At 67.8% G+C, this 52,221-nt stretch carries 47 protein-coding genes; 23 read left to right on the forward strand and 24 right to left on the reverse strand.

The annotated features are described in order from the left end of the window. Positions 1 to 379: 379 nt before the first annotated feature. From dnaB to rpsF, 5 genes are all read right to left on the reverse strand, one after another. A complete protein-coding gene (gene dnaB / locus ACPT9U_RS13685; protein WP_418364615.1) occupies positions 380 to 1,780 on the reverse strand; it encodes a replicative DNA helicase in 1,401 nt (466 codons plus the stop codon). Positions 1,781 to 1,900: 120 nt separating this feature from the next. Further along, on the reverse strand, positions 1,901 to 2,350 hold the full coding sequence (rplI, locus tag ACPT9U_RS13690; protein ID WP_418364614.1) for a 50S ribosomal protein L9: 450 nt from the start codon (positions 2,348 to 2,350) through the stop codon (positions 1,901 to 1,903). 15 nt (positions 2,351 to 2,365) lie between these two features. Further along, positions 2,366 to 2,641 (reverse strand): 30S ribosomal protein S18, encoded by a 276-nt coding sequence (gene rpsR / locus ACPT9U_RS13695; RefSeq protein ID WP_002933051.1) that lies wholly within the window; start codon positions 2,639 to 2,641, stop codon positions 2,366 to 2,368. 2 nt (positions 2,642 to 2,643) lie between these two features. Then, on the reverse strand, positions 2,644 to 2,916 hold the full coding sequence (priB, locus tag ACPT9U_RS13700; protein ID WP_418364613.1) for a primosomal replication protein N: 273 nt from the start codon (positions 2,914 to 2,916) through the stop codon (positions 2,644 to 2,646). A gap of 43 nt (positions 2,917 to 2,959) precedes the next feature. Continuing rightward, entirely contained in the window at positions 2,960 to 3,346 is a 387-nt protein-coding gene (gene rpsF, locus ACPT9U_RS13705; protein ID WP_418364612.1) for a 30S ribosomal protein S6, read from the reverse strand. Positions 3,347 to 3,598: 252 nt separating this feature from the next. On the opposite strand from rpsF, the gene ACPT9U_RS13710 reads away from it, so the two are divergent. Beyond that, a complete protein-coding gene (locus ACPT9U_RS13710; RefSeq protein ID WP_435751337.1) occupies positions 3,599 to 3,967 on the forward strand; it encodes a hypothetical protein in 369 nt (122 codons plus the stop codon). A gap of 100 nt (positions 3,968 to 4,067) precedes the next feature. Here the strand turns inward: ACPT9U_RS13710 and hrpA are convergent, their stop codons facing one another. Then, positions 4,068 to 8,360, reverse strand: coding sequence for an ATP-dependent RNA helicase HrpA (gene hrpA / locus ACPT9U_RS13715; protein WP_435751338.1), 4,293 nt, complete (start codon positions 8,358 to 8,360; stop codon positions 4,068 to 4,070). 113 nt (positions 8,361 to 8,473) lie between these two features. Between hrpA and ACPT9U_RS13720 the strand changes: the two genes are divergently transcribed. From ACPT9U_RS13720 to mgtE, 11 genes are all read left to right on the forward strand, one after another. Next, positions 8,474 to 8,989, forward strand: coding sequence for a DUF2478 domain-containing protein (locus tag ACPT9U_RS13720; RefSeq protein ID WP_435751339.1), 516 nt, complete (start codon positions 8,474 to 8,476; stop codon positions 8,987 to 8,989). Between the two features lie 3 nt (positions 8,990 to 8,992). Further along, a complete protein-coding gene (locus tag ACPT9U_RS13725) occupies positions 8,993 to 9,247 on the forward strand; it encodes a YkgJ family cysteine cluster protein (RefSeq protein ID WP_435751340.1) in 255 nt (84 codons plus the stop codon). 104 nt (positions 9,248 to 9,351) lie between these two features. Continuing rightward, a complete protein-coding gene (locus tag ACPT9U_RS13730) occupies positions 9,352 to 10,176 on the forward strand; it encodes an undecaprenyl-diphosphate phosphatase (RefSeq protein WP_418364607.1) in 825 nt (274 codons plus the stop codon). A 14-nt stretch (positions 10,177 to 10,190) separates the two neighbouring features. Then, positions 10,191 to 10,763, forward strand: a complete 573-nt coding sequence (locus tag ACPT9U_RS13735; protein WP_435751341.1) for a YqiA/YcfP family alpha/beta fold hydrolase — start codon at positions 10,191 to 10,193, stop codon at positions 10,761 to 10,763. Between the two features lie 16 nt (positions 10,764 to 10,779). Further along, a complete protein-coding gene (locus ACPT9U_RS13740; protein WP_435751342.1) occupies positions 10,780 to 11,679 on the forward strand; it encodes a class I SAM-dependent methyltransferase in 900 nt (299 codons plus the stop codon). 93 nt (positions 11,680 to 11,772) lie between these two features. After that, the gene (gene rarD, locus ACPT9U_RS13745) at positions 11,773 to 12,651 is read left to right on the forward strand and encodes an EamA family transporter RarD (protein ID WP_418364630.1); all 879 of its coding nucleotides are present in this window, start codon (positions 11,773 to 11,775) and stop codon (positions 12,649 to 12,651) included. A 33-nt stretch (positions 12,652 to 12,684) separates the two neighbouring features. Then, the gene (locus ACPT9U_RS13750; protein WP_435751343.1) at positions 12,685 to 14,592 is read left to right on the forward strand and encodes a ribonuclease catalytic domain-containing protein; all 1,908 of its coding nucleotides are present in this window, start codon (positions 12,685 to 12,687) and stop codon (positions 14,590 to 14,592) included. 7 nt (positions 14,593 to 14,599) lie between these two features. Further along, positions 14,600 to 15,517: an energy transducer TonB gene (locus ACPT9U_RS13755; RefSeq protein WP_435751344.1), complete on the forward strand. Its 918-nt coding sequence runs from the start codon at positions 14,600 to 14,602 to the stop codon at positions 15,515 to 15,517. Between the two features lie 10 nt (positions 15,518 to 15,527). After that, a complete protein-coding gene (gene aroE, locus ACPT9U_RS13760; protein ID WP_435751345.1) occupies positions 15,528 to 16,361 on the forward strand; it encodes a shikimate dehydrogenase in 834 nt (277 codons plus the stop codon). 30 nt (positions 16,362 to 16,391) lie between these two features. Next, on the forward strand, positions 16,392 to 17,084 hold the full coding sequence (gene mtgA / locus ACPT9U_RS13765) for a monofunctional biosynthetic peptidoglycan transglycosylase (protein ID WP_435751346.1): 693 nt from the start codon (positions 16,392 to 16,394) through the stop codon (positions 17,082 to 17,084). A 104-nt stretch (positions 17,085 to 17,188) separates the two neighbouring features. Continuing rightward, complete coding sequence (gene mgtE, locus ACPT9U_RS13770; RefSeq protein WP_418364601.1) at positions 17,189 to 18,631, forward strand: magnesium transporter; 1,443 nt, start codon at positions 17,189 to 17,191, stop codon at positions 18,629 to 18,631. A gap of 46 nt (positions 18,632 to 18,677) precedes the next feature. Here the strand turns inward: mgtE and hemL are convergent, their stop codons facing one another. The 3 genes from hemL to thiD all read right to left on the reverse strand — a co-directional run bounded on the left by hemL (position 18,678) and on the right by thiD (position 21,593). After that, positions 18,678 to 19,961: a glutamate-1-semialdehyde 2,1-aminomutase gene (gene hemL, locus ACPT9U_RS13775; protein ID WP_418364600.1), complete on the reverse strand. Its 1,284-nt coding sequence runs from the start codon at positions 19,959 to 19,961 to the stop codon at positions 18,678 to 18,680. A gap of 161 nt (positions 19,962 to 20,122) precedes the next feature. After that, a complete protein-coding gene (gene thiE / locus ACPT9U_RS13780) occupies positions 20,123 to 20,764 on the reverse strand; it encodes a thiamine phosphate synthase (protein ID WP_418364599.1) in 642 nt (213 codons plus the stop codon). Beyond that, complete coding sequence (gene thiD / locus ACPT9U_RS13785) at positions 20,757 to 21,593, reverse strand: bifunctional hydroxymethylpyrimidine kinase/phosphomethylpyrimidine kinase (RefSeq protein WP_418364598.1); 837 nt, start codon at positions 21,591 to 21,593, stop codon at positions 20,757 to 20,759. The genes thiE and thiD overlap by 8 nt, the downstream gene beginning before the upstream one ends. A gap of 149 nt (positions 21,594 to 21,742) precedes the next feature. Between thiD and ACPT9U_RS13790 the strand changes: the two genes are divergently transcribed. The 6 genes from ACPT9U_RS13790 to ACPT9U_RS13815 are packed head-to-tail and all read left to right on the forward strand — an operon-like array spanning position 21,743 to position 31,201. Further along, positions 21,743 to 21,895, forward strand: coding sequence for a rubredoxin (locus ACPT9U_RS13790; protein ID WP_418364629.1), 153 nt, complete (start codon positions 21,743 to 21,745; stop codon positions 21,893 to 21,895). A gap of 56 nt (positions 21,896 to 21,951) precedes the next feature. Further along, positions 21,952 to 22,338 carry a twitching motility response regulator PilG gene (gene pilG / locus ACPT9U_RS13795; RefSeq protein ID WP_418364597.1) on the forward strand — a complete coding sequence of 129 codons (387 nt, stop codon included), beginning with the start codon at positions 21,952 to 21,954 and terminating at the stop codon, positions 22,336 to 22,338. 19 nt (positions 22,339 to 22,357) lie between these two features. After that, a complete protein-coding gene (locus ACPT9U_RS13800; RefSeq protein ID WP_418364596.1) occupies positions 22,358 to 22,723 on the forward strand; it encodes a response regulator in 366 nt (121 codons plus the stop codon). Between the two features lie 5 nt (positions 22,724 to 22,728). Beyond that, positions 22,729 to 23,235, forward strand: a complete 507-nt coding sequence (locus ACPT9U_RS13805) for a chemotaxis protein CheW (RefSeq protein ID WP_418364595.1) — start codon at positions 22,729 to 22,731, stop codon at positions 23,233 to 23,235. A gap of 47 nt (positions 23,236 to 23,282) precedes the next feature. After that, positions 23,283 to 25,394: a methyl-accepting chemotaxis protein gene (locus ACPT9U_RS13810; protein WP_435751347.1), complete on the forward strand. Its 2,112-nt coding sequence runs from the start codon at positions 23,283 to 23,285 to the stop codon at positions 25,392 to 25,394. Between the two features lie 23 nt (positions 25,395 to 25,417). Continuing rightward, positions 25,418 to 31,201 (forward strand): Hpt domain-containing protein, encoded by a 5,784-nt coding sequence (locus ACPT9U_RS13815; protein WP_435751348.1) that lies wholly within the window; start codon positions 25,418 to 25,420, stop codon positions 31,199 to 31,201. An 83-nt stretch (positions 31,202 to 31,284) separates the two neighbouring features. Here ACPT9U_RS13815 and ACPT9U_RS13820 read toward each other — a convergent pair whose 3' ends face one another. The 10 genes from ACPT9U_RS13820 to ACPT9U_RS13865 all read right to left on the reverse strand — a co-directional run bounded on the left by ACPT9U_RS13820 (position 31,285) and on the right by ACPT9U_RS13865 (position 41,787). After that, the gene (locus tag ACPT9U_RS13820) at positions 31,285 to 32,448 is read right to left on the reverse strand and encodes a THUMP domain-containing class I SAM-dependent RNA methyltransferase (protein ID WP_435751349.1); all 1,164 of its coding nucleotides are present in this window, start codon (positions 32,446 to 32,448) and stop codon (positions 31,285 to 31,287) included. A 212-nt stretch (positions 32,449 to 32,660) separates the two neighbouring features. Then, on the reverse strand, positions 32,661 to 33,683 hold the full coding sequence (locus ACPT9U_RS13825; RefSeq protein ID WP_435751350.1) for a formate dehydrogenase subunit gamma: 1,023 nt from the start codon (positions 33,681 to 33,683) through the stop codon (positions 32,661 to 32,663). A gap of 10 nt (positions 33,684 to 33,693) precedes the next feature. Then, on the reverse strand, positions 33,694 to 33,930 hold the full coding sequence (locus tag ACPT9U_RS13830; RefSeq protein WP_435751351.1) for a hypothetical protein: 237 nt from the start codon (positions 33,928 to 33,930) through the stop codon (positions 33,694 to 33,696). Next, entirely contained in the window at positions 33,927 to 34,553 is a 627-nt protein-coding gene (gene fdh3B, locus ACPT9U_RS13835; protein WP_435751352.1) for a formate dehydrogenase FDH3 subunit beta, read from the reverse strand. The genes ACPT9U_RS13830 and fdh3B overlap by 4 nt, the downstream gene beginning before the upstream one ends. A gap of 18 nt (positions 34,554 to 34,571) precedes the next feature. Then, on the reverse strand, positions 34,572 to 37,484 hold the full coding sequence (locus tag ACPT9U_RS13840) for a formate dehydrogenase subunit alpha (protein ID WP_435751353.1): 2,913 nt from the start codon (positions 37,482 to 37,484) through the stop codon (positions 34,572 to 34,574). A gap of 13 nt (positions 37,485 to 37,497) precedes the next feature. Then, positions 37,498 to 37,704, reverse strand: a complete 207-nt coding sequence (locus ACPT9U_RS13845) for a twin-arginine translocation signal domain-containing protein (protein ID WP_324525247.1) — start codon at positions 37,702 to 37,704, stop codon at positions 37,498 to 37,500. Positions 37,705 to 37,772: 68 nt separating this feature from the next. Continuing rightward, a complete protein-coding gene (locus ACPT9U_RS13850; protein WP_435751354.1) occupies positions 37,773 to 38,420 on the reverse strand; it encodes a TorD/DmsD family molecular chaperone in 648 nt (215 codons plus the stop codon). 10 nt (positions 38,421 to 38,430) lie between these two features. Continuing rightward, positions 38,431 to 40,539 carry a 4Fe-4S binding protein gene (locus ACPT9U_RS13855; RefSeq protein WP_435751355.1) on the reverse strand — a complete coding sequence of 703 codons (2,109 nt, stop codon included), beginning with the start codon at positions 40,537 to 40,539 and terminating at the stop codon, positions 38,431 to 38,433. Positions 40,540 to 40,666: 127 nt separating this feature from the next. Then, positions 40,667 to 41,323 (reverse strand): DUF3306 domain-containing protein, encoded by a 657-nt coding sequence (locus tag ACPT9U_RS13860; protein WP_435751356.1) that lies wholly within the window; start codon positions 41,321 to 41,323, stop codon positions 40,667 to 40,669. Then, on the reverse strand, positions 41,320 to 41,787 hold the full coding sequence (locus ACPT9U_RS13865; RefSeq protein ID WP_418364584.1) for a DUF3305 domain-containing protein: 468 nt from the start codon (positions 41,785 to 41,787) through the stop codon (positions 41,320 to 41,322). The genes ACPT9U_RS13860 and ACPT9U_RS13865 overlap by 4 nt, the downstream gene beginning before the upstream one ends. Positions 41,788 to 41,939: 152 nt before the next feature. On the opposite strand from ACPT9U_RS13865, the gene ACPT9U_RS13870 reads away from it, so the two are divergent. The 3 genes from ACPT9U_RS13870 (at position 41,940) to ACPT9U_RS13880 (ending at position 44,425) form a co-directional block, all read left to right on the forward strand. Further along, a complete protein-coding gene (locus tag ACPT9U_RS13870; RefSeq protein WP_418364583.1) occupies positions 41,940 to 42,767 on the forward strand; it encodes a formate dehydrogenase accessory sulfurtransferase FdhD in 828 nt (275 codons plus the stop codon). A 67-nt stretch (positions 42,768 to 42,834) separates the two neighbouring features. Continuing rightward, on the forward strand, positions 42,835 to 43,476 hold the full coding sequence (gene mobA / locus ACPT9U_RS13875) for a molybdenum cofactor guanylyltransferase MobA (RefSeq protein ID WP_435751357.1): 642 nt from the start codon (positions 42,835 to 42,837) through the stop codon (positions 43,474 to 43,476). A gap of 16 nt (positions 43,477 to 43,492) precedes the next feature. Next, positions 43,493 to 44,425, forward strand: a complete 933-nt coding sequence (locus ACPT9U_RS13880; RefSeq protein ID WP_435751358.1) for a substrate-binding domain-containing protein — start codon at positions 43,493 to 43,495, stop codon at positions 44,423 to 44,425. Here the strand turns inward: ACPT9U_RS13880 and mobB are convergent. Genes mobB through ACPT9U_RS13905 form a run of 5 tightly spaced genes read right to left on the reverse strand, consistent with a single transcriptional unit; the run spans position 44,409 to position 49,852 of the window. Further along, on the reverse strand, positions 44,409 to 44,909 hold the full coding sequence (mobB, locus tag ACPT9U_RS13885) for a molybdopterin-guanine dinucleotide biosynthesis protein B (RefSeq protein WP_435751359.1): 501 nt from the start codon (positions 44,907 to 44,909) through the stop codon (positions 44,409 to 44,411). The genes ACPT9U_RS13880 and mobB overlap by 17 nt on opposite strands. Then, complete coding sequence (locus tag ACPT9U_RS13890; protein ID WP_435751360.1) at positions 44,906 to 46,981, reverse strand: sensor histidine kinase; 2,076 nt, start codon at positions 46,979 to 46,981, stop codon at positions 44,906 to 44,908. The genes mobB and ACPT9U_RS13890 overlap by 4 nt, the downstream gene beginning before the upstream one ends. A gap of 42 nt (positions 46,982 to 47,023) precedes the next feature. Beyond that, complete coding sequence (locus ACPT9U_RS13895; RefSeq protein WP_418364578.1) at positions 47,024 to 48,469, reverse strand: sigma-54-dependent transcriptional regulator; 1,446 nt, start codon at positions 48,467 to 48,469, stop codon at positions 47,024 to 47,026. A gap of 59 nt (positions 48,470 to 48,528) precedes the next feature. Further along, positions 48,529 to 48,939, reverse strand: coding sequence for a CopD family protein (locus tag ACPT9U_RS13900; RefSeq protein ID WP_418364577.1), 411 nt, complete (start codon positions 48,937 to 48,939; stop codon positions 48,529 to 48,531). 4 nt (positions 48,940 to 48,943) lie between these two features. Then, positions 48,944 to 49,852 (reverse strand): NAD-dependent epimerase/dehydratase family protein, encoded by a 909-nt coding sequence (locus ACPT9U_RS13905; protein ID WP_418364576.1) that lies wholly within the window; start codon positions 49,850 to 49,852, stop codon positions 48,944 to 48,946. A 21-nt stretch (positions 49,853 to 49,873) separates the two neighbouring features. Here ACPT9U_RS13905 and ACPT9U_RS13910 point away from each other — a divergent pair, with 21 nt between their 5' ends. Further along, the gene (locus ACPT9U_RS13910; protein ID WP_418364575.1) at positions 49,874 to 50,884 is read left to right on the forward strand and encodes a CDP-6-deoxy-delta-3,4-glucoseen reductase; all 1,011 of its coding nucleotides are present in this window, start codon (positions 49,874 to 49,876) and stop codon (positions 50,882 to 50,884) included. A 15-nt stretch (positions 50,885 to 50,899) separates the two neighbouring features. Further along, entirely contained in the window at positions 50,900 to 52,036 is a 1,137-nt protein-coding gene (locus tag ACPT9U_RS13915; RefSeq protein ID WP_418364574.1) for an EAL and HDOD domain-containing protein, read from the forward strand. Positions 52,037 to 52,221 lie beyond the last annotated feature (185 nt).

A 52,221-nucleotide genomic window follows, 5' to 3' on the forward strand; every position in this document is an offset into this window, starting at 1 on the left:
CGATTCGACCACAACAACCAAGCACCCACACTTATCGGTTGTTCGACTTTTTAAAGAACCGCTGCCACCCGGCAGCGAAGAAGCGAGATTATGATCAACTACCTAATCCCTGTCAAGCATTTCGTGAATCTTTTTTAACGCCCCGGCTCACCACCAAGACCCGATCCACCGCCCAACAACCTCCCGCTTCAACCTCCTCAACCCCGCACACCGCTTCCGAAGAAACCGCTGCAGCGCTGAAGAGGTGCGCATTATAGACCCAGCAGAAACGCCGTCAACACAAATCAGCAATCTAAAAATTTATGAGCGAATAAGACGGTCAGCCAACCGAGGGCGGCACATCAAGGCCACGCTCTTAAGCTCCGCTCGCACGGCAGTGTCAGTACATCCCAGGAGCGGCGGCGTAGTTCTCGAAGCGCGTATTCTCGCCGATGAAAGTCAGACGTACCGTCCCGGTCGGACCGTTACGGTGCTTGCCGATGATCAGCTCGGCCGTCCCTTTGTCCGGCGAATCGGGGTTATATACCTCATCGCGATAGATGAACATGATGATGTCGGCATCCTGTTCAATAGCTCCGGATTCGCGCAGATCGGACATCACCGGGCGTTTGTTGGGCCGTTGCTCGAGACTTCTGTTGAGCTGCGAGAGCGCCATGATCGGCACGTTGAGCTCTTTTGCGAGCGACTTCACCGAGCGCGAGATTTCGGAAAGCTCTGATGCGCGGTTGTCACCCTCGCGCGTACCACTCATCAGCTGCAGGTAGTCGATCACGATCAGGCCAAGCTTTCCGCACTGGCGCGCAAGGCGGCGAGCTCGGGCACGCAGGTCGATCGGGTTCAGGCCGGGCGTCTCGTCGATGTAAAGAGGGGCATCGTAGAGCTTTCCCATGGCCATCGTAAGGCGCTGCCAGTCGTCGTCGGTGAGCCGGCCGCTGCGGATCTTCTGCATGTCGATGCGACCGACGGAGGAGATAAAGCGCGTCGCAAGCTGCGTGCCGGGCATTTCCATCGAGAAGATCGCCACCGGCAAGCGTTGCTCTATTGCGATGTGCTCGGCCAGGTTGAGCGCAAAGGTGGTCTTGCCCATTGCGGGCCGGCCGGCAACGATGATCATGTCCGAGGGCTGCAAACCGGAGGTCTTGTCATCCAGATCAACCAAACCGGTCGGCACGCCGGTGACCTCCGAGGGATTGTCCCGATCGTAGAGTTCCTGCACGCGATCGACCACCTGCTTCAGGATAGGCTGGATCGACACAAAACCGCTCGCGTGGCGGGCCCCCGCCTCGGCAATCTCGAACACCTTGGCCTCTGCTTCGTCCAGCAGCGCCTTGGCGTCCTTTCCCGAGGGGCTCAAAGCACTCGCGGCAATCTCGTCCCCGACCGCAACGAGTTTGCGCAGGATCGCGCGCTCGCGGACGATCTCGGCATAGCGGCGAATGTTGGCTGCAGACGGCGTGTTGTTTGCAATCTCGGCCAGATATGCGAGACCGCCAGCCTGCTCCGCCTCGCCATTCTTTTCCAGCGACTCGAACACCGTGACCACATCGGCCGGCCGCCCCTGGTCGATCAGCCGGGTGATGTGGCGATAGATGCGGCGATGGTCGTCGCGATAGAAGTCAGCCTCATTGACCAGATCGGCGATGCGCTCCCACGCCTGATTGTCGAGCAGCACACCACCGATCAGCGACTGTTCGGCCTCAAGCGAATGCGGTGGCAGCTTGATCTGCGCAAGCTGCGGATCGCTCGGAAAATCGGAAAAACGGGAGGGAGCAGAACTCATCTGAAACACCATCTGGGCCGGATCGCCACATTGTAGCGACCGACCGCGCCGCGAACGGCGACCCTGAAAACAAAAAGGGCTGCACATTGCAGCCCTTTCTACATGCTCTCGCGGACGAGATTACTGCTCTGCCACCACCGCGACGGTGATGTTGGCCAGCACGTCGGCGTGCAGCGACACTTCCAACTGGGTCTCGCCAACCTGCTTGAGCGGCCCTTCCGGCATGCGGATGGCGGCACGATCGATGTCGAAACCCTTGGCAGCCAGCGCCTCGGCGACGTCAGCATTGCCGACCGAGCCGAACAGACGGCCGTCCATGCCGGCCTTGCGGGCGACTTCCACACTGACGCCTTCCAGCTTGCCGGCCAATTCCTGGGCAGCCGCGAGCTTTTCGGCCTGCACGCGCTCAAGTTCGGCACGACGCGCCTCGAACTCGGCCAGGTTGGCCTCGTTCGCGCGCTTTGCCTTGCCCTGCGGGATCAGGTAGTTGCGGGCGTAGCCGTCCTTGACCTTGACGACGTCACCTAGAGCACCGAGGTTCACGACCTTCTCGAGAAGAATGATCTGCATGTTTCCGTTCTCCTCTTACTGGTGCAGGTCGGTGTAGGGCATCAGAGCCAGGAAGCGGGCGCGCTTGACGGCAACCGACAGCTGACGCTGGTAACCCGCCTTGGTACCGGTGATGCGTGCCGGCATGATCTTGGCGTTCTCGGTGATGAAGTCCTTGAGGATATCGACGTCCTTGTAGTCGACTTCTTCGATCTTCTCCGCGGTAAAGCGGCAGAACTTGCGACGCTTGAACAGACCACGACCGCCGCGGTCGTCCTTCTTCTTGAACTTGGATTTGGGCTTGAAGGCCATTTTCAGTTTCCTTCGAGAAATTCGATTGTTGTCAGGTGCAGAACCGGGGTTCGGCTGCGCAGGCTCTTTGCGGCGAGGAATCCGGTGATACGCATTGCGCCTCCCGGAGTTGCCGCAGCCAGCACCGCCGCCAGATCCCCCAGCGCCACTGCCTGAAGCTCTACCGAAACTTCACGGGTCAGACCCGCTTCAACTTGTTTCGATTCGTGCGCCAACATACAACTGGCGACCGGCACTCCGGCAGGGGTTCGACGCAGCGGCAGCACTTCGGCCACGCGCGCATCGAGGCGCAGCTCGTTTAGACCCGGTTCAGGCAACTCAGGCGGCAGCGGCTTCGCTGTCGGCCGGCTTGGCGTCGTCGGAGCCGATATTCATCGAGCGCGACTTCTCTTCCTTCATCATCGGCGAAGGCGTGGTGACAGCCTTCTTCATCTTGATGGTGAGGTGACGCAGCACAGCGTCGTTGAACTTGAAGGCGTGCTCGAGCTCGGCCAGCGTCTCGCCGTCGCACTCGATGTTCATCAGCACGTAGTGGGCCTTGTGCACCTTCTGGATCGGGTATGCCATCTGGCGGCGCCCCCAGTCTTCCAGGCGGTGAACCTGACCGTTGCGGCTGGTCACGATGGACTTGTAGCGATCGACCATCGCCGGAACCTGTTCGGACTGGTCCGGGTGGACGATGAATACGATTTCGTAGTGTCGCATGCAGACTCCTTGCGGTTATTGATGCAGCCCCCCGGCATGCGAATCCGGTGGGGCAAGGGAAAGCCCGGCAGTCTAACAAGTTCTTCTTGAAAATCAAAGCGCCGTCGAGTTCAGGCGCCCCGACCGGCCCGGCGCCGTCCAAGGCACAAGCCTGCTTACACTCTGCTCACGCCGCTGACACGCCGGCCGGCCTAGCATCTTTGTCGACGGGGCGCCGCCCTGCCACAAGTCAGAACACGAACGAGGCAGAACATGAAGACCACACTCGGCAGCACGCTGCTTGCCTTACTGATCAGCGCCGGCCTGCTCGGCGCGGCCACCGCAGCCGAAGCACGCAATGACCGTCGCGGCGAGCGCCACGTGCGGCATCACACGCATCACCCCATGCACGGCGACAGGCATTACGACAAACGACCGCCACGCCATGCCGCGCGCGCCAGGGACGATCGCCACGGGTATCGCGAGCGGGTGGTGATACATCACGTGCCGCCGCGCGCCCCACGACACACGGTGATTCACCACCACTATTACCAGCCTGCCTACCGCAGTTACGGCTACAGCAACTCGCCCGCACTGGTGATCGGCGTGGACATCCCGCCCCTGGTAATCCCCCTGCGCTGACGGCTGCAGCCCAGAAGGCCCACAGCCCACCCCGGCGAGACTGCTCTGCCCAAACACCACCGGGGTGAGCGCATCGCCTGCGGGCACGGGCAAGAGGCCTTCAGCGTGGCCGGCTGTCCCAGATCTTCTGCAGGCGCTTGACCGACACCGGCATCGGCGTCCTCAGTTCCTGCGCGTACAGTCCCACGCGCAGTTCCTCCAGCAACCAGCGGAATTCCTCCAGCGCGGGATCCTCGACGCCGGCCCGCCGGCGCACGAGGCGCTCGCGCTCCCAGATCTGGGCGAGTTGCTTCCATTCGGCCATGAGTTGCGCATCGCGCGTCGGATTGTTGCGGAGTTTGTCGAGCCGCACCGAGGCACCCTTGAGGTAGCGCGGGAAGTGCGCCAGCTTGTCCCACGCGAAGGCGACGAGGAAATCCTTCGGCAGCAGCGCACCGAGCTGCCCCTGGAGGTCGGCCACCACCTCAGGGAAGGTCTTCAAGCCGGACAGCCGCTTCTGCAGTGCCGCATGCTCGATCAGCAGTTGGCCAGCCAGGCGCATGAACTCCTGCGCGACCAGGCTCACCCGCGACTTGGCCTCGGCGCAGCGCTTCGCGAACGCATCGGCGCCGGTCGGCAATGGCTCGAGCAGGCAGCAGCGGTTCAGCGTCGCCTCGACCAGACACGCCTTCAGCTCGGCCTCGGTGCCGAAGCTCATGTACTGCAGCGCGAGCTCGCGCAGGCCGGGCAGGCGCTCGACCGCGCGCACCTGGTCCTTGAGGTTGAGCGCGAACAGGCGCGCGAGGCCGCGGCGGTGCACCCGCGTCGCCTCCTCGGGCGTGTCGTAAGGGCGTAGCGAAACGCTGTCGCCATCGTCGTGCAGCGCCGGGAAGCCGATCACCTCGCGGCCGGCGACGCGCACCTCGAGCAGCTCGGGCAGGGCGCCGAAGGTCCAGGCGGTGAAGCCGGACAGCGCCTGCGCCGGCATCTCGGCCGCTGCGGCGCCGCGCCCCGGGGCGTCGCCCGCCGCCTTGCCACTCCCCTTGCGCCCGGGCTGAGCAGCACCCGCGCCACGCCCCGTCCCGCTCGCGACCTCGGCACGGCCCACCCCCCCGACACCCGCCGCCGACAGCGCGCCCGCAAGCGCACCGCCGATCTTCGCAGCCGAGAAGCGCGCCGCCACCTGCTCGCGGAAGCGTGCGCGCAACTCCATCAGGTTGCGCGACTGACCCATCGCTCGGCCGTGCTCGTCGACCACGCGGAAGTTCATGAAGCAATGCGGCTTGAGGTTCTCCGCACGGAAGCTCTCCAGCGGCAGCTTCAACTGCACGCGCTCCTCGACGAAGCGCTGCAGCATCTTCAGCAGCGGCTCGTCAGTGTCGAACTCGCCGCCCTCGAACGCCGCCATGAACGCCGCCGCGCTCTCGGCCACCGGCTGCAGACGGTGGCGGTGCTTCTGTGGCACGGTCTTCATCAGCGCCGCGACCTTCTCCTCCAGCAGCCCCGGCACCAGCCACTCGCAACGATTGGCGGGGATCTGGTTGAGCATGGCCAGCGGCACCGCGAGCGTCACGCCATCGTCGGCCTCGCCGGGCTGGTGCAGGTAGGTGAGCTTCAGCTTCTGCCCCAGCACCTCCAGCGCGGGCGGGAAGCGGTCGGTGGTGACACCCTCGGCCTCGTGGCGCATCAACTGCTCACGCGACAGGTGCAGCAGCTTCGGCTCGGTCTTCTCCGCCGGCTTGCGCCAGACCTCCAGGCCGGCGACGTCACACACGTCCGCGGGGAGCTTGCTGTCGTAGAAGGCCTCGATCAGCACCTCGTCCACCAGCACGTCAGGGCGGCGCGATTTGTGCTCGAGGCGCTCGATCTCCGCCACCAGGCGCTGGTTGTGGGCGAGGAAGGCCATCGCGCGTGCCGGCCCCTCGGCGATCTCGCCCTGCACCAGGCCCTCGCGGATGAAGAGCTCGCGGCACAGCGCGGGGTCAATGTCGCGGTAGGCCACGCCGCGGCGCGGGTAGATCACCAGCCCATACAGCGTCCCGCGCTCCCAGGCGCGCACCGCACCGGAAGACTTCGACCAGTGCGGCTCGAACACCTGACGCTTGATCAGGTGGCCGCCGACCTCCTCCACCCACTCCGGCTCGATGCGCGCAATGCAGCGCCCAAACAGGCGCGAGGTCTCGACCTGCTCCGCGGCCATGATCCACTTGCCGGCCTTCTTCGCCAGCGACGAGCCAGGATGCGGCCAGAACTTGATGCCACGCGCGCCGAGGTAAAAACCGGCCTGCGGGCCCTTGCTTGCGTGCTCTCCATCGTCCGCCTTGCAGCCGATGTTGCCGAGCAGGCCAGCGAGCAGCGCCTTGTGGATCGCCTCGTAGTTCGCCGGCTGCGCGTTCTCCTTCCAGCCGTGCTCGGCGCACAGCGTATGCAGCTGGCTGAACACGTCGCGCCACTCGCGCATGCGCATGTAGTTGAGGAAGTGTTTCTTGCACCAGGCTTTCTGCTTGCTGGACGACTCATGGCGTTGCACCTCGTCCCAGGCCTTCCACAGGTGCCAGTACCACAGGAACTCGGACTTCTGGTCCTGCTCGCCGCCGCGGAACTTCGCGTGCGCCTGGTCGGCCGCGCCCGGGCTGTCCTGCGGCCGCTCGCGCGGGTCCTGCACCGACAGCGCGGCGGCGATCACCAGCAGTTCGGCGAGCGCGCCGCGGTCGCGCGCGGCGAGGATCATGCGGCCGATGCGCGGGTCGAGCGGCAGCTTCGCCAGTTCAATGCCGGTCGGCGTCAGCCTGCGCTCGTCGTCGTCAGTGACGGCGCCGAGCTCGGCGAGCAGCGCGTAGCCATCGCCGATCAGGCGCGAACCGGGCGCGTCGATGAAGGGGAAGTCCTCCACCGCGCCCAGCTTCAGGGCCTTCATGCGCAGGATCACGCCGGCGAGCGACGAGCGCAGGATCTCGGGGTCGGTGTGCGGCTGACGACGGTTGAAGTCGTCCTCGTCGTAGAGGCGGATGCAGATGCCGTCCATGACCCGACCGCAACGCCCGGCGCGCTGTTGCGCGGCCGACTGGGCGATCTTCTCGACCTGCAACTGCTCGACCTTGTTGCGCGGCGAGTAGCGCTTGATGCGCGCCAGCCCCGTGTCGACCACATAGCGGATGCCGGGCACGGTCAGCGAGGTCTCGGCGACGTTGGTCGAAAGCACCACCCGGCGCCCGTTGGAGACCGAGAACACGCGTGCCTGCTCCTGCGCCGACTGGCGCGCGAACAGCGGCAGGATCTCGGTGCCGGGGAGGTGATGGGCCTTCCTCAGCGCCTCGGCGGCCTCGCGTATCTCGCGCTCGCCGGGCAGGAAGACCAGCACGTCGCCCGGGCCGCAGCGCTGCGCCTCGTCAACCGCGTCGACCAGCGCGTCCATGAGATCGCGGCTCCTGTCCCTGCCACCCGCCCTGGATTTGTCGCCCTCCTTCCCGCCTTTCGCGGCCGCGCGCGCCGCGGCCGCCGGGTCGATGTCCTCGCTCTCCACCGGCCGGTAGCGCATCTCGATCGGATACAGGCGGCCGGAGACCTCGATCACCGGCGCCGGCTTGCCCGCGGCGTCGGCGAAATGCTTCGCGAAGCGATCGGCATCGAGCGTCGCCGAGGTCACCACCACCTTCAGGTCTGGCCGGCGCGGCAGCAGGGTCTTGAGGTAGCCGAGCAGGAAGTCGATGTTGAGGCTGCGCTCGTGCGCCTCGTCGATGATCAGGGTGTCGTAGGCGGCGAGCAGCGGGTCGGTCTGGGTCTCGGCGAGCAGGATGCCGTCGGTCATCAGCTTGACGTGGCTACGCTCGCTGGTCTTGTCGGTGAAGCGAATCTTGTAGCCGACGACCTCGCCGAGCGCGCTCTTCAACTCCTGCGCGATGCGGCTCGCGGTGGCGCGCGCGGCCAGCCGGCGCGGCTGGGTGTGGCCGATGAGGCCGGCGACGCCGCGCCCGAGCGTCATCGCGATCTTGGGCAGCTGGGTGGTCTTGCCCGAGCCGGTCTCGCCGCAGACGATGATGACCTGGTGGGCGGCGAGCGCGGCGGCGATCTCGTCGCGCCGCGCCGATACCGGCAGCTCGGGCGGGAAGTCCGGGACGGGCAGCGCCGCGCGACGAGAGAGCAGCGCGGCGCGCGAGCGGGCAAGGAGCGCATCGAAGTCTGCCTGCAGGCGAGCCCCTCGCGCGTCCATCCGACTCCGCCCATGCATCACCTCGTCCCTGGCCGACCGGCTCTCCGGCGTAGCTTCTGCACCGCTGCGCGTTGGGGACGCGGGTTGCGCGACACGTGCCAGATCGCGCGCCATGCGGCGCAGGCGCTGGCGATCGACGCTCAGGCAGTCGTCAAAAATCGGCAATTCGGTCGGACGGCGCGCGCCCTTGTGTTCAGCCCTCATGGATCCACTTCGGGTTCTTCAGGCCGCGCATTATCTCCTGCATCTTCGCCATGTTGGCGTTGCAGTGCGACAATGGCGCCCATTGCCGAACGCCCCGCCCGCAGAGTCCGACCATGCCCGCCCACGCCATCGCTGCCGTCGTCTATAAGCCCACCGACAACATCGAGACCCTGCTGGCCCACGCAGCGCGTGCCCTCGCCAAGCGTGGCGTCCGCCTCGGCGGCGTGCTCCAGCACGACATCGCCACCGTGATCGAGGACCCCTGCGCGATGCAGCTCGAGAACCTCGAGACCGGCGAGAGCATCCCGCTGTCGCAGGAACTCGGCCGCGGCTCGATCTCCTGTCGGGTCGACCCGGACGCGCTCGCACGCGGCTCGATGGCAGTGCGCGGCGCGCTCGCGCGTGGTGTCGATCTGGTGATCATCAACAAGTTCGGCGCCCAGGAGGTGGCCGGCGCCGGCCTGCGCGACGAGATGGCCGAGACCGTCGTCGCCGGCGTGCCGCTGCTCACCGCGGTGGGAGAGCGCTTCCTCGCAGAGTGGAAGGAATTCACCGGCGGCGAGGGCATGTTGCTCGACCCCACGCTCGACGCCATCCTGGCCTGGTGGTCCGCGCCAGACGCGGGCTGAGCCATGCACTGCCGCCCCGACTGCGCCGCCTGCTGCATCGCCCCCTCGATCTCCTCGCCGATCCCGGGCATGCCGCTGGGCAAGCCGGCTGGCGTACGCTGCATCCAGCTCGACGACCTGGAGCGCTGCAGGATTTTCGACGACCCGTGCCGGCCGGCGGTGTGCGCAAGCCTGCAGCCGTCGGCGGAGATGTGCGGCAACGAACGGAAACACGCGCTGCGCTACCTCGCCCGGCTCGAAGCACTGACCGCGTCCTGACCGTACCCTGAGCGTGACCTGCGCACCCACCCGGCATCGTCCCCGTGGCGCAACATGCCGGGGGCTATAATCCCGCCTCCCTCCGCTTCCCGCTCCCGCGCCGCATGGACCTCTCCCTCCTCCTCGTCGCACTCGTCCTCGGCATCGTCGAAGGCCTGACCGAATTCCTGCCGGTCTCCTCGACCGGCCACCTGATCATTCTGGGCGATCTGCTCGGCTACAACGACGACACCAGCAAGGTGTTCAAGATCGTCATCCAGCTCGCTGCCATCCTGGCGGTGTGCTGGGACTACCGCGAGCGCCTGATCAAGGTCGCCACCGGACTGCCCACGGAGCGCAGCGCGCAGCGCTTCGTGTGGATGCTGTTCATCGGCTTCCTGCCTGCGGCCGTGCTCGGGCTGATGTTCCACTCCACGATCAAGGGTCTGCTGTTCAACCCGATCACGGTGGCGACCGCGCTGGTGGTCGGCGGCCTGATCATCCTCTACGTCGAAAAGCGTGCTTATCACCCGCGCATCAACGAGGTCGACGAGATGCGCTGGACCGACGCGCTCAAGGTCGGCTTCGCGCAGGCGCTGGCGATGATTCCAGGCACCTCGCGCTCGGGCGCCACCATCATGGGCGGACTGATCTTCGGCCTGTCGCGCAAGACGGCGGCGGAGTTCTCCTTCTTCCTGGCGATCCCGACCATGTTCGCCGCAACCGCCTACGACCTGTACAAGAATTGGGCACTGCTGCGGATTGAAGACCTGCCGGTGTTCGCGGTCGGCTTCGTCGCCTCCTTCGTCGCCGCAATGTGGGCGGTGAAGAGCTTCATCCAGTTCATCTCCAACCACACCTTCATCGTCTTCGCCTGGTACCGTATCGCCTTCGGTCTCTTCGTGCTCGCGACCTGGTACTTCGGCTGGGTCGAATGGTCCGAGCCTTGATCGAGGCACGCACGATGATCATCTACCTGCACGGCTTCCGCTCCGCGCCCGCGTCGATCAAGGCGCAGGCGCTCAAGGCCCGCATGGAGGCACGTGGCCTCGCCGACCACTTCTGGTGCGAGCAACTGCCAGTGTCGCCGCGCGCCGCGATCGCACTCGCCGAAAGCGCAATCGCCCGCGCGCGCGCCGCCGGGATCGAGCCGGCCGTGGTCGGCAGCTCCCTCGGCGGCTACTACGCCACCTGGCTCGCACAGCAACACGCGCTGCGCGCGGTGCTGGTAAACCCCGCAGTCGTCGCGCCGCTGTCGCTCGAAGCCTTCATCGGCACACAGACCAACCTGTATACCGGCGAATCCTTCGCGTTCACCCGCACGCACATCGACGAATTGCGCGCCTTCGAAGTCCCCGCAATCACCCACCCCGAGCGCTACTGGCTGCTGGTCGAGACCGGCGACGAAGTGCTCGACTACCGTCACGCAGTGGAGAAATACGCCGATGTACGGCAAACCGTGCTCGAGGGGGGCGATCACGGCTTCTCGCGCTGGGGCGATTTCCTCGACGACGTGATCGACTTCACCTGCCCCTGACGCGACAATATCCACGATGAACGCGCACGATCCTTCCCGCAGCACGCCGACCGCAGGCGCGACCGCCACTTCCGGCTTCGATCCGCGCCGCTTCAAGGCCATGGAGCGTGCTGGATTCAACCGCATTGCCGCGCGCTACGCGGAAGGCGCCCATCTGCGCGCCGACCTCGCTGCCGCGCTGCTGGATGCCGCGGCCCTCGCGCCAGGGCTGCGCGTGCTCGACCTGGCCAGCGGGCCGGGCCTGCTCGCACGCGATGCAGGCTTGCGCGTCGCGCCCGGCGGTGTCGTGCTCGCCACAGACATCGCGGAAGGCATGCTGGCCGAGGGTGCACGCCGCTGCGGCGAGCACGCAGATGCGCCGTGCTTCGCCGCCGCCGACGCCGAACACCTGTGTCTGGCCGACGCCAGCATGGACCGGGTACTCGCTGGCCTCGCGCTGTTCATCTTTCCCCACCCGGAGCGCGCCCTGGCAGAGATGCGCCGCGTGCTCGTCCCAGGCGGCCGGATCGCACTGTCGGTGTGGGGCCCGCGCGAGACGGTGCCGCTGATCCACCGCGCGCAGGACACCATCGCCCGCCTGCTGCCCCCGCCCAAAGTCGCACGCCCCTCGGTATTCCGTTACGGCGAGGCCGGCGTGCTGGAGCAGGCACTTGAGACGGCCGGCTTCGTCGACATTGAACTTCGTCCCTGCGAATTCAGCTGCCACTTCGAGCATGCCGAAGCCTATTGGCAGGCCTTCCTCGACCTCGCGGGCGGAGCGGCCGAAGCGCTCGGGCGGCTGCCACAGGCCATGCAGGACGCGCTGCAGGCGGCGGTCGCGGATGAGCTTGCGGGCCACTGCTGCGACGACGGTCGCGGCGGCTACCTGCTGCCAGCGCGCACGCTGATCGCCACTGCGCGCCGTCCGAAAGCTTGAGGCGCCCCCCACCCATCGAACGCTGCAGCGCCCCAGGTGACCGCTTCTACCGCCCCCTCGCCCGGCAGCGCCGATTCGCATGCGCGCAACGGCATGCGCGCCGCGCTGGCGGCCTTCTGCATCTGGGGGTTGGCGCCGCTGTATTTCCGCGCCATCGGAACGGTCCCACCCTTCGAGATCGTCGCGCACCGGGTGCTGTGGTCGGCGATTCTCCTCGCCGGGCTGATCGCGCTGCTGCCCTTCACCGGAGGCTTCGCGCGCGTGCGCGGCGTGCTCGTGCAGCCGCGCCTCCTCGGCCTGCTCGCGTTCACCGCCCTCCTCACCGGCAGCAACTGGCTGGTCTTCATCTGGGCCATCGATGCCGGAAGGCTGCTCGAAGCCAGCCTCGGCTACTTCATCAACCCACTCGTCAGCGTGGCCCTGGGCGCGCTCTTCCTCCGCGAGCGGCTGCGCCCGCTGCAGGCCGCTGCGGTCGCCATAGCGTGCGCAGGCGTGGGATGGCGGGTGTGGCAGCTGGGCAGCCTGCCCTGGATCGCGCTCTTTCTCGCCGGGACCTTCGGCCTTTACGGTCTGCTGCGCAAGCGCGCCCCGGTCGAGGCCGCCAGCGGGCTCTTCATCGAAACCCTGCTCGTCGCACCGCTCGCGCTCGCGTGGCTGGTCTGGGTCGGGCAGCAGGGCGGCCTCAGCTTCGGCAGCGGCGCCCGCACCGACTGGCTGCTGCCGCTCACGGGCGTCATCACCGCGGTCCCGCTGATGCTGTTCGCAGTGGGTGCGCGCCGGCTGCCCCTGGCCACGGTAGGCTTCCTCCAATACCTCGCGCCCAGCCTCAACTTCCTGGTTGCGGTGCTCGTGTTCCGCGAGCCGCTCGACGCCACCCAGTTGGTGGGCTTCGCGCTGATCTGGTGCGCGCTCGCGGTGTATTCCTTCGATCTACTGCGTGCCGCACGCCGGCCTGCGCCCCGAATCCAGTAAACTAGCGCGCTTGAATTCTTCAGGCAGATGCCGATGTTCGTGCTGTATGAAGAGGACGGTGCATTCAAGGCCGGCACCATCCTCGCTGATAACGAAGCCACCCTGCAGGTCGAAAACACGCACGGCAAGCGGGTCAAGCTCAAACGCGCCAACGTGCTGCTCGAGTTCCGCGAGCCGGCGCCGGCCGAGTTGCTCACGCGCGCCGACACGGACGCCGAGGCGCTCGACGTCGAATTCCTGTGGGAGGTGTGCGGCGACGACGAGTTCGCGTTTGCCGACTTCGCTGCCGAATACCAAGGACGTACACCAAGCGCGGTGGAGTCGGCAGCGGTGCTGCTGCGCCTGCATTCGGCCCCGATCTGGTTCCATCGCAAGGGCAAGGGGCGCTTCCGCAAGGCGCCCGCCGACATCCTGCAGGCCGCACTGGCCGGGCTGGAGAAGAAGCGCCAGCAGGCCGCAGCGATCGAGCACATGCGCGCCGAGCTCGTCGCCGGCCGCCTGCCGCCCGAGCTCGCCGCACTGCTGCCGCAAGCCCTCTACCGCCCCGACCGCAACCGCCCCGAGATCAAGGCCCTGGAAGCCGCCTGCGTCGACAGCGGGCTGTCGGCCGCACGCCTGTTGCTCGGCTGCGGTGCGCTCGCGTCCAGCCACGACTTCCACTACAACCGCTTCCTGTTCGAGCACTTCCCCGAGGGTACGGCCTTCCCCGTCGTCGAGCCGGCCGCGCTGCCACAGGCCTTGCCGCGCGCGGAGGTCGCCGCATTCTCGATCGACGACGCCTCCACTACCGAGATCGATGACGCCTTCTCGGTGACGCCACGCGCCGAAGGCGGCTGGCGCATCGGCATTCACATCGCGGCACCGGCGCTGGGCTTTGCGCGCGGCTCGGGGCTGGACGCGGTCGCCCGCCGGCGCCTGTCCACCGTGTATATGCCTGGCAGCAAGATCACCATGCTGCCGGACGAGGTGGTGCAGACCTTCACCCTCGCCGAAGGCCGTGACTGCCCGGCGGTATCGCTATACCTCGACGTTACCCCGGGGCTGGCCATCGTCGGCGAGGAAAGCCGGGTCGAGGCCGTGCCGATCGTCGCCAACCTGCGCCACCACGACATCGAGCCCGTGTTCAACGACGAGACGGTGCATGCTGGCTTGCCCGACTTCCAGTGGAAGCAGGAGCTGTCCCTGCTGTGGGACCTGGCCACCGTGCTCGAGGCCGGACGCGGCAAGGCCGGCGGCAACGAGGACCGCATTGATTTCGGCTTCAGCGTGGACTGGAACGTAGACACCGCCGACGGCCCCGGCCATGTGAGCATCAGCCGGCGCCTGCGCGGCTCGCCGATGGACAAGCTGGTGGCCGAGCTGATGATCTACGCCAACATGACCTGGGGCAAGCTGCTCGACGCCTCGGGCATCCCCGGCCTGTACCGCGCCCAAGGTGGCGGCAAGGTGCGCATGACCACGGTCGCCGCGCCGCACGAAGGCCTGGGGGTCGATTGCTACGCCTGGTCGAGCTCGCCGCTACGCCGCTATGTGGATCTGGTGAACCAGTGGCAGATCATCTCGGTGCTGCAGGGCACACCGCCCGCATTCGCCCCCAAGTCGGCCGAGTTGATGGCCGCGATGCGCGACTTCGAGCTCACCTACGCCGAATACGCGGAATTTCAGCGCGGCATGGAACGCTACTGGTGCCTGCGCTGGCTGCGCCAGCACGGCCGCGGCGAGGTCGAGGCCACCGTGCTGCGCGAGAACGTGGTGCGCCTGACCGAGATCCCGCTCGTGTTCCGCATGCCCTCGCTGCCGCTGCAGATTCCCGGCAGCCGGGTCAAGCTCTTCATCGAGCGCACCGACCTGCTCGACGTCGAGGTCGAGGCGCGCTTCGTGCAGACGCTCGCCGAACCCGACCCGGAAGCCGGGACCGAAACCGGCTTCGGTTTCCTTTGAACCCGTGATGAACGCGAAGCGGCCCGCCCCCGCCCTCGCTCCGGTTTCTGCAACCGCCCGGCAGTTGCGGAACTTCGGCGGGCCGCTGCTGCTGGCAGCCTTCGCGATCTCGGCAGTGGTGCATGGTCTGCTTCTGCTGATCCAGTTCCGCATGCCGGAAAGCAAGCCGACGAGAGACAAGGGGCTGGAGGTGGTGCTGGTCAACACCCGCCACGCCAAGGCACCGGACCAAGCGGACGTGCTGGCGCAGGCGAACGTGGACGGCGGCGGCAACACCGAGCAGGACGCCCGCCCCTCAACGCCCCTGCCGCCGCAGCCCGAGCGCCAAGACGGCGATGCGCTGGTCGATGCACGGCGCCGTGCACCCGAGCCGGTGCGCGAGCAAAAGCAGGTGATCACCCGCGACAAGGCGCCGGCCGCGATCGCTGCCGCACCGAAGAAAGCCGAGCAACCCCCGCCCCGCCCCGAACCACAACCTCAGCTCAGTGGCCTGGACCTGCTCGACAGCGCCGCCGCGGTCGCACGCCTCGAAGCCCAGATCGACCGCGACCTCCAAGAGCTGGCCAAGCGTCCGCGCAAGAAGTTCATCGGCGCGCGCGCCAAGGAATACCGCTTTGCCCAGTACGTCGAGGACTGGCGTCAGAAGGTCGAACGGGTCGGCACGCTGAACTACCCCGAGGCAGCGCGCGGCAGGCTCTACGGCAGCCTGCTGCTGTCGGTTTCGATTCGCGCCGATGGCACGGTGGACAAGGTCTCGGTGCAGCGCAGTTCCGGGCACACGCTGCTCGACGAGGCCGCGGTGCGCATCGTCAGAATGGCCGCGCCCTACGCCCCCTTTCCCCCCGACATCCGCAAGGAATTCGACATCATCGAGATCACGCGCACCTGGACCTTCACCAACACCGACCAGGTACGCGCAAACTGAGCCCGAGCCCATGGACCGTTACGCCGTCATCGGCAACCCCATCGCCCATAGCAAATCGCCACAGATCCACACCGCCTTCGCCCGCCAGACCGGCCAGGCACTCCAGTACGAGGCCCTGCTCGCACCGCTGGATGGCTTTACCCGGACGGTCGAGGATTTTCGCGCCGCGGGCGGGCGCGGCGCGAACGTGACCGTTCCCTTCAAACTCGAGGCCTTCGCACTATCAACGCGGCGCACCCCACGTGCGCGGGCCGCCGGTGCGGTCAACACCCTCGCCTTCGACGGTGACGAGGTGCTGGGCGACAACACCGACGGCGCTGGTCTGGTGCGCGACCTCCTCATCAACCTCGGCCACACCGTCGCCGACCGCCGCGTACTGCTGCTCGGCGCGGGCGGCGCGACCCGCGGCGCGATCCTGCCCCTGCTGCACGCCGGCCCGGCCGAGCTACGCATTGCCAATCGCAGCGCGGACAAGGCCGAGGCACTCGCCGCAGACTTCGCCGCTGAAGCGGGAAAGGCCAGACTCGAAGGCGGAAGCTTCGCCGCGCTCGCGGATAGAAAGTTCGATCTCGTCATCAACGCCACCTCGGCAAGCCTCGCGGGTGAACGCCTGCCGCTGCCGCGGGGCCTCTACGCTGAAGGCGCCCTCGCCTACGACATGATGTACGGCCGCAGCCACACACCCTTCATGTGTGCTGCGCTTGCCGACGGCGCGGCACGCGTGGCCGACGGGCTGGGCATGCTGGTCGAGCAGGCCGCGGAGAGCTTCGCGCTGTGGCGCGGCGTTCGGCCGGACACGGCGCCGGTGCGCGCAGCACTGCGCCGGCAGATCGATGCCGGCTGACGCGGGCGGCACAGACCCACGGTGAGCGGCATGCAAGGCCTCCTGCGCGGGGCCGTCCGCGGCCTGGCCATCGCCCTGCTGCTTCTGTTGTTCTGGCAGGCGGTGCTGCTCACCCAGGTCGTGTGGTGGAGCCGTTTCGACCCCGGCAGCACCAGCTTCATGCGCCAACGCCTGGCCGAACTGCGCAAGACAGACCCCAAGGCCGAACTGCGCCAGCGCTGGATCGCCTACGAGGACATCTCGGTGCACCTCAAGCGTGCCGTCGTGGCCGCAGAGGACGACCGTTTCCTGGAACACCGCGGCTTCGACTGGGAGGGCATCCAGCGCGCGCTCGAGCGCAATGCCGAACGTGGCCGCCTCGCAGCGGGTGGCTCCACGATCAGCCAGCAGCTGGCGAAGAACCTGTTCCTGTCCTCCTCCCGCTCCTGGCTGCGCAAGGGGCAGGAGGCAGTGCTCACGCTGATGATCGAGACGACCTGGGAGAAGCGGCGAATCCTCGAGGTGTACCTGAACGTGGCGGAGTGGGGAAACGGGGTGTTCGGCGCCGAAGCCGCTGCGCGCCACTACTATGGCCGTCCCGCCTCCAGCCTGGGCCCGGCCGAAGCCGCCCGACTCGCGGTGATGCTGCCGAACCCGCGCCGCTACGAAAACGAGTTCGGCCCCCGCCTTGCGGCGCATGCGGCACGGGTGCAGCGGCGAATGATCCATTCGCAGGTGCCCTGAGCCGGCAGACGGTTTTTTTTCGCACTGCAACAGAATCGGGGTCGCGACGCGCTGCACGAGCCCGTAGAATTCGCGCATCGCGCTCGACACACGCCATTCCAGCGATGACCGAATCCGAAGAACTCCACCCCGACGACGTCCAGCACCACCTGAAAGAGGTGCAGGATCTGCTCGCCCGCCAGAGGGTGGTGGAGGATCTCGTCCATCGACAGGACATGCCGCGCCACGCGCTGGTCGAAACCCTCGTGCACAAGCAGCACGAGGCCAGCCTGCGCGCGAAGCTCGACAGCCTGCACCCGGCGGACATCGCCTACATCCTGGAGTCCTTGCCGCGCGAGGAACGCCTCTACGTCTGGGATCTGGTCAAGGCCGAACGCGATGGCGAGATCCTGCTCGAGGTTTCGGACGCAGTGCGCGAGTCGCTGATCGAGACCATGGATCCGCAGGAGCTCAAGGCGGCGGCCGAATCGCTCGACGCCGACGAGCTCGCCGACCTGGCGCCGGATCTGCCGCCCGAGGTCATCGAAGACGTATTTCAGTCGCTCGACACCGAGGGGCGCGAGCAGCTACGCGCCGCGATGTCCTACCCGGAGGACTCGGTCGGCGCGCTGATGGACTTCGACATGGTGACGGTGCGCGACGACGTCACCCTGGAAGTGGTGTTGCGCTATCTGCGCCGTTTCGATGAGCTACCCGACCACACCGACAAGCTCTTCGTGGTCGACCGCGAGGACCATCTGGAAGGCATCCTGACCCTGGAGACGCTGCTGATCAGCGACCCGGAGAAGACCGTAGCCGAAGTGATGCGTTCGGAAACGGTGATCAGCTTCACCCCCGACGACGAGGCCGACGACGCGGCGCAGGCCTTCGAACGATACGACCTGGTCTCGGCGCCGGTGGTCGACAACGACAAGCGCGTGATCGGCCGGCTGACCGTGGCCGACGTGGTCGACTTCATCCGCGAGGAATCCGAAGCGGAAATCCTGTCCCAGGCCGGTCTACGCGAGGAGGAGGACATCTTCGCCTCTGTTTGGAGCTCAGTGAAGAACCGCTGGGCCTGGCTGGCGATCAACCTGGTCACCGCTTTCGTGGCCTCGCGGGTGATCGGGCTGTTCGAGGACTCGATCGAGAAGCTGGTGGCATTGGCTGCGCTGATGCCGATCGTCGCCGGTATCGGCGGCAACTCGGGCAACCAGACGGTGACGATGATCGTGCGTGCAATCGCAATGGGTCAGGTGGAGCAATCGGCGATGACGCGGCTGCTGCGCAAGGAGCTGGGCGTGGCGCTGATCAACGGCATCGTCTGGGGTAGCCTGCTCGGCGTGCTGGCGTGGTGGCTGTACGGCAACGTGGAGCTCGGGATGGTGATGACGGGGGCGATGACGCTGAACCTGCTGCTCGCGGCCTGCGCCGGCGTGCTGATCCCGATGCTGCGCCAGCGTCTCGGCGCCGACCCGGCACTCGGCGGCTCGGTGATGATCACCGCGCTCACCGATTCCGGTGGCTTCTTCATTTTCCTGGGACTGGCAACGCTGTTCCTGCTTTGATGGGCCAGGCACGCGCTAACGGCATGCCGCTCGGGATCGCGCCCCCTCAGCCCAGCTTCGCAAACACCTCGCGCGCCACCGCCACCGTCGCGTCGATTTCCGCCTCGCCGTGCGCGGCCGACACGAAGCCGGCCTCGAAGGCCGAGGGCGCGAAGTAGTGGCCGGCGTCCAGCATGGCATGGAAGAAGCGGTTGAAACCCTCCTTGTCCGAGGCCATCACGTCTGAAAACGAGGCCGGCACCTTGTCGGCGAAATAGACGCCGAACATGCCACCAACCGAATCCGCACTGAAGGTGACACCCGCATCCTGCGCCGCGGCGGACAACCCGCTCACCAGACGCCGGGCACCTGCAGCCAGGCCTTCGTAGAACCCCGGCTCACGCGTCAGCTTCAGCGACACCATACCCGCCGCCACCGCCACCGGGCTGCCCGACAGCGTGCCGGCCTGGTACACCGCGCCCAGCGGGGCGATCTTCTCCATGATGTCGCGGCGGCCGCCGAAGGCACCCACCGGCATGCCGCCACCGATCACCTTGCCCAGCGTGGTCAGGTCGGGCGTGATGCCGTACAGCCCGGCTACGCCCTGGGGGCCGACACGGAAGCCCGTCATCACCTCGTCGAAGATCAGCACCGCGCCGTATTCGGTGCAGATGCGGCGCAGGCCTTCGAGGAAACCGGGCGCAGGCTTGATCAGGTTCATGTTGCCGGCCACCGGCTCGACGATGATCGCGGCGATCTCGTTGCCGCGGGCCTTGAACACGTCCTCGACCTGCTGCAGGTCGTTGTAGTCGAGCACGATGGTGTGCTTGGCGAAATCGGCAGGCACGCCGCCCGAGGACGGGTTGCCGAAGGTCAGCAGGCCGGAGCCGGCCTTGACCAGCAGGCTGTCGGCGTGGCCGTGGTAGCAGCCCTCGAACTTGACGATCGCGTCACGGCCGGTAAAGCCGCGAGCGAGGCGGATTGCGCTCATGGTCGCCTCGGTGCCGGAGCTGACCAGGCGCACCATCTCCACCGACGGCAAAAGCGAACAGATCAGCTCGGCCATCTCGACCTCGCTCTCGGTGGGCGCGCCGAAGGACAGGCCCTTCAGCGCGGCCTCGCGCACCGCCTCGACGATGGCCGGGTGGGCGTGGCCGGCGATGGCCGGGCCCCAGGAGCCGACGTAGTCGATGTATTCCTTGCCGTCTGCATCCCACACCCGGGCGCCTTCGGCGCGCGCGAGGAAGCGCGGCGTGCCGCCCACCGAGCGGAAGGCGCGCACCGGCGAATTGACGCCGCCCGGAATGGTCTGCTGGGCGCGCTGGAAGAGGGTCTCGTTACGGCTGGTCATGGCGTTTCGTTCCTGTGCTGCATGCGAAAGGCAGCATTGTCGCGCCACTGACTGGGCCGGTCCACCGCACAGGTCAAGAATCGCCTCCGCTCCGGGGCTTGGGCCGGCACCCGGCGCACACGCGCCCCCCTGTGCAACCAGGGCCGGGGCCCTTCCACCGTTCAGAACAAGCTGCGATACGCGGCGGCCCGCGCCGCGGGATCCCCCGCCCCGAACAGGTCGCCCACCACCGCAAGCAGATCGGCACCCGCGGCCAGGACCTGCCCCGCGTTGGCAAGGGTGATGCCACCGATGGCCGCCACCGGCAGGCCAAGTTCCCGCTTCGCGCGCGTGATCATTGCGAAGGGCGCAGGTGGTGCGTTCGGCTTGGTCATCGACGGAAACATCGCACCGAAGGCGATGTAGTCGGCGCCGATCTCGGCGCCCTCGGTCGCACGCGACCAGTCGGAATAACAGGTCAGACCAAGAATACGCTGCGTGCCAAGCGCCTTGCGCGCCTGCCCAGGCGAGCCATCGTCGCGACCGAGATGGGCGCCGTCCGCACCGACCTCGAGCGCCAGCGCCAGGTCGTCGTTGATGATGAAGGGCACCGCGGCCGTGCGACACAGGCGCTGCAGCGCGCAGGCCTGCTCCCTGCGCAAGGCTGCACTGGCGGTCTTGTTGCGATACTGCAGCAGGGCCGGCCGCCCCGCCAGCACCGCTTCGGCGAGCGCCAGCAGGCGGACGGTATCGGTCACGTCCGGGGTGACCGCATAGAGCCCGCGAAGCACCTGGCCGACTGGGCTGCGCAGCGCTTCAGACATCTTCCGCGCCTTTGCCCCGCGCCCAGAAGAAGCGGTCCGGAAGCGCACGCCCCATGCCGGGACGGTACGCGTGTCGCAGCGTCTGCTGGGTGAACTCCTGTGCCTCACGCACCGCCTCGGGCAGATCCATGCCGTGCGCCATCGCGGCAACCACCGCCGCGGCCAGCGTGCTGCCGGCGCCAAGGAAGCTGCCCTGCAGCCGTGGCCAGGCATCGGTGCGAATCACCCCCTCATGGCCGAACAGGGTGTCGAGCACCTGCGGCCCGTGCTCGCTGCCGCCGGTGAGGAGGACGTACTCGACCCCTCCACCAAGCACGCGCGCGAGCGCTTCATCCACATCGGGAGCATTTTCACTCCCCTCCCCTTCATCGTCGGCAGCGCTTTCGTGCGGCAACGCATCGACGCCGGCAAGACGGCACAGGGCGTGACGATCCGCCACCAGCAGGGTCGTCTGGGGCAGGATCAGGTCCGACAGCGCCGCAACGATCTCCTCGCCCGGCTCGCCCATCTGCATCGCAGCCTGCAGTCCGGGCTCGACGACCAGCGGCACTTCGGGGTAGTCGGACAGAATCTCCGCGATCACCGCCACGTTCTCGACGCTGCCGCAGAAGCCGAGCTTGAATGCGGCCACCGGCACATCCTCGAGCACAGTGCGCGCCTGCATCACCAGTAACTCGGGCTCGGTCGGCCACACCTCTTCAACGCCGCGCGTATCGCGCACCAGCGCCGCGGTATGCACCGGCAAGGGGTGACAGCCCATGCTCGACAAGGTCAGCATGTCGGCGGCAAGGCCGCTGCCGCCGGTCGGATCTCCTGCGGACAGGCACATCACGCACGGCGGCGTATCAGGAATCGCAATTGGCATGAGCGAGAACTACGCCACGTTTGCACCACAGAGGATGCGTTAAGATTCCGCGAATTCTAACGCCAAGCCTTAAGCTGCGCAGACTCATGGACGATACTTCATACCGCACCTGGATGTGCCGGATCTGCGGCTTCATCTACGACGAAGCCGCAGGCTTGCCAGACGAAGGCATCGCACCCGGCACGCGCTGGGAAGACATTCCGCCCAACTGGACCTGTCCGGAGTGCCACGCCGGCAAGGGTGACTTCGAGATGGTCGAGATCTGAGTGGCGCCACGAAGCCGTGGCCCCGCACCTGAAGAACGAAGGGGAGACGACAGAGCATGAACATTGCCGGGCTGAAGGTGATGGTCATCGACGACAGCAACACGATCCGGCGCAGCGCCGAGATCTTCCTCACCCAGGCGGGCTGTGAGGTGCTGCTGGCCGAGGACGGGTTCGACGCGCTTGCGAAGATCACCGACCACCATCCGGACGTCATTTTCGTAGACATCATGATGCCGCGCCTCGACGGCTATCAGACCTGCGCGCTGATCAAGAAGAACCCGCGCCTGTCCTCGACCCCCGTGATCATGCTTTCTTCCCGTGACGGCCTGTTCGACCGTGCGCGTGGGCGTATGGTCGGGTCGGACGAATACCTCACGAAGCCCTTCACCAAGGACAGCCTGCTCAAGGCAGTCTCCGCCCACGCCACGCAACGCAACCACTGAACAGGACAGGATCACGAAGATGCCGATTCACAGGATTCTCGTCGTCGACGACTCGCCCACCGAGCGCCTCGCCATGCAGGAAGTGCTCGTGAAGAACGGTTACGAAGTGCTGACCGCCCAGAGCGGAGAAGAAGCCATCGCGCGCAGTCAGGCCGACCACCCCGACCTCATCCTCATGGACGTGGTCATGCCCGGCATGAACGGCTACCAGGCCACGCGCACGATCTCGCGCCACGACACGACGCGTGACATCCCCATCATCATGTGCACCACCAAGGGCGAAGAAACCGACAAGATCTGGGGCATGCGCCAGGGCGCACTGGCCTATCTGGTCAAGCCGGTCGACCATCAGGATCTGCTCGCCCGCATCCGGGCCATGGGCTAAGCGCCATGGGCCGCAGCAGCCTGCGAGAATTCCAGGAACGGCTGGCACGTCGGCTCGCCGAAGCGGGCACCACCGGGCGTCGCGGCCTGCTCGGGTTTGCCTGTGGAAGCGAGCACTGGCTGATCGACCTGGCCGAAGCGGGGGAGATCCTTCCTCCGCCGGGCCTGTCTGCCGTTCCCCTTACCCACCCTTGGTACCGTGGGCTGGCCAACGTACGCGGCACGCTGTTCGGCGTAGTCGATTTCGCCCTCTTCAACGGTCAGCCGGCCACCCCCGCCGGGGGCAGCGCACGCCTGCTCCTGATTGGCGCCCGCCACGGCGTGAACGCCGCCCTGCTGGTGGGCGCCTCGACCGGGCTGCGTGCGCATGAAGACTTCGAGGCCGAAACCGAAGCCGATGCACGCCCCTGGGTGAGGCGCCGCCTGCGCGACCTCCAGGGTCGCGTCTGGCTCGAACTCGACCCCGTGCGCCTGCTCTCGCAACCTGCCTTCCTCGACGCCGGCCTCGAATGACGAGCCCGCCGATTTCCGCCCAAAACGACTGAATTCGAGCTTCCATCATGGCACTGAACCTGTTCACCAAGAAGAATGCGGCCCCCGGCAGCACCGAGGAGAGCACGATTCTCGAAACCGGCGCCCCGCGGCGCACGCCAGCCTCCGATACCAAGCCGGTTCCGGAGCGCTCGGGAAGCGACCTTCGCGGCCTCGGCATGATGCTCGCGGCGCTGGTCATCGCCACGATCGGCCTGCTCGTCTACCAGGGTCGGACCTCCTCGCTCAACACGCTGCAGGTGAGCGCCTCCAGCGAACTGCAGACCTTGTCCCAGCAGTTGGCCCGCTCCGCGCAGATGGTCCGCTTCGGAGACGCGGGATCGATCGCCGAACTGAACAGCACCCGCGCCCGCTTCGCCAGTCTGCTGCAGACCCTGGACGAAGGCGGCACCTACGGTGACGCCATCCTGCCTCCGGTTCCGGAGACGGTACGCCCGCAACTGGAGCAGCTCGAGGCGGTCTGGAGCAAGACTTCCAGCGCAACCGCGCAACTCGCCAATCAGGCCGACATCTTCGTGGCCGTCGCAGCCGCGGTGCAGACCATCAACGGCGAAAGCGCAGCGCTCTTCGACGCAAGCGAGGACATGCTGCGACAAGCGATCGCCGACGCGTCCGACACCGGCCTCCTGTCCGCAGCCACTGCCCTCTCGATGCAGGCCCAGCGCGCGGCCGGGCACGCCAACACCTTACTGCTGGCCGAGGAAGCCACACCTGAAGCGGCCGCCGCACTTGGCACGGCCGGCGACCGCATGCGGGAGCAACTGGAGCAGCTCAAGCGCAGGGCCGCAGGCACCCGCCTCACCAGTGCCGCCCAGGAGCTCGAGATCGTCGCAGGCCCGACGCTGACTGCGATCAACAGCATCGTCGCCGGCACCCACCCCTTGCTGCAGGCACGGGAAGCTGCACGCGGCATCGCGAGCGACGCGGCGCCGCTGCTCGCCGGCAGCGCCGCGCTCACGGCCGCGCTGACCCGCATCTCGAGCGGCTTCGGGCCACTGCACGTCGGCGCCCTGCTGACCGCCGCCCTGTCGGTATTCCTGCTGATCCTGATGATCCGAAGCTACGCCAGCGACCTCGCCGCCCGCCGCGCAGCAACCGAGGTTGAGCGCCAGAAGGCCGAGAACGAACGCAACCTCTCGCAGCAGGCCATCCTGCGCCTGATGAACGAGATGGGCGACCTCGCCGACGGCGACCTTACAATGCGCGCGACCGTGTCGGAAGACATCACGGGCGCCATCGCCGACTCGGTGAACTACACCATCGAAGAGCTCGCGGTTCTCGTGCGGCGAATCAACGACGCGGCTTCGCGCGTGACCAATGCGACCGAATCCGCACGCAACACCTCCAACGAGCTGCTCGACGCGACCGAGCGGCAGTCGCGCGAGATCGAAGAGGCGGGCACGACCACCGAGCGCATGGCCCAGTCGATGACGGAATCCTCCGAGCGTGCCCTGCAGTCCGCGGCAGTGGCCCGCCGCTCACTGGACGTCGCGCGCAAGGGCGCGGACGCGGTGGCGAACACCATCCGCGGCATGAACGACATCCGCACCCAGATCCAGGAGACGGCGAAGCGGATCAAGCGCCTCGGCGAATCCTCGCAGGAGATCGGCGAGATCGTGGAGCTGATCTCCGACATTACCGAGCAGACCAACGTGCTGGCGCTGAACGCCGCCATCCAGGCCGCCTCGGCGGGTGAGGCCGGCCGCGGCTTCACCGTCGTTGCGGAAGAAGTGCAGCGCCTGGCCGAACGCTCCGCAGAGGCGACCAAGCAGATCGCAGCGATCGTGAAGACGATTCAGACCGACACCCAGGACGCAGTGGTCGCAATGGAAAATGCGACCCAGGACGTGGTCGAAGGGGCGCAGCTGTCCGACGCCGCAGGCCAGGCGCTGGCCGAGATCGACGCGGTGAGCACCGACACCGCCCGCCTCATCGAGCAAATCTCTGCCGACATCCAGACCCAGGCCGCGACCGCCAGCCGGGTGGCCGAAACCATGAAGGACATCCTGGCAGTCACCGAGCAGACCTCGCTCGGTACCCGTGAGACGGCAGTGTCGATCGAGCAGCTCGCCGAGCTCGCGGTCGAGCTGAAAGGTTCAGTTTCGGGCTTCAAGGTCTGAGCACCCCGCCAGGAAGATCAAGCATGACAAACGCCACCGAGCCCGACCTGGGCGCGCTGACCTGGGTCAAGGGCGAAATCGATGCCGCGCTCGCGCGTGCGCGGGAAGCGCTGGAGCAAGGCGCCGACGCCGACGGCACCGCCGGCCTGCAGTTTGCCCAGACTCACCTGCACCAGGTTCGTGGCGCGCTCGCGATCGTTGGCCTGGACGGTCTGACCCAGTTCGCCGACGCCACAGAGAAACTGCTCTCGTCCATGGCACATGGCGAGGCAGGCGCACCTGCAGCGCAGCGCGAACTCGTGCGGCGCGCACTTGCGATGATCGGCAACTACCTTGATGAACTCGCTCACGGCGCGCCAGACCAGCCGCTCCGCCTCGGCGATACCTATCTCGAGCTCGTTGCAGCGTCCGGCCAGACCGCAGCTGGCCCGGTGGACCTGTTCCATCCGGATCTTTCCCGCCGCCCCCCGGCCTTGGTCGCCTCTTCTACAGCCTCCGCTACTCCCTCAGCCAGCGACGACGCCGGCAGCGCACTGCGCAACGCGCGCAGCCGCTTCGAGCGCGGCCTGCTCGACTGGTTGCGCAAAGGCAACGCGGGTGAAGGCGCGCGCACCATGCGCGAGGCGATCGCCGAGGTCGCCAGGCTGCAGCAAGGCGCACCCGCGCACGCGCTGTGGTGGATCAGCCTGGCGTTCTACGACGCCCTGATCGCAGACGACCTGCAGCCCGAACCCGCAGTCAAGCGCCTGTGCACCCAGATCGACGCCCAGTTCCGTCGCCTGCTCACCGGCACCGCGTCGCAGCCCGATCGACTGCTCAGGGAGCTCCTCTACGAGATCGCCCACTGCCCGGCAGTGACGCCACATCAACGCGCCGTACGCAGCTTCTACGGCCTTGAAGCACTGCTGCCAACCGCCGGCGTGCAGGTGAGCGGAACGCCGACTGCTCCGCTGCTCGACGCGCTGGGCCGGCACCTCGCCGCCGCCCGCCTGCATTGGGATGCGTTCTGTGCGGGGACGGCCGTCGACCTGCAGCATTTCGAGCATGCGCTCGTGGAGATGGGACCTTCCGCTGCAACGTTCTCGCGCCCGGGCGTCGAGCGCTTGATCGGCGCGCTTGCTGGTTTCGCTCACTGGTTGCGCCGAGACCCCTTGCAGTTGCCCCAGGCAGCCGCGATGGAAGTCGCCACCGCGCTGCTCACGCTCGAAACCGCACTCACACCGCGCCCCGCGGAGCCCGGCTTCACGGCCCGCGCCGACGCGCTGGCCGAGCGCCTCGCTGCACTTCAGCGCGGCGAGACCCTGGGCGAGGATGAAGGCGGCGACAGCTTTCGCGCCGCAAGCCAGGCACAGGAAAAGGCCGCCATCGAGCAACTCGTCAAGGAGATGCGCAGCAGCTTGGCGCAGGTCGAGCAGACCCTGGACGACTTCTTCCGAGATCAGGCCAAGCGCGATCCGCTCGAGAAGTTGCATCACCCGCTGCAGCAGATCATTGGCGCGCTCAGCGTGCTGGGCGAAACGGAAGCGCTGGCCATCGTGCGCGACGCGGCGACGAGGATCGCCAGCCTCACGCGCGAGGATGCCAGCCCCGAGGACGGCAAGCTCGAAGCGCTCGCCGAGCGGCTGTCCGCCTTCGGCTTCTATCTGGACGCCCTGCCCCGCGGCGGCGCCAACATCCACGCCCTGTTGGCGCACGGTGTACCTGGAGCGCCTCACTCAGCCCCCACTGAATCTGCCCAGCCGTACGAACCCGAGGACGAAGCCGGCGCACCGGTACAGATGCCGGTAGCGGAGGCGGAAACCCCGGCAGCAGCGATCGACGAGGCCCTCAACGACGAACTTGCCCGGGCGCAGCAACTGCTCAACGAGCCGCAGGCTGCGCTCACACTGGCCCCCCTTGCGAAGCCGGCCGCCCCACCGACGGTCGAAGCCGAACCGCCTGCAGCGGCGCCTGCGACAACCGAGCCTGCTGGAGAGGAGCAGGCGCCGATCGATGAGGAACTGCTGGGCATCTTCATCGAAGAAGCGCACGAGGTGCTGGCAACGCAAAGCGAGCAGCTCGAGCTGCTACGCACCGCGCCGGGAGACAGGGAGGCCCTGGTCACGATCCGCCGCAGCTTCCACACCCTCAAGGGCAGCGGGCGCATGGTTGGGCTCACTGCGTTGGGCGAGGTGGCATGGGCGGTGGAGCAGACGCTCAACCGCTGGCTGCAGCTCGAATGGCCGGTGACCCCTGCGCTGCTGCACTTCATCGACGACGGTCGCGAAGTGTTCTCGCGCTGGGTAGCGCTGCTCGAAACCCGGGACATGAGCCCAGTCGAGGCAAGCGCCCTGATCACCGATGCCGAGCGCTTGCGCAACGCCGAGCAAGCGCCCGTCCTTCCAGCGCAGGATCAGCCACCGGCCGAGCCGGAAGTGCTCGAACCCGCGCTTCCCGAAATCCCGCCGCCCGAGCCCGAGGCGAGCAAACCGGAACCGGCCGCCGAAGCCGAGATGGTGCTCGAGAGCGCAGCCTTCCTCATCGACGCCGAGCTCGGCGAACTTCCCCCGCTCGGGCCGGAGGAGACTGCGGAAGCGCCCCATGCACCGGCACCGGCACCGGACAACGAAACGCCGGAGGCCGCAGCATTTTCGATCGAGGACTTCCCGGCTCCCGACCTTTCCTGGGACGAGGAAGACCACCTGCTCGAGCCGCTGGAGATCGACCTGCTGCCCGAACCGATTGAAGCCGAGTTGCCCCCCGAAGCGGCCACTGCCTCCGCGGAGCTTCCTGAATTCGAGCGCGCAGAACCTGAGGCGGCAGACGCCCTGGATGAGGAGACGGCGACCGCCCCCACCCTCGAGGCGGTCGACATCCCCCCCACCGAAGCGGCCGAACAGCCGGCGGTGGTACGCATCGGCGACGTCGAGATCTCCGCCGCACTGCACGAACTCTATTGCTCGGAAGCGGTGCAGCACCTCGACACGCTCGCCAGCGAGCTCCTGGCCCTGCAGGCCGGCGCCCACAGGCCGCCTTCCGCCGCGAGCATCCGTGCAGTGCACACCTTCACCGGAATCTCGGGCACGACACGGCTCGACGCCCCCCACAAACTCGGGCGCGCGCTGGAGCGCGCACTCGAGCGGCTGGCCGAGGGCGGGCGCGTGCCCGACGCCGAAGAGCTCGCGCTGTTCGAAGACGCGCAGGCCGCCATGCGCGCCATGCTCGCCGAAACCTGCGCCGGGCAAGCACCGCAGGCCACACCCACGCTCGTGAGTGCACTCGATTCGGCCGCACGGATGCTGGAGCCCCCTGCGCCCACCGAGGCAGAACCGGCGATGAAGGCCGAGCCGGCGGCTCAGAGCGCGTTGGCGGTCGAGGACGAAGGCGAGATCGAGTCCGCACTCGACGTCGAGCTCAAACCTGCGGCCGGGGTGGAGCCACCCAGCGAGGTCGCGACCGAGCCCCTCCGAAGCGAGCCCGCCCCGTCGGAAATTCCGACGTCCCCGGTGCGCACAGAATCCGCCGCGCGGGAAGCTGCCGAACAGCTCCCGCCCGTCCGCGACGACCTCGACGCCGACCTGTTGCCGATCTTCCTTGAGGAAGCCGGCGAAGTCCTGGGGCAGTTGCACGACACCCTGCGCAATTGGCGCAATGCCCCGCATGCCGATAGCGAAGCACCGAAGGTGCTCGCGCGCCTGCTGCATTCGCTAAAGGGCAGCGCGCGCATGGCGGGGGCAATGAGCCTCGGCACGCAGCTGCACCAGCTCGAATCCCGGCTTGAGGACGGCCTTGCAGCACGCGAGTCCATCGCCAGCCTGGTGGACGCACTCGCTCACGGCCTCGATCAGTCCGAGCAGACGATCGGCGCACTCACCCTGGGTGACCAGGCTGCCGAGGTGCCCGGCGAGGCCGCCGGGGCCGAAGGTGCAGCACGCGCGCCCACCGCGGCCGACGAAGGAACGCCTCAGGGCGAAGCCGCTCCCGACGCCGAAGTGCTGAGCAGCCCGACCCTGCGCGTGCGCACGGAGTTGATCGACCGCTTCGTCAACCAGTCGGGCGAGATCGGGGTCGCACGCAGCCGGATCGACGGCGAGCTGCGTACGCTGCGCCGCTCGCTGCTCGACCTCACCGAGAACGTCATCCGCCTGCGCAACCAGCTACGCGAAGTGGAGATCCAGGCCGACGTGCAGATGCAGTCGCGCATCGCACAGTCGGGGGCGGAGCATGGCGACTTCGACCCGCTCGAGCTCGACCGCTACACCCGCTTGCAAGAACTGACGCGGATGATGGCCGAGAGCGTCAACGACGTGACCACGGTGCAGCAAAACCTGCTGCTGAACCTGGACGGCGCCGAGCTTGCCCTCAACAGCCAGGCACGTCTGGCCCGCGATCTCCAGCAAGGTCTGATGCAGGTGCGGATGCTGCCCTTCGAAAGCCTCGCGAGCCGCCTCTACCGGGTGGTGCGGCAGAGTGCTCGCGACCTCGGCAAGCGCGCAAACCTGGACCTGAGGGGCGGCCGCATCTCGGTCGACCGCAGTGTGCTGGAACAGATCGCCGCGCCGCTCGAGCACCTGCTGCGCAATGCGCTCGCCCACGGCATCGAAACGCCCTCGGCACGTCATGCCGCGGGCAAGCCCGAAACCGGCGACATCATTGTGAACGTACGCCAGGAAGGCAACGAGATCGCCATCGACGTCTCCGATGATGGCGCCGGCCTCGATCTCGAGCGCATCGCGGCCCGCGGCCGCGAACGCGGTCTGCTGGGCGAGCACGAGCAGGCCGACGAACGACGCCTCACCAACCTGATCTTCCTTTCGGGCTTCAGCACCGCGAGCGAACTGTCCGCAGTGTCGGGGCGCGGCGTCGGCATGGACGTGGTCAAGGCGCAGGCCGCCGCGATCGGCGGGCGGGTGAGCGTCGCCTCCACACGCGGTGCGGGCACGCGCTTCACGATCCACATCCCGCTCACGCTCGCGGTCACCCGCGCGTTGCTGGTGCAGTCCGGCGGACGCACCTGGGCCATTCCGTCCAGCCTCGTCGCCCAGGCGATGGAACTCAAGCCCGCCCCGCTGCGCACGCTGCAGGAGCAGCACGGCTACGCGTGGCAGGGCGAGCACTTCCCCTATCGCTATCTGCCGCGCCTGCTCGGCGACCGCGACGCGCGCCCGCTCGAACAGCGCTACAACTGGGTGCTGCTGCTGCGCGCCGGTGCGCAGAGGCTTGCCCTGCATGTGGATGGATTGCGCGGCAACCAGGACATTGTCGTCAAGAATGCGGGGCCGCAGCTCACCCGGGTGGTCGGCATGTCCGGCGCCACGGTACTCGGCGATGGTGAGGTCGTGATCATCCTGAACCCGGTCGCGCTCGCCAGCCGAGGGCTCGGCGAGCAGGAGATCGACAGCATCCATCTGCCGCCCGAGTCCGAAGCCCCGCCACCGCTGCATCTGCCCACGGTGATGGTGGTCGACGATTCGCTGACCGTGCGCAAGATCACCGGGCGCCTGCTCGAGCGCGAGGGCTATCGCGTAATCACCGCGAAGGACGGCGTGGACGCGCTGGAGCAACTCATCGACACGCTGCCCGACGTCGTGCTCTCGGACATCGAGATGCCGCGCATGGACGGCTTCGATCTGGTGCGCAACATCCGCGCCGACAAGCGCCTGCAGCACCTCCCGGTGATCATGATCACCTCCCGTCTGGCCGAGAAGCACCGTCGCTACGCAGAAGAGATCGGCGCCAACCACTACCTCGGCAAGCCCTACCAGGAAGAGGAACTGCTCGCGCTGGTGGCGGGATACATCACGGGTCAAACCCAAGCCCCGGCCTGATATCCGCCCCGCGGCCCCTGCCCGCGCGGGGGCCGCGCGTGCGGACCCCGCCCCCTCCGGGCCGGGCCCCCAGCCACGCTTGATCAGGCCTCGTCGCGTGCCGGGCGCTCGCGGTTGCTGCCACTCACCATGCGGTACTCATACAGCCGGCATTCAAGCGCACCGTTGAACAGGGGCGTGCGCCGACTGGCCTTGAGGCCAATGAGCTTGGGCAGCGCGGTGTCCGCGCTGAAAAAATAGCAGCGCCAGCCGCCCCAGCGCCGTTTGAGCGCATCACCCAGGCGCGGATAGAAGGCCGCAAGCGCCTCCGCCTCGCCCAGGCGCACGCCATAGGGCGGGTTCGCCACCATCACACCGGACTGCGCGGGCGGCTCTCGCTCGAGCAGATCGGCGCGCGAAAGGCTCACACAATCCGCCAGCCCGGCGGATTCGAGGTTCACCCGGCTCCGCCGCACCCATTCGGCGACGATGTCGGAACCGTGGATGGGCAACGCGCGCACTGGCTTGCGCCGTGACTCTGCCGCTCGCCGCAGCGCCGCCCAGGCCGCGCGATCGTGAATGCGCAGGCGCTCGAAGGCGAACCCGCGTCCCAGCCCGGGAGCGACATCGAGGGCCGTCTGCGCTGCCTCGATGAGGAAGGTGCCGCTCCCGCACATCGGGTCGATGAGCGTCTCTCCCGGCTGCCACCCCGAGAGCCGCAGGATGCCCGCAGCGAGGTTCTCCTTCAGCGGCGCTTCGACTGCAGCCGGTTTGTAGCCGCGCTTGTAGAGCGGCTCGCCGGAGGTGTCGACATAGAGCGTCGAAGTGTCGGCAGTCAGGAACAGGTGGATGCGCACGGCCGGGTTCGCGGTGTCCACGCTCGGCCGGCGTCCGGCCACGGTCCTGAAGTGGTCGCAGACCGCATCCTTGATCCGCAGCGTGACGAACTCGAGGCTCTTGAGCGGAGACTTCTGCGCGGTGACGTAGATCCGGATCGTGTCGTCGGGCGTGAACCACTTCGCCCAGGTCACGCTGTACGCAAGCTTGTAGAGATCGACTTCCGCGCGATAGCGCCCCTGGGCCACCCGCCACAGCACCCGGGTCGCAAGCCGGCTCTCCAGATTCGCGCGCTGGCACGCAACCCAGTCGCCCTGCCAGCTCACCCCACCATGGACCGCCTTCGCCTCGCGCGCGCCCAGGCCCGTCAGCTCCTCCACGAGCAGCGCCTCGAGCCCACGCGGGCAGGGAGAGAAGAAGGTTTCAGCCATGAGGTGCTCCGCGCGCGTTCAAAGCCGGCATTCTACCCGCACGAATCATGGAGATTGCGGCATGTGCCCCGAAGCAGCCGCACAACGCGCATGACACGGGCACGGGCAGCGAGAAACGCGCAAAACGGGGCCCCACGCAGCACATGCCACGCGGGGCCGAATGGCCCGGGCTGCAGGGAGGCGTCGCCCGGGCGGGGAGAGAAAACCGGCGTTCAGGGGTGCCCGGACTTGCCCGCCTTGATGTCGTGATACCACTGCTCATGGTGCTCGCGCGCCCAGGTCTCGTCGACGTAGCCGGTCTTCATCGACTCGTAGGCGCCTTCCGCGCCCAGCGTGCCCATGTAGATGTGGCCGAAGGCCAAGCCCAGCATCAGGATTGCACCAACGGCATGCACGATGTTCGCGGTCTGCATGTCAGCCCGCGTCCAGTCGCCCAGGTTCGGGAAGTCCATGATCAGCCCGGACACTGCCACGGTGAAGCCAAGGATGGTGACGCCGAACCAGAACCAGGTCTTCTCGCCGAAGTTGAAGCGCCCGGAGGGGACGTGGCTGCCGTCGAGCAGACCGCCGGCACGGCGGATCCACACCGCGTCGATCGGTCGCCAGACGTTGTCGCGCAGGAAGGCGAAGAACATCAGCAGCACGAAGATCCCGAACAGCGGGCCCACGTAGTTGTGCACAAGCTTGCCGGCGTTGAGCAGCAAGCCCAGCCCACCGTGGCCGATGAGCGGCAACAGTACGTGCTTGCCGAACAGGATTGCCAGCCCGGTGATGGCAAGCAGCAGGAAGCTGATCGCCGTGCCCCAGTGCACGAAACGCTCGAAGCCCGAGAAGCGCAGCATCTTGCGCCCGGTCTTCTGCCCATGCAGCTTCAGCGTGCCCTTGACCAGCCAGAACAGCAGGATGGCCGAAGGCACGAGGATGAGGAGCCAGCCGCCGTACAGCGTGACCGGGCCGTTGCGCAGCTGGCGCCAGGTGTTGCCTTCGCTCTGGATCAGCACGCCGGCCTCGGGGCCGCGCACGGTGGTGAAGTGCTCCTCGCCGGAGCGCACCGCGCGCCACACCGGTGCGTTGTTGAGCGGCCGCTCGACCTGGCGCTGGGCCTGGTCCGCGGCGCTGCTGCCGGGCGGCGGTTCGGCCGCGCGCAACGGCAGCGCCGTCGCCCACAGCATGAGCGCGAGCAACAGCACGGCCAGCCAGCCGCCGTGTCGCACCCGCATCGATGGTGTCGTCATGGCGCTCTCCTCACTGGATGCGGTTGTACTCGTTCTGGCCGCGGGCGCGCTCCTTGAGCGCCTTCTCCCAGGCCGCACGGTCGCCCTTGAACTCGCCGCCGTCCCAGGGACGGGCGTCGGTCTTGCCGCGGTACTGGCCTTGCTCGTACACGGTGACCTGCGGCACCTCGCTGCACGCCGACAGACCGAGCAGCGCGACGCCGGCGAGCGCCGCGAGCGAGATCGACTTCAGTTTGCGCGCGCTCATGACTGGCCCTCCCGCTTGCGTTCCTGCTTCTGCTGGCCGCCGCCGTAGGCGGCATCCCAGCCCCACACCTCGGCGCCGCCACCGCGGCGCAGCACGCGCTCGCGGAAGATGTTGGCCACCACGTCGGCGTCGCCGGCGATCAGCGCCTTGGTCGAGCACATCTCGGCGCACAGCGGCAGCTTGCCCTGGGCGAGGCGGTTGGAGCCGTACTTCTCGTACTCGGCCGCCGAGTTGGTCTCTTCCGGGCCGCCGGCACAGAAGGTGCATTTGTCCATCTTGCCGCGCGCGCCGAAGGCCGCCGGGCCGTTGGGGAACTGCGGCGCGCCGAACGGACAGGCATAGAAGCAGTAGCCGCAGCCGATGCACTTGTCCTTGTCGTGCAGCACCACGCCGTCTTCGGTCTTGTAGAAGCAGTCGGTCGGGCACACCGCCATGCAGGGCGCGTCCGAGCAGTGCATGCACGCCACCGAGATCGAGCGCTCGCCCGGCACGCCGTCGTTCATCGTCACCACCCGGCGGCGGTTCACGCCCCAGGGCACCTCGTGCTCGTTCTTGCACGCGGTGACGCAGCCGTTGCATTCGATGCAGCGCTCGGCGTCACAGAGGAATTTCATGCGTCCCATTATTTATTCTCCTCGCCCTCAGGCCTTGCTCACGCGGCACAGGGTGGTCTTGGTTTCCTGCATCATGGTCACCGAGTCGTAGCCGTAGGTGGTGGCGGTGTTGACCGCCTCGCCACGCACGACCGGCGCCGCGCCTTCCGGGTACCACTCGAGCATGTCCTTGCCCTGCCACCAGCCGGAGAAGTGGAAGGGCAGGAAGACCGTGCCCGGCGCCACGCGCTGGGTGACCTGGGCGCGCACCTTGAGGCGAGCCTTGGTCGGGGATTCGACCCAGATGTACTCGCCATTGCGGAAGCCCGCGTCGTTGGCGTCCTTCGGATTCACCTCGGCGAACATCTCCTGCTGCAGCTCTGCCAGCCAGGGGTTGGAGCGGGTTTCCTCCCCGCCGCCCTCGTACTCGACCAGGCGGCCGGAGGTCATCACCAGCGGGTAGTCCCTGGAGATGTCCTTCACCTTCTCCTGCATCGACTTGTACAGGGTGGGCAGGCGCCAGAACTTCATCTTGTCGTCATGCGTCGGGTACTTGGCGACCATGTCCGGGCGCGGCGAGTAGATCGGTTCGCGGTGCTGCGGGATCGGATCGGGGAAGTTCCACACCACGGCGCGCGCCTTCGCGTTGCCGAAGGGGTGGCAGCCGTGGTTCTTCATCACCACGCGCTGGATGCCGCCGGAGACGTCGGTCTTCCAGTTCTTGCCCTCGGCCGCGGCCTTCTCGGCCTCGGTGAGCTCGTCCCACCAGCCCAGCTTCTTCAGCAGCACATGATCGAACTCGGGGTAGCCCATCTGCAGGTCGGCGCCCTTGGAGGCCGAACCCTCGCCTGCGAGCAGCGACACGCCGTCCTTCTCGACGCCGAAGTTGGCGCGGAAGTTGCCGCCGCCGTCCATGACGTGCTTCGAGGTGTCGTAGAGGTTGGGCGTGCCCGGGTGCTTCATCTCGGGCGTGCCGTAGCACGGCCACGGCAGCCCGAAGTATTCGCCGTCGCAGGGGCCGCCCACCGCCTTCAGCGTCTTCACGTCGAAGGTGTGCATGTTCTTCATGTGCAGCTTGAGGCGCTCGGGCGACTGACCGGTGTAGCCGATGGTCCAGGTGCCGCGGTTGATCTCGCGCAGCGTGTCCTCCATGCTCGGCTCGTCCCAGCCCTGGGCGTCCTTCCCGAGCTTGATGTTCTTGACGAACTCGTCGGCCCAGCCGAACTTCTTGGCGAAGGCGTACATGATGGTGTGGTCGGGCTTGGACTCGAAGAGCGGCTCGATGACCTTCTCGCGCCACTGGATCGAGCGGTTCGACGCGGTGGCCGAGCCGGTGGTCTCGAACTGCGTGCAGGCGGGCAGCAGATAAACGCCCTCCTTTCGCACCATCGCTGCCATCGCCGCGGTGGCCGACGGGTAGGGGTCGATCACCACCAGGGTGTCGAGCGCCTTCATCGCCTCGACCATCTCGGCACCGCGCGTCTGCGAATTGGGCGCGTGGCCCCAGTACACCACCGCGCGCAGGTTGCCGGCGGGCTGGTCGATGAGCTCCTTGTTCTCGAGCACGCCGTCGATCCAGCGCGACACGGTGATGCCGGACTTCTCCATCAGCTCCTGCGAGACGTAGCGGCCCTTGACCCACTCGTAATCCACGCCCCACACGCCGCACCAGTGCTTCCACGAGCCGGTCGCGAGGCCGTAGTAGCCGGGCAGCGAATCCGGGTTGGGGCCGATGTCGGTCGCGCCCTGCACGTTGTCGTGGCCACGGAAGATGTTGGCGCCGCCACCCGACTTGCCGATGTTGCCGAGCGCGAGCTGAAGGATGCAGGATGCGCGCACCATCGCGTTGCCGATCGAGTGCTGGGTCTGGCCCATGCACCAGACGATGGTGGAGGGTCGGTTCTCGGCCATGGTACGCGCGGCCAGCAGCATCTGGTCCTCGGGCACGCCGCAGGCTTCCTCCACCTTGTCCGGCGTCCATTTGGCGAGCACCTCCTCGCGGATCTTGTCCATGCCGAAGACGCGGTCGTCGATGTACTGCTTGTCTTCCCAGCCATTCTGGAAGATGTGGTACAGCAGGCCGAACAGGAAGGGCACGTCGGTGCCCGAGCGGATGCGGATGTACTGGTGGGCCTTGGCTGCGGTGCGGGTGAAGCGCGGATCGACCACGATCATCTTCGCGCCGTTTTCCTTGGCGTGCAGGATGTGCAGCAGCGACACCGGGTGCGCCTCGGCCGCGTTCGAGCCGATGAACAGCATCGCCTTGGCGTTCTGCATGTCGTTGTAGGAGTTCGTCATCGCGCCGTACCCCCAGGTATTCGCCACGCCCGCCACGGTGGTGGAGTGGCAGATGCGCGCCTGGTGGTCGCAGTTGTTGGTGCCCCAGAAGGAGACGAACTTGCGCAGCAGGTAGGACTGCTCGTTGTTGTGCTTGGAGGAGCCGATGAAGTACACCGCGTCGGGGCCGGACTCCTCGCGGATCTTCAGCAGGCGGTCGCCGACCTCGTTCAGCGCCTGTTCCCACGAGATCTTCTGGTATTTGCCATCGACCAGCTTCATCGGGTACTTCAGGCGGTATTCGCCGTGGCCGTGCTCGCGCAGGGCCGCGCCCTTGGCGCAGTGCGCGCCGAGGTTGATCGGCGAGTCGAATACCGGCTCCTGGTGCACCCACACGCCGTTGCGCACGATGGCGTCGCTGGCACAGCCGACCGAACAGTGGGTGCACACTGTGCGGCGCACTTCGGCCTTGCCCTCGGCGCGCGACACGCCCGCGGGCGCGGCGGCCTCGGCGGCGCCGATGAAGTTGTAGGGCAGCTGGGTGGCGAGCGCGCCCGCACCCACACCCAGGCCCGAGCGCTTGAGGAAGGCGCGGCGGTCCATGGTCTGGCCGAGCTGGCGCGCGGCGGCGCCGCGCAGGCGACGCGCGCCAGTGGCGGCGGTCGCGGATTTCTTCGTCAACATCCTCGCGTCCTCCTCAGATCCGCGTCGTGCGGTAGTAATTGCGCATGTGCTCGCTCACGCCCTGGTCGGCGGCCTCGCGGCGCGCGTCCTCCACCACCTGGGCGGTGACCGGCGTGGCTTGCGCGGCGGTCGCCGCCAGCGCGGCGGCGCCCGCTGCACCGCCGGCACCGATCGCGGCCAGGAAGTTGCGGCGCGACAGCTTGGTGTTTTCGTCCTTCATCCTCGCTCTCCCCTCTATGCGCCGGAGCGGCTCGTGCCGGCCCGGCCTCGTTTCCATGGCAGCCGCGCTCAGCGCGCTTCCGCCTCCAGCATGTCGAACGCCTCGCGCTCGATGTCCATGAAGGCCGCCAGCAGGCCGCCGACCTTCGCGTAGAAATCCGCCCCCGGCGCCGCCGCCAGCGCACCGGCGAACTGCGCATACCAGGGTGCGAGATGGCGGCCGAAGAAGCGCCGCTGGCGTTCCAGCCCCGCGGCGTCCGGCCCGGTCAGCACCAGGTGGCGCATGACCTCGGCAAGCGCGGCGATGTGGTCCTCGGTCTCGGTGACGCCCGCCCGACGGCCCAGGCCGAGTTCGGCGAGTTCGTCGCGCAGTTCGGCGAGCGGCTCTTCCTGCAGGAAGCCGGTGAGGTACCAGGAGCCATTGCACATGACCTCGGGCTTGCCGACGGCCACGAAGAGTGCATCGAACTCATCGGCCACCGCCTGCGCCGGCATCGCTTGCGCCGCGGTGCCGAGGGCGGCCCAGGCGCGCGGCAACTCGCCGCCTTCGCCGCCGAGCATGCGCCCGGTCTGCGTGAGTGCGACCAGCAGCGCGGCATCGGGCGGGGCGTGGAACAGGCGGGCGAGCAGCGCGTAGTGCTCGGCACGCGCGCGGTCCTCGTCCGACCAGGTCGGCTGCGGCTGGAGGGCAAATGTGGAGGTCGCGGTGTCGTTCATTCGGAGTCGTTCATTCAGTGAGGTCCCAGGCCTTCACGGCCGGCCCGGCCTTCATCATGTCGATCACCCGGCAGTCGGCGCACATGCGCAGGCGCGCGCGCTCGGCCTCGCCGGCGAACATCGAGTGTCCGGAAAGGCGGGCGATCATGGATTCGATCAGCGGCGCGGCGCCCATGGCCTTGCCGCAGGCGGTGCAGTGGAAGATGTCGGCCTCGCGCAGGGCGCGGGCCTTGCGTGCGTCCTCACCGAGCAGCAGGCGCGGCGCCAGCGTGATCGCGGACTCCGGACAGGAGGCCTCGCACAGGCCGCACTGCAGGCAGTTCTTCTCGACGAACTCGAGGCGATAGGCGTCGCTCGCCGCGCGCAGCGCGCCGGCCGGGCAGGCACCCGTACAGGACATGCACAGCGTACAGGCATCGGACACGACCACCTGGCCGAAGGGCGCGCCAGCCTTGAGCGCGATCGCCGCGGGCAGGCCGGCGGGCGTGTGTGCCGCCGGAGCCTGCGCGACCAAGTGGCGCAGCGCGAAATCCAGCGTCTCGCGTTTCTTCAGCAGCAACTGGAAGCGCGCGGGCTCGGCGACACCGGTGGCGGGCACCCAGCCGTAGAGCGCTGCCTCGAGCACCTGCCAGTCGTCGGCGTCGGCCTCGATCACGCGCAGGTGTTCTCCGCGGTAGCCGAGCGCAGTAAGAATGGTCTGCCCGTGCCCTGCCTGCGCCTGCAGCGGCGCGGCGTCGTGGCTGCCGGCGGCGAGCACCGCCACCTGACAGGCGCCGAGCGCGAGGCTGCCGAGCATCAGGTCCAGCCCAACCGCGTCAACGCTCCACACCTCGATCGGGATCACCCGCGCCGGCAGGCCGCGGCCGCGGCGGGCCAGGCGCGCGATGGCCGCGGTGCCGGCCTCGGCGGAGTGGAACAGCAGGCAGGCGTCGCTGCCGCCGGCGCGCGCGTACTCGGCGAGCAGCGTCTTCACGCGCTGGCCGAGCTCGGGCACGCGCGGATACTGGAAGGAGAGCGCGCCCGAGGGGCACACCGTGCTGCAGGTGCCGCAGCCCTTGCAGAGCCAGGGGTCGACCGCGATCACGTCGCCCTGGCTGCGGATCGCTTCGGTGGAGCAGGCTTCGATGCAGTTCGTGCAGCCGGTCTTCTTCGCCCGGCTGTGGGCGCACAGGCCGGCCTCGAAGGCGACGTAGCGCGGCTTCTCGAACTCGCCCACGAACTCCCCCAGCGCCTGCACCGCGAGCGCCTGCTCGAAGGGGTCGCGTCCCGGGGCGGCGTAGCCGTCGGGCAGCTCGACGCGGCGCAGCAGCGGCTCTACCGAGAGGTCGAGCACGAGGTCGAAGCGCTCGCGGCGTGCGGTGTCGACGCGCGCGAAGTCGATCGCGCCGATCTCACCACAGGCGGCGACGCAGGCGCGGTGGCTGCGACAAGCGTCGGCGTCGACCTGCAGATCCCAGCCGATCGCGCCCTCGGGACAGGCCTTCACGCAGGCGTTGCAGCGCACGCACAGCTCGAGGTCGATCGGGTTGTCCTGCGTCCATTCCAGCGCGAAGGCGCCCAAATGACCGGAAAGCGCCACCGGCCTGCCCGTCCACACCGGATACGTGTTGACCGCCGGCAGCTCGGCATCCTTCGTGCGCGCAGTGATCAGCACAGCCGGCTCGAAGCTGCCCGCCAGGCGCTCCGCCCAGCCCAGCGCCGCCCCCGCCTCACCGATGATCAGCAGGCTGCGCCCGGCCGACATCTGCACCGCCGCCACCGGCTCAGGATCGGCCAGCGTGGTCGCGGCGGCGATCAGCGCGGCGAGCTTGGGCGTCGCAGCGGCGGATTCGGCCGACCAGCCGGCGTTTTCGCGCAAGTTGAAGAAGCGGATGCGCTCGCCGGCGCCGGATTCCTCTGCAAGCTCGGCGAACAGCGCAGCCTCTTGCGTACAGCCGACATGCACCGTGCGGGCGCCGCCGAGGGACGCCTCGAGCACCGGCAGTTCGCTGCCGCACAAGGACCGATGGCAATGCACCGCTGCGCCTGCAGCGTCGGCCAACCGCCCGGGGTCGAGCGTGAAGCTTCGGTTGCAGTCGCAGAGATGAACGCGGGCAGTCGTGTCGTGGCGGTCGGGCATGTTCAGTTCCTTCTATCGCCTAAGCAAAGCAGTTCATAGGCCAGGAGCGAACGGAGCAGACGCCTCGCAACACCGGAAAATACCGCAGCAAATCCGATCGCCCTGGAAAAAAGCGACAAACTGTCGCTCAGGGTGCGATTTGTCGCGGAGCCCGCCCTGTTTGATCCAGCGCACCCTCCTCTGCGCCCCCCTCCGCCTCTGCGCCCTCCTGTCGTCCACCCGCCTCCACTGCGCGGCCTTCCGCCCCCGCGGTCTCCTCAGCGGGTGCAGCCGCGTCCGCGTGAGTGGCCGAATCGTCAGGGCCTTGCGCCACGCTCGCCTGCGAGGGCGCATCGTTTTCGGCCTCGTTCGCCATGAGCCATTCACGCGCGTGGCGCAGCTTGGCCAGCGCCTCGGACGGGATTGGATCCGGTTGTGAATAGTCGTCGATGTAGATGTCCAGCCCGTCCATACGGTTGAAGTGTGGATCGGAAAAAAGCTTGTGCAGCGCCTTGCGGCGCAGGGCCTCGCCCACCTCCTGCTTGAGGAAGACGCTGAAGTCAGAGGACAGTGACAGGCTCTCCACGGGCGGCAGGGGCGCCTCGGCACCGGCGGCAGCGTGTGCGCCGTCGTCGCCCCCAGCCCGCGCCGCAGCGGGCACCTCCTGTGTGCCGGACAGGACGCTATCGCTCTCCACCGTCACAGATGCGGGTGCAGCCTCGAGTTCGGGGGCCGGGCCCGGTGCGCGCTGCAAGCTCGCGGCGAGCTTGCGCCGTGACCAGCGCGAGAGGAAACTGCCGCTCACGTTCGCCTCCGGTCCAGCCCGAGCGGATCATTGCGCTTGACCTTCTTCTTTGGCTCGGGCTTGTAGTGCGTATTGACGAAGTCCCCTGCCCAGTCAGCGATCTCGCGCGGCATCGCCACCCCATCGACCTGTTCGCCCGAATCCAGCCAGCGCGCCGCCTCACCGTAGCTCACCGTCACCGCGGTCGGGCGCGCGAGGTCTTCCTCCATGCGCCACTGGATGAAGACCTTGGGAATGGGCGCTGTGATGTTGGCGAAGTAGTTCTCCGCCTCGTCCCGAAACAGCTCCAGCGCGAGCGCGCCGAAGCGCCACTGGCAACGATCGGCCTCGTCGACGATCCTGGAGGGCGCGGGATCGGCATCGTCGAAGGCGGGCACCACACCGACCGCCTCCCAGGCGGCGTCGACCCAGGGATTGTTCAGGCGGCGACGCTCCATGATCACTGCAATCGGAAATTTTTTCATCGTGCCGTCCCGTACGGTTCGAACCTATGTGGTCTACAGCATACGTGCCGGCCTGCCAGCGCGCGACCGTGGGAAACCCCAGCCGCGGGAGGGCCATGGGAGACCGGGCTTGCGGCTACAATCGGGCGGGTTCGCTTATCCGAGTTGCAGTGATGCCCCCTCCCCGCCGCCCGCAGCTGAGCCAGGCCAGCCGTCCGCTGACCATCGAGATCCCGGCCGTCAACGAGCTCGGCGCGATCGTGCCGACCCCGATCGCAGGCGAACACCCCCTGACGCTCTATGTCGACAAACGCGAGATCGTCACCCTGATGACGCTGGGCGCAGCGCCCGAGGCGCTGACCATTGGCTGGCTACGTAACCAGCGCCTGGTGCGCAGCCTGGACGAGATCGCCGCTGTACAGGTGGATTGGGACGTGGAGGCGGTCGCGGTGACCACGCACAACGGACTGGAGGATGCCGACCGCAGACTCGGCAGCCGAACCGTCACCACGGGTTGCGGCCAAGGCACGGTGTTCGGCGGCCTGATGGACGAGATCGACCAGATCCGCCTGCCCCACGACCGCCAGCTCAAGCAGTCTACGCTGTACGCCCTGATGGACGCGGTGCGCCATCACGAATCGATCTACAAGCAGGCCGGTGCAGTGCATGGCTGCGCACTCGCGCAGGCCACGCCGGAGGGCTGCAGCATCCTGATGTTCTTCGAGGACGTCGGCCGGCACAATGCAGTCGATGCGATCGCGGGCCAGATGTGGCTGGACGGCCTGGACGGCGCCGACAAGATCTTCTACACCACCGGCCGCCTGACCTCGGAGATGGTGATCAAGACCGCCCAGATGGGCATCCCCTTCCTGGTCTCGCGCTCCGGCCTCACGCACATGGGCTGGCAGATCGCAACCCGGATCGGCCTCACCATGATCGGCCGCGCCCAGGGCAAGCACTACCTGCTGTTCACCGGCGAGGACCGTTTCGAGCGCAACTGAAGCCGGCCTCGCGGCCCTTTGCCTGCACGGGCGAAGGGGAAGACCTGATCACGACACACTGCCAGCCATGAACGACGCCACGCATTCCCATTCTTCCAACCCATCCCCCGCCGACCGCCGCATCACCGGCGTGCTGCTCGCCGGCGGCCAGGGCAGCCGCATGGGCGGCGTCGACAAGGGCCTGGTCGAGCTCGCCGGACGGCCGATGGCTGCGCATGCGCTCGAGCGCCTGGCACCCCAGATCGACGAGCTGATCATCAACGCCAATCAGAACCCTGTCGCCTGGCAGGCCTTCGGCTACCCCGTGTTCGGGGACGACATCGACGGCTTCGCCGGCCCGCTCGCCGGGCTGCATGCGGCACTGATGCGCGCACACCATCCCTTCGTGGTCACGGCGCCCTGCGACTCGCCCTTCCTGCCCGCGGATCTGGTCGAGCGCCTCGCCACAGCCCTGCACGCCGCCGGCGCCCAGCTCGCGGTGGCGAAGACCTTCGACCAGCCGCATCCTGTGTTCTGCCTGTGCAGGCGGGACCTCGCCGGACACCTCGGTGCCTTCCTCGCCTCTGGCGGGCGCAAGATCGACCGCTGGTACGGCAGCCTGAACATCGTCGAGGTGCCCTTCGACGACGAGGAAGCGGCCTTCCGCAACATCAACACCCGCGCCGAACTCGAGGCGGCAGCGGGCGCGTTGCACACGCCGGACAGCTGAGCATGCGCCCCCCGCGATGAGCAAGGCCCCGCTTTCCACCCCTACGCTGCCCGACACCGGGGCGCTGCAGAGCCCGTGCCTCACCGCGCGTGAGGCCGCGGCTTTCCTGCACCTGAACGAGAAGAAGCTCTACGCGCTGGCCAACAGCCGCGAGATCCCTGCAGCACGGGTGGGCGGCAAGTGGCTGTTCCCGCGCGCGATGCTGGAAGAGTGGCTGCTCGAGCAGGCCCACGGCGGCGCGCTCACCGACCGGCTGCTGATCACCGGCAGCGACGACCCGCTGCTTTCGGCCACCGTGGCCGCGCTCGCACCTGCGCTCGGCAGCGATGCCTTCATCGCCTACAGCCCGACCGGCACCCTGGCCGGGCTCGAGTTGCTGGCCCGCCGGCGCGCCAGCGTCTGCGCACTGCACTGGGGCGGGGTGGAGCACAGTGCCCAGCAGCACGCCACGCTGCTACGCCGCTTCGCCCCCCATCGCCAGTGGGCGCTGGTGCGCCTGGCGCTGCGGGAGCAAGGCGTGATCCTGCGCCGCGGACTGGCGGTGGACGGCATCGGCACATTGGCCGCCTTCGACTACCGCTGGGCGATGCGCCAGACCGGCGCCGGCTCTGCACACTTCCTCGAGTCGGCGCTCGCCAGTCGCGGGTTTTCTGTGGCGGACTGCAGCGCGGTCGCCACCGCCCACACCGAGCGCGAAGCTGCAGCGCTGGTCGCGCGCGAGGACGCCGACTGCGCACCCGGCACCCGCGGCGCGGCGGCCGAGTTCGGCCTGGGCTTCCTTCCCCTCGGCTGGGAGGCCTTCGATCTGGCGCTGCCGCGCGAGGTGGTGTTCCGCCACCTGTTCCAGAACCTGCTCTCCGCCTTCGGCGGCCCGGCTGCTCGCGCGCTGGCAGGTCGGCTCGGAGGCTACGACCTCACCCCGCTGGGCCAGGTCATCGGACTGGACTGAACACCCGGGCGGCGATGAAGTCCGCCACCGCATGCGGATCGTTGATGTCGAGCTGAGGCAGCGCGGTGTCGAGCGGCGCGTCGGTCGCCACCGCAACGATGTCCGGGTCGTTCAGGTGCAGCAAAGGCGCCGCGATGACCGTACGACGCACCTCGATCTTCGGGATCCGCGCGCGCTTGAAACCCTCGACCAGCACGAGATCACACGGCCCCAGATGGGCGAGCAGCTCATCCAGCGTCGCTTCGGGGGCGCCGCGAAGTTCCCGCGTCAGCGACCAGCGCTGCCCGGAACTGACCATGACCTCGCGGCAACCGGCCTGACGGTGGCGCCAGGAGTCCTTGCCCGCGTGATCGATGTCGAAGCTGTGGTGCGCGTGCTTGACCAGGGATACCGCGAGTCCGCGCGCGCTCAACACGCCGATGACCTGCTCGACCAGGGTCGTCTTGCCGCTGCCGGACCAGCCGGCGAAGCCGATGACTTTCATGTTGCATCCGTTTTCGTATGCGCCGTGTTTACACGAGCGTCGGCGAGGCCGGCTTCAATACGATATTCCGGCTCGGCGAGCAAGCTCACCGTGAAGCACGTTCCCTCGCCGGGCCGGCTGTCGACCTCGATACGGCCGCCGTAGCGCTCCACCAGGGTGTGGCTGATGGAGAGCCCCAGGCCGGTGCCCTGGCGCTTCTTGGTGGTGAAGAAGGGGTCGAAGATGCGCGCCATGTCCTCGGCACGGATGCCACTGCCGGTGTCGCGCACCCGGATGAGAGCGCCGCGTGCATCGGCATCCGCATCGCGGTCGACCGTGGACAGGGTCAGCGTCCCGCCGTCCGGCATGGCCTGCACCGCATTGACGATCAGGTTGATCAGCACCTGCTGCAGCTCCTGCAGGTTGATCTGCACGTTGACCGTCGCCGCAAGGTTCTGCACGACCCTGACCTCCGAGCGCGCCAGATGCTGGCGGGTCAGCAACAGGCAGTCGGCGAGCGCGGCATTTACGTCCACGTCCTCCACGTAGCCGGCGAACTCCCCCGGGCGCGCGAACTGCAGCAGCTTGGTCACGATCAGCCGGATGCGGCCCACCTGCTCGTGGATCAGGCGGATCTCGTTGCTCACCGGTTGCGCCGCCGGGCCGAGCTCCTCGCGCAGCAGGTCGAGATTGCCCTGGATCACCGCAGCCGGGTTGCTGATCTCGTGCGCGACGCCCGCGGTGAGTTCGCCGATCGCAGCGAGTTTCTCGCTCATCACCAGGCGATGCTGGGCGGCACGCAGTTCCTCGTTGGCCGTAGCAAGATCCGCCGTGCGTTCGGCCACCTTGCGGTCGAGCGATGCGTTCAGCGCCTGCAGCTCGTCCCGGCGCGCGGCCTGCTCGTCGAGCAGATGGTCGAAAGCGTTGGCCAGACGCCCCAGCTCGTCACGGCTGGCGACATCACTCACGCGCGCACGCTCATCGCCCGCGTCGATCCGACCGATGGTGGCGTGCATGCGCTCGATCGGGCGGAAGATGCTGCGTGCCCAACGCAGCGTCAGCAGCGCACCCACGATCGAGACCGCAAGCGAGAGCGCGGCGACGATCAGCAGCGCCATCTGCTTCGCGGCACGGAAGGGGGCCTCGAGAAAGCCCACATAGAGCATGCCCACGCGCTCGCCGCGGCTGTCGAGCACCGGCTCGTAGGCGGACACGTACCAGTCGTTCACCACGAAGGCGGTCTCCAGCCAGGTCTGTCCGCGGTCGAGCACATGAGTGCGAACTTCGTCCGAAGCACGCGTACCGAGCGCCCGCGCGCCCTCGAACAGGCGCACGTTGGTGGCGATGCGCACATCATCCACGAACAGCGTGGCTGTACCCTCGCTACCTTGCGGAAGCGTTCCTTCGCGATAGACGATGGCGTTGAGCGTGTCGATGAAGCCGAGATTGCCATTGAGCAGCACCCCACCTTCGAGCACGCCGGCCAGGGCGCCCGTTTCATCGTGCACCGGCGCTGCGGCATGCACGATCAGCCCGCGCGTTTCCGCCGCGCGCGGATCGGGACGGGCACGCTCGGTCGACACCAGCGCAAGCCGCGCGCGTTCGGCAAGCAGCGGTGAGATCGCCGCGAGGGCCTCGGGCGCAAGCCGCTCGATCACGCTGCCACCTGCGCCAAGCATCGCCCGCTGCACCATCGGCCACTGCCCACGCTCCGGCATGGAAGACAGGCCGGAGGACGAAACCAGCACCCGCCCGGAGGCGTCGAGCAGGTTCAGGAAGTCCAGGCCCTGGCGCGCCTTGCTCGCCGCCAGGAGAGCCTGCAGCGCCGCTGGGTCGCGCTGCGCCCGGGCGAGTGCCTGCGAGGCCGCGAGCGCCTGCACGTCTCGTCCGGCACCTTCGATCACGCGCTCGAAGTAGCCATGCGCCGTCGCGAGGTCGCTGCCCACGCGCGACACCATCAGGCGGTGGTAATACGCCTCGCCCCAATACCAGATCAGCCCCATGACGATGGGAAAGCCGAGCATCAGTGGGGCGAGCACCAGGCACAGCAGCTTGGCGCGTACCGAGCTGCGCAAGCGCTCAAACCCACCCATCCGCCCCGCCCCCCGACACGTTGCGCATTGTCCGTGCAGCGCTCATGCCCGGCGGCCAGCCGGCACGGCGGCCGGCGGTTCCTCCGCTGCCCACTCGGCGAACTTGCGCTCCAGCGTCTTGCGCGACACCCCCAGCCGGCGCGCCGCCTCGGTCTTGTTGCCCTCGCAATCCGCGGTGACGCGCTCGATGTGGCGGCGCTCGATCTCGGCGAGGGTCAGCGCCAGCTCACCCGGCGCGGGCACCTGGCGTGGGCAGGGTACGCCCAGCGGCTCGGGCGGAAAACAGCCCAGGATCATCGAACGCTCGACATGGTTGCGCAATTCACGCACGTTGCCGGGCCATGCGTAGGCACAGAGCCGGGTCACGACCTCATGCGTGAGTGGCAAGGGCGCCACGCCAAGCTGGCCGGAGAGCTGCTGCATGAAATGCACGACCAGCTCCGGGATGTCTTCCGCGCGTGCACGCAAGGGTGGCAGCACGATATCCACCACCGCAAGCCGGTAGTACAGGTCCTGACGGAAGCGTCCGGCCTGCACCTCTGCGGCGAGGTCGCGGTTACAGGCGGCGACGATGCGCACATCGACCGGCACCTCGCGCTCTGACCCCACCGGCCGCAGCCGGCGCTCCTCCAGCACGCGCAACAGGCGGGTCTGCATGGCGAGGGGGAGTTCGCTGATCTCATCAAGGAAGAGCGTACCGCCATGGGCGTAGTAGAACAGGCCGTTGCGGCTCTCGGTGGCGCCGGTGAATGCACCCTTGACGTGACCGAAGAGTTCGCTCTCGATCAGCTCGGAGGCGATCGCGGCGCAGTTCAGCGGCACGAAGGGGCGCTGCGCCCGCGGGCTGCTCTGGTGCAGGGCGCGCGCCACGACTTCCTTGCCGGTGCCGGATTCACCCTGCAGCAGCACAGTGCTCGGCATCTGCCCGACGCGGCGCACCATCGCGCGCAGCTGAGCCATGGCCGGCGAGTGCCCGACGAGGCCGAGCGGATCATCCCCACCGCGGGCGCCAGCCAGCTCGCGCCGCAGCACGAAGTTCTCGCGGCTCAGACGCGCGCGCTCGAAGCAACGTTTGATGGAATTCAGGATCTGGTCGACGCGGAAGGGCTTGAGGATGAAGTCCGACGCCCCGCCGCGCAGGGCGTCGATCGCCGTCTCCATGTCGGCGAAGGCGGTGACCAGGATCACGTCGCCGGTATAGCCATGCTCGCGCAACTCGTGCAGCCATTCGATGCCCGACTTGCCCGGCAGCGCGATGTCGAGGACGAGCAGGTCGAAGTGCAACCGCGCCATCAGCGCCGCCGCATGCTCGGCATCCGCGGCCGACTGCACCATGCCGCAGCGTCGCACGAGCGTACGCTCGAGGAAGTTGCGCATGCCCTCCTCGTCATCGACGACAAGCACCGAGTGTGCCTGCCAGCTGTATTCGGCCAGGTCCACGGTCGTTCCGCCCTCGGTGCCCTGCCTGCCCTGTCTCGACTCCGGCATCTCGCCTACTCCCCCTCCGCCATGCGCGATGCTGCCCGGATCACCCATGCCCCGCATGCTCAGAACGGCTTGAGAACAACCAGGAACACGACGACGAACAACACCAGCACCGGAATCTCGTTGAACACGCGATACCAGACATGGCTGCGCTGGTTGCGCCCCTCGGCGAAGGCGCGCATCAGCCTGCCGCAATACAGATGGTAGGCGATCAGCAACACGACCAGCAGCGTCTTCACATGCAGCCATCCGCCAGAGAAGCCGTAGCCGAACCACAGCCACAGCCCGAGCGCGACCGCGAGGATGCCGAGCGGAGTCATGAACCGGTAGAGCTTCATCTCCATCAGCGCAAGGCGCTCACGGGTGGCCGCATCCTCGGCCATGGCGTGGTTGACGAACAACCGCGGCAGGTAGAACAGGCCGGCGAACCAGCTCACGACGAAAATGATGTGCAAGGCCTTCAGGGTCAGCATCTGCTCAGGGCTCCGGTTGTGAATGGGTCGAAGCGCCGACGCGGCCGGCGAGTGCGGCTCGCAGGCCGTCGGCAATGGTCGGATAGGCGAAGCGCACGCGAAGTTCGCGCTTGATGCGCCGATTGTCCAGCCGGCGCGATTCGCTCATGAACGACAGCGTAAGCGGCGACAGGCGGGAAGCGATCGCGTCCCGGCTCAGGCGCTCCGGCCGGGGCAGGCCGAATGCATCAGCCACGGCATCGAAATACGCCCCCATCCTGAGGCCGGAGTCGTCGCTGGCGTTGTACACCCGCCCGGCCGGTGCACGCAGCAGCGCGATACAGGCGAGGCGGGCGAGATCCTCGGCATGGATGTGGTTGGTATGCACGTCCTCGTCGGCAGCCAGCACCGGATCGCCGCGACGCAGGCGCTCGAGCGGCAGGCGGTCACCCGCGTAGATCCCGGGGGCACGCAGGATTGCGACCCGCACTCCGCAGCGGCGGCCGAAGCGGCGCAGGCGCGCTTCGGCATCGACCCTACGCCGCGCACGCGCCGTCGTGGCACGGAGCGGACGCGTCTCGGAGACCTGCTCACCGCCACAGTCTCCGTAAACCCCTGTCGTGCTTATGTATACCACCCCCTGTGGTAGACTTTTGCCACCTCCGAGTGCGGCCAGCAGACGCTTCGTCCGCGGGTCTCCCTCGCCGCTCGCGGGCGGGGGGGCAAAATGCAGAATGGCATCAGCCAGACCCGCGAGCCGACGCAAGCTGCTACGGTCGTCGAGGTCGCCGATCAGCGGCAGCGCGCCGGCCGTGCGCAGCGCCGCGGCGGCCTCGGGCTGGCGCACCAGGGCGTACACGCGAAAACGCCGCGTCAACCACGGGAGCGCACGCTGCGCGACATCGCCGCTGCCCACGATAAGAATTCGTTTCATTTGCCGATTATCTCACGCACCATGACCCACCGGATTTCACTTCGCCCCGGCGATCACAGCTTCGACGCCACCGACGACCAAACCGTGCTCGACGCAGCGCTCGCCGCGGGGCTGATGCTGCCACACAGTTGCCGCGATGGCGCCTGCGGCGCCTGCAAGGGCAAGGTGCTCGAGGGCCGGGTCGACTACGGCCTCCACGCCGAGGGCGCGCTGACCGCTGCCGAGCGCGCCGAAGGCCACGCGCTGTTCTGCTGCGCGAAACCGCTCACCGATCTGGTCATCCAGGCGCGCAACGTCACGCGTGCCGGTGACATCCCGGTCAGGAAGATGCCTGCGCGGGTACAGAAGCTCGAGCGCCTGGCCGACGACGTGATGCGCGTGGACCTGAAGCTGCCCGCGAGTGAGCAGTTCCAGTTCCGTGCCGGACAATACATCGACATCCTGCTCGCAGACGGTCAGCGGCGCAGCTTCTCCATCGCGAACGCACCGCACGATGCGGCCCATCTCGAGCTGCACATCCGTCGCATCGAAGGCGGCCGCTTCACCGGGCACGTGTTCGAATCCATGAAGGAGAAGGAGATCCTGCGCTTCGAAGGCCCGCACGGTAACTTCTGGCTGCGCGAGGATTCCGACCGGCCAATCGTGATGATCGCGGGCGGGACCGGCTTCGCCCCGATCAAGGGCCTCGTCGAGCACGCGATCCACATTGGCCTCACCCGCCCGATCACGCTCTACTGGGGCTCACGTACCCGGGGCGGCCTGTACATGGATGCGCTCGCACGCGGTTGGGAAGCCGCCCTGCCGGGCCTGCGCTACGTGCCGGTGCTCTCCGATGAAGTCTGGGACGGCCGCCAGGGCTTGGTGCATCAGGCGGTACTGGACGATTTCACCGACCTGTCGGGCCACGAGGTCTATGCTTGCGGCGCGCCTGTGATGGTCGATGCGGCGCACAGCAGTCTCTGCGCGGAACGCGGCTTGCCCGAAGAAGCCTTCTTCGCCGACGCATTCACGTTTGCCCAGCCCACGAACTGACGCCCGGAGCGCCCCATGAGCCAGACCACCCTGCTGACACGCGAGCCGGTCGTCAACAAAAACCGCGCCATTACCGCCAACCGCCTGATCGCTCATGGTCCCAACATCGCAGCGGTCGTCGAGACGCTGGCCACCCTCAGCGATGCCTGGCCGACGCATCACCCGGTCTTCCTCAGCCTCGGCCGGCTGGTGCCAACACCCGAGTTGATGGATTGGACGATTCCCGACAACACCGCAATCGAGATCCCCGCGCAGACCCTCGCCCACCCGCAAACACAGGCGCTGATGGCCCGCCTGCAGGAAACCGGCGTAGGCATGTGCCTGACCTGGTTCCAGGCTGGCGTGGCGCTGCCTGCCGGCGCCGACTGGCGCTTCGTTCTGATGGACGTGCGCCGCGCACCCAATCCGGGCGGCTCGCCCGGACTCAGCCTGGCTTGGGGCCTGCCCGATATCGAAGGCTTCCACAAGGCGATCGGCGCCGGTTACGACGGTGCCTCCGGCTGGTTCTTCCTCCATGGCAACCCACCCGCAAAGAGCCTCACCCCAGGCCATGCGCAGATCGTGCGGCTACTCAACCTGGTACGCAACAACGCGGAGATCCGCGACATCGAGGCAGTGCTGAAACAGGACGTGGCGCTGTCCTACAAGCTACTGCGCTACATCAACTCCGCCGGCTTCGGCCTGATGTGCGAGATCCAGTCCTTCCGCCACGCAGTCAGCATCCTGGGTTACGACGCGCTCAACAAGTGGCTGTCGCTGCTGCTGGTGACGGCCAGCCGCGATCCGAGTGCCCCCGCGCTGATGCAGACCGCGATCGCGCGCGGTCGCTTCATGGAAGAGATCGGCGTGAGCTTCTTCGATGCGGGAGAGCGCGACAACCTGTTCATCACCGGCGCCTTCTCCCTGCTGCACGTCCTGCTCGGCACCTCGATGCAAGCTTTGCTGGACGAAATGAACCTGCCACCGAACGTCAGTGAAGCGTTGCTGTACGACCGGGGGGAGTTCGCGCCCTTCCTGCGCCTCGCCCAGTCCTGCGAGAGCTTCGATGCGAAGAACCTGAGCGCAGCGGTCGACGACCTGCATCTGTCCCCCGAGCAGATCAACCGGGCGCAGCTCGTGGCCCTGGCCTTCGCCGACAGCCTGCACGCCTGATCGCCCGCAGTGGCGGGCGATCAGGTGGCGGGCGCGGGCACTTCGTGTCGAGTGCCACTTTCGTCACGGAAATGCGCGTGGTCGGTCACTAGTGTAGTGCTGCGCTCTTGAGCGCACTTAATTGACAACTTCCGCTATCATGCTTCATGCATGCGGAGCGGAGGATCGAATGCGGGTTGCGCCAG

Origin of the sequence: Thauera sp. AutoDN2 (assembly GCF_051280715.1) — a bacterium.
Classification (GTDB): Bacteria; Pseudomonadota; Gammaproteobacteria; order Burkholderiales; family Rhodocyclaceae; genus Thauera.

Bases quoted from the DNA above. Each gene is read 5' to 3' on its own strand.
- dnaB (WP_418364615.1), bottom strand. From the start codon at position 1,780: ATGAGTTCTGCTCCCTCCCGTTTTTCCGATTTTCCGAGCGATCCGCAG.
- rplI (WP_418364614.1), bottom strand. From the start codon at position 2,350: ATGCAGATCATTCTTCTCGAGAAGGTCGTGAACCTCGGTGCTCTAGGT.
- rpsR (WP_002933051.1), bottom strand. From the start codon at position 2,641: ATGGCCTTCAAGCCCAAATCCAAGTTCAAGAAGAAGGACGACCGCGGC.
- rpsF (WP_418364612.1), bottom strand. From the start codon at position 3,346: ATGCGACACTACGAAATCGTATTCATCGTCCACCCGGACCAGTCCGAA.
- ACPT9U_RS13710 (WP_435751337.1), top strand. From the start codon at position 3,599: ATGAAGACCACACTCGGCAGCACGCTGCTTGCCTTACTGATCAGCGCC.
- hrpA (WP_435751338.1), bottom strand. From the start codon at position 8,360: ATGAGGGCTGAACACAAGGGCGCGCGCCGTCCGACCGAATTGCCGATT.
- ACPT9U_RS13720 (WP_435751339.1), top strand. From the start codon at position 8,474: ATGCCCGCCCACGCCATCGCTGCCGTCGTCTATAAGCCCACCGACAAC.
- ACPT9U_RS13725 (WP_435751340.1), top strand. From the start codon at position 8,993: ATGCACTGCCGCCCCGACTGCGCCGCCTGCTGCATCGCCCCCTCGATC.
- ACPT9U_RS13730 (WP_418364607.1), top strand. From the start codon at position 9,352: ATGGACCTCTCCCTCCTCCTCGTCGCACTCGTCCTCGGCATCGTCGAA.
- ACPT9U_RS13735 (WP_435751341.1), top strand. From the start codon at position 10,191: ATGATCATCTACCTGCACGGCTTCCGCTCCGCGCCCGCGTCGATCAAG.
- ACPT9U_RS13740 (WP_435751342.1), top strand. From the start codon at position 10,780: ATGAACGCGCACGATCCTTCCCGCAGCACGCCGACCGCAGGCGCGACC.
- rarD (WP_418364630.1), top strand. From the start codon at position 11,773: ATGCGCGCCGCGCTGGCGGCCTTCTGCATCTGGGGGTTGGCGCCGCTG.
- ACPT9U_RS13750 (WP_435751343.1), top strand. From the start codon at position 12,685: ATGTTCGTGCTGTATGAAGAGGACGGTGCATTCAAGGCCGGCACCATC.
- ACPT9U_RS13755 (WP_435751344.1), top strand. From the start codon at position 14,600: ATGAACGCGAAGCGGCCCGCCCCCGCCCTCGCTCCGGTTTCTGCAACC.
- aroE (WP_435751345.1), top strand. From the start codon at position 15,528: ATGGACCGTTACGCCGTCATCGGCAACCCCATCGCCCATAGCAAATCG.
- mtgA (WP_435751346.1), top strand. From the start codon at position 16,392: ATGCAAGGCCTCCTGCGCGGGGCCGTCCGCGGCCTGGCCATCGCCCTG.
- mgtE (WP_418364601.1), top strand. From the start codon at position 17,189: ATGACCGAATCCGAAGAACTCCACCCCGACGACGTCCAGCACCACCTG.
- hemL (WP_418364600.1), bottom strand. From the start codon at position 19,961: ATGACCAGCCGTAACGAGACCCTCTTCCAGCGCGCCCAGCAGACCATT.
- thiE (WP_418364599.1), bottom strand. From the start codon at position 20,764: ATGTCTGAAGCGCTGCGCAGCCCAGTCGGCCAGGTGCTTCGCGGGCTC.
- thiD (WP_418364598.1), bottom strand. From the start codon at position 21,593: ATGTGCCTGTCCGCAGGAGATCCGACCGGCGGCAGCGGCCTTGCCGCC.
- ACPT9U_RS13790 (WP_418364629.1), top strand. From the start codon at position 21,743: ATGTGCCGGATCTGCGGCTTCATCTACGACGAAGCCGCAGGCTTGCCA.
- pilG (WP_418364597.1), top strand. From the start codon at position 21,952: ATGAACATTGCCGGGCTGAAGGTGATGGTCATCGACGACAGCAACACG.
- ACPT9U_RS13800 (WP_418364596.1), top strand. From the start codon at position 22,358: ATGCCGATTCACAGGATTCTCGTCGTCGACGACTCGCCCACCGAGCGC.
- ACPT9U_RS13805 (WP_418364595.1), top strand. From the start codon at position 22,729: ATGGGCCGCAGCAGCCTGCGAGAATTCCAGGAACGGCTGGCACGTCGG.
- ACPT9U_RS13810 (WP_435751347.1), top strand. From the start codon at position 23,283: ATGGCACTGAACCTGTTCACCAAGAAGAATGCGGCCCCCGGCAGCACC.
- ACPT9U_RS13815 (WP_435751348.1), top strand. From the start codon at position 25,418: ATGACAAACGCCACCGAGCCCGACCTGGGCGCGCTGACCTGGGTCAAG.
- ACPT9U_RS13820 (WP_435751349.1), bottom strand. From the start codon at position 32,448: ATGGCTGAAACCTTCTTCTCTCCCTGCCCGCGTGGGCTCGAGGCGCTG.
- ACPT9U_RS13825 (WP_435751350.1), bottom strand. From the start codon at position 33,683: ATGACGACACCATCGATGCGGGTGCGACACGGCGGCTGGCTGGCCGTG.
- ACPT9U_RS13830 (WP_435751351.1), bottom strand. From the start codon at position 33,930: ATGAGCGCGCGCAAACTGAAGTCGATCTCGCTCGCGGCGCTCGCCGGC.
- fdh3B (WP_435751352.1), bottom strand. From the start codon at position 34,553: ATGGGACGCATGAAATTCCTCTGTGACGCCGAGCGCTGCATCGAATGC.
- ACPT9U_RS13840 (WP_435751353.1), bottom strand. From the start codon at position 37,484: ATGTTGACGAAGAAATCCGCGACCGCCGCCACTGGCGCGCGTCGCCTG.
- ACPT9U_RS13845 (WP_324525247.1), bottom strand. From the start codon at position 37,704: ATGAAGGACGAAAACACCAAGCTGTCGCGCCGCAACTTCCTGGCCGCG.
- ACPT9U_RS13850 (WP_435751354.1), bottom strand. From the start codon at position 38,420: ATGAACGACACCGCGACCTCCACATTTGCCCTCCAGCCGCAGCCGACC.
- ACPT9U_RS13855 (WP_435751355.1), bottom strand. From the start codon at position 40,539: ATGCCCGACCGCCACGACACGACTGCCCGCGTTCATCTCTGCGACTGC.
- ACPT9U_RS13865 (WP_418364584.1), bottom strand. From the start codon at position 41,787: ATGAAAAAATTTCCGATTGCAGTGATCATGGAGCGTCGCCGCCTGAAC.
- ACPT9U_RS13870 (WP_418364583.1), top strand. From the start codon at position 41,940: ATGCCCCCTCCCCGCCGCCCGCAGCTGAGCCAGGCCAGCCGTCCGCTG.
- mobA (WP_435751357.1), top strand. From the start codon at position 42,835: ATGAACGACGCCACGCATTCCCATTCTTCCAACCCATCCCCCGCCGAC.
- ACPT9U_RS13880 (WP_435751358.1), top strand. From the start codon at position 43,493: ATGAGCAAGGCCCCGCTTTCCACCCCTACGCTGCCCGACACCGGGGCG.
- mobB (WP_435751359.1), bottom strand. From the start codon at position 44,909: ATGAAAGTCATCGGCTTCGCCGGCTGGTCCGGCAGCGGCAAGACGACC.
- ACPT9U_RS13890 (WP_435751360.1), bottom strand. From the start codon at position 46,981: ATGGGTGGGTTTGAGCGCTTGCGCAGCTCGGTACGCGCCAAGCTGCTG.
- ACPT9U_RS13895 (WP_418364578.1), bottom strand. From the start codon at position 48,469: ATGCCGGAGTCGAGACAGGGCAGGCAGGGCACCGAGGGCGGAACGACC.
- ACPT9U_RS13900 (WP_418364577.1), bottom strand. From the start codon at position 48,939: ATGCTGACCCTGAAGGCCTTGCACATCATTTTCGTCGTGAGCTGGTTC.
- ACPT9U_RS13905 (WP_418364576.1), bottom strand. From the start codon at position 49,852: ATGAAACGAATTCTTATCGTGGGCAGCGGCGATGTCGCGCAGCGTGCG.
- ACPT9U_RS13910 (WP_418364575.1), top strand. From the start codon at position 49,874: ATGACCCACCGGATTTCACTTCGCCCCGGCGATCACAGCTTCGACGCC.
- ACPT9U_RS13915 (WP_418364574.1), top strand. From the start codon at position 50,900: ATGAGCCAGACCACCCTGCTGACACGCGAGCCGGTCGTCAACAAAAAC.